Annotated in this window: 54 protein-coding genes (2 of these 54 cut by a window edge); 39 read left to right on the top strand and 15 right to left on the bottom strand. The window is 58.5% G+C overall.

Annotated elements, in window-relative coordinates; genetic code table 11:
* The 9 genes from CFBP5499_RS22645 to CFBP5499_RS22605 form a co-directional block, all read left to right on the top strand.
* Window positions 1-1,157, top strand: partial view of an ABC transporter substrate-binding protein gene (locus tag CFBP5499_RS22645; RefSeq protein WP_080828087.1) — the 3' portion only. 499 nt of this gene lie to the left of the window's left edge; the window shows 1,157 of its 1,656 coding nt (coding positions 500-1,656); its start codon lies off the left edge, out of view; it ends in the stop codon at window positions 1,155-1,157.
* A gap of 38 nt (window positions 1,158-1,195) precedes the next feature.
* Complete coding sequence (locus CFBP5499_RS22640) at window positions 1,196-2,206, top strand: ABC transporter permease (protein WP_080828089.1); 1,011 nt, start codon at window positions 1,196-1,198, stop codon at window positions 2,204-2,206.
* A complete protein-coding gene (locus CFBP5499_RS22635; protein ID WP_080828092.1) occupies window positions 2,203-3,048 on the top strand; it encodes an ABC transporter permease in 846 nt (281 codons plus the stop codon). The genes CFBP5499_RS22640 and CFBP5499_RS22635 overlap by 4 nt, the downstream gene beginning before the upstream one ends.
* On the top strand, window positions 3,027-4,745 hold the full coding sequence (locus tag CFBP5499_RS22630) for a dipeptide ABC transporter ATP-binding protein (protein WP_080828094.1): 1,719 nt from the start codon (window positions 3,027-3,029) through the stop codon (window positions 4,743-4,745). Before CFBP5499_RS22635 ends, CFBP5499_RS22630 begins: the two co-directional genes overlap by 22 nt.
* Window positions 4,742-5,863, top strand: coding sequence for an LLM class flavin-dependent oxidoreductase (locus CFBP5499_RS22625; RefSeq protein WP_080828097.1), 1,122 nt, complete (start codon window positions 4,742-4,744; stop codon window positions 5,861-5,863). Before CFBP5499_RS22630 ends, CFBP5499_RS22625 begins: the two co-directional genes overlap by 4 nt.
* Before the next feature lie 121 nt (window positions 5,864-5,984).
* Window positions 5,985-7,088, top strand: coding sequence for an LLM class flavin-dependent oxidoreductase (locus CFBP5499_RS22620; protein ID WP_080828099.1), 1,104 nt, complete (start codon window positions 5,985-5,987; stop codon window positions 7,086-7,088).
* Between the two features lie 114 nt (window positions 7,089-7,202).
* Window positions 7,203-8,384 carry an acyl-CoA dehydrogenase family protein gene (locus tag CFBP5499_RS22615; protein WP_080830122.1) on the top strand — a complete coding sequence of 394 codons (1,182 nt, stop codon included), beginning with the start codon at window positions 7,203-7,205 and terminating at the stop codon, window positions 8,382-8,384.
* Between the two features lie 51 nt (window positions 8,385-8,435).
* Window positions 8,436-8,996, top strand: coding sequence for an NAD(P)H-dependent oxidoreductase (locus tag CFBP5499_RS22610; RefSeq protein ID WP_080828100.1), 561 nt, complete (start codon window positions 8,436-8,438; stop codon window positions 8,994-8,996).
* 86 nt (window positions 8,997-9,082) lie between these two features.
* On the top strand, window positions 9,083-9,226 hold the full coding sequence (locus CFBP5499_RS22605) for a hypothetical protein (protein WP_233284230.1): 144 nt from the start codon (window positions 9,083-9,085) through the stop codon (window positions 9,224-9,226).
* Window positions 9,227-9,231: 5 nt separating this feature from the next.
* On the opposite strand, the gene CFBP5499_RS22600 is transcribed toward CFBP5499_RS22605, so the two are convergent.
* From CFBP5499_RS22600 to CFBP5499_RS22565, 8 genes are read right to left on the bottom strand one after another with little or no spacing between them, the layout of a single operon-like run.
* Window positions 9,232-10,905 (bottom strand): acyltransferase, encoded by a 1,674-nt coding sequence (locus CFBP5499_RS22600; RefSeq protein ID WP_130932577.1) that lies wholly within the window; start codon window positions 10,903-10,905, stop codon window positions 9,232-9,234.
* A gap of 5 nt (window positions 10,906-10,910) precedes the next feature.
* Window positions 10,911-12,797, bottom strand: coding sequence for a DUF2264 domain-containing protein (locus CFBP5499_RS22595; RefSeq protein ID WP_236773239.1), 1,887 nt, complete (start codon window positions 12,795-12,797; stop codon window positions 10,911-10,913).
* Between the two features lie 46 nt (window positions 12,798-12,843).
* Window positions 12,844-14,124: an ABC transporter substrate-binding protein gene (locus tag CFBP5499_RS22590; protein ID WP_080828102.1), complete on the bottom strand. Its 1,281-nt coding sequence runs from the start codon at window positions 14,122-14,124 to the stop codon at window positions 12,844-12,846.
* Between the two features lie 48 nt (window positions 14,125-14,172).
* A complete protein-coding gene (locus tag CFBP5499_RS22585; RefSeq protein WP_080828105.1) occupies window positions 14,173-14,877 on the bottom strand; it encodes a DUF624 domain-containing protein in 705 nt (234 codons plus the stop codon).
* An 18-nt stretch (window positions 14,878-14,895) separates the two neighbouring features.
* Window positions 14,896-16,005 carry an ABC transporter ATP-binding protein gene (locus tag CFBP5499_RS22580; protein ID WP_080828107.1) on the bottom strand — a complete coding sequence of 370 codons (1,110 nt, stop codon included), beginning with the start codon at window positions 16,003-16,005 and terminating at the stop codon, window positions 14,896-14,898.
* A gap of 13 nt (window positions 16,006-16,018) precedes the next feature.
* On the bottom strand, window positions 16,019-17,191 hold the full coding sequence (locus CFBP5499_RS22575; RefSeq protein WP_080828109.1) for a glycoside hydrolase family 88 protein: 1,173 nt from the start codon (window positions 17,189-17,191) through the stop codon (window positions 16,019-16,021).
* A 4-nt stretch (window positions 17,192-17,195) separates the two neighbouring features.
* The gene (locus tag CFBP5499_RS22570; RefSeq protein WP_080828111.1) at window positions 17,196-18,032 is read right to left on the bottom strand and encodes a carbohydrate ABC transporter permease; all 837 of its coding nucleotides are present in this window, start codon (window positions 18,030-18,032) and stop codon (window positions 17,196-17,198) included.
* Between the two features lie 3 nt (window positions 18,033-18,035).
* Window positions 18,036-18,965: a carbohydrate ABC transporter permease gene (locus CFBP5499_RS22565; RefSeq protein WP_371507031.1), complete on the bottom strand. Its 930-nt coding sequence runs from the start codon at window positions 18,963-18,965 to the stop codon at window positions 18,036-18,038.
* Between the two features lie 247 nt (window positions 18,966-19,212).
* On the opposite strand from CFBP5499_RS22565, the gene CFBP5499_RS22560 reads away from it, so the two are divergent.
* Both CFBP5499_RS22560 and CFBP5499_RS22555 read left to right on the top strand, forming a co-directional pair.
* Window positions 19,213-21,000, top strand: a complete 1,788-nt coding sequence (locus CFBP5499_RS22560; protein WP_080828115.1) for a heparinase II/III domain-containing protein — start codon at window positions 19,213-19,215, stop codon at window positions 20,998-21,000.
* A gap of 10 nt (window positions 21,001-21,010) precedes the next feature.
* A complete protein-coding gene (locus CFBP5499_RS22555) occupies window positions 21,011-21,808 on the top strand; it encodes a carbohydrate-binding protein (RefSeq protein ID WP_080828117.1) in 798 nt (265 codons plus the stop codon).
* Window positions 21,809-21,867: 59 nt separating this feature from the next.
* Here the strand turns inward: CFBP5499_RS22555 and CFBP5499_RS22550 are convergent, their stop codons facing one another.
* A complete protein-coding gene (locus CFBP5499_RS22550; protein ID WP_080828119.1) occupies window positions 21,868-22,620 on the bottom strand; it encodes a FadR/GntR family transcriptional regulator in 753 nt (250 codons plus the stop codon).
* Between CFBP5499_RS22550 and CFBP5499_RS30145 the strand changes: the two genes are divergently transcribed.
* From CFBP5499_RS30145 to CFBP5499_RS30805, 6 genes are all read left to right on the top strand, one after another.
* Window positions 22,534-22,797, top strand: a complete 264-nt coding sequence (locus CFBP5499_RS30145; protein ID WP_175416795.1) for a hypothetical protein — start codon at window positions 22,534-22,536, stop codon at window positions 22,795-22,797. The two genes, CFBP5499_RS22550 and CFBP5499_RS30145, sit on opposite strands and share 87 nt — an antisense overlap.
* 37 nt (window positions 22,798-22,834) lie before the next feature.
* The gene (locus CFBP5499_RS22545; RefSeq protein ID WP_080828122.1) at window positions 22,835-24,103 is read left to right on the top strand and encodes a sugar ABC transporter substrate-binding protein; all 1,269 of its coding nucleotides are present in this window, start codon (window positions 22,835-22,837) and stop codon (window positions 24,101-24,103) included.
* A 13-nt stretch (window positions 24,104-24,116) separates the two neighbouring features.
* Window positions 24,117-25,205: a carbohydrate ABC transporter permease gene (locus CFBP5499_RS22540; RefSeq protein WP_080828124.1), complete on the top strand. Its 1,089-nt coding sequence runs from the start codon at window positions 24,117-24,119 to the stop codon at window positions 25,203-25,205.
* On the top strand, window positions 25,205-26,083 hold the full coding sequence (locus CFBP5499_RS22535; RefSeq protein WP_175416852.1) for a carbohydrate ABC transporter permease: 879 nt from the start codon (window positions 25,205-25,207) through the stop codon (window positions 26,081-26,083). Before CFBP5499_RS22540 ends, CFBP5499_RS22535 begins: the two co-directional genes overlap by 1 nt.
* Before the next feature lie 264 nt (window positions 26,084-26,347).
* Window positions 26,348-27,214, top strand: coding sequence for an alpha/beta fold hydrolase (locus CFBP5499_RS22530; protein ID WP_080828128.1), 867 nt, complete (start codon window positions 26,348-26,350; stop codon window positions 27,212-27,214).
* A gap of 212 nt (window positions 27,215-27,426) precedes the next feature.
* Complete coding sequence (locus tag CFBP5499_RS30805) at window positions 27,427-27,549, top strand: hypothetical protein (protein ID WP_256387183.1); 123 nt, start codon at window positions 27,427-27,429, stop codon at window positions 27,547-27,549.
* 210 nt (window positions 27,550-27,759) lie between these two features.
* Here the strand turns inward: CFBP5499_RS30805 and CFBP5499_RS22525 are convergent, their stop codons facing one another.
* From CFBP5499_RS22525 to CFBP5499_RS22510, 4 genes are all read right to left on the bottom strand, one after another.
* Entirely contained in the window at window positions 27,760-28,572 is an 813-nt protein-coding gene (locus CFBP5499_RS22525) for an oxidoreductase (RefSeq protein WP_080828130.1), read from the bottom strand.
* Window positions 28,573-28,805: 233 nt separating this feature from the next.
* The gene (locus tag CFBP5499_RS22520; protein WP_080828132.1) at window positions 28,806-29,393 is read right to left on the bottom strand and encodes a glutathione S-transferase family protein; all 588 of its coding nucleotides are present in this window, start codon (window positions 29,391-29,393) and stop codon (window positions 28,806-28,808) included.
* Between the two features lie 161 nt (window positions 29,394-29,554).
* The gene (locus CFBP5499_RS22515; RefSeq protein WP_080828134.1) at window positions 29,555-32,668 is read right to left on the bottom strand and encodes an efflux RND transporter permease subunit; all 3,114 of its coding nucleotides are present in this window, start codon (window positions 32,666-32,668) and stop codon (window positions 29,555-29,557) included.
* Complete coding sequence (locus tag CFBP5499_RS22510; protein ID WP_080828136.1) at window positions 32,668-33,777, bottom strand: efflux RND transporter periplasmic adaptor subunit; 1,110 nt, start codon at window positions 33,775-33,777, stop codon at window positions 32,668-32,670. Before CFBP5499_RS22510 ends, CFBP5499_RS22515 begins: the two co-directional genes overlap by 1 nt.
* Before the next feature lie 98 nt (window positions 33,778-33,875).
* On the opposite strand from CFBP5499_RS22510, the gene CFBP5499_RS22505 reads away from it, so the two are divergent.
* The 4 genes from CFBP5499_RS22505 (at window position 33,876) to CFBP5499_RS22490 (ending at window position 37,297) form a co-directional block, all read left to right on the top strand.
* Window positions 33,876-34,463, top strand: a complete 588-nt coding sequence (locus tag CFBP5499_RS22505; RefSeq protein WP_080828137.1) for a TetR/AcrR family transcriptional regulator — start codon at window positions 33,876-33,878, stop codon at window positions 34,461-34,463.
* Between the two features lie 268 nt (window positions 34,464-34,731).
* Window positions 34,732-36,018, top strand: coding sequence for a beta-ketoacyl-ACP synthase II (gene fabF, locus CFBP5499_RS22500; protein WP_080828139.1), 1,287 nt, complete (start codon window positions 34,732-34,734; stop codon window positions 36,016-36,018).
* A 57-nt stretch (window positions 36,019-36,075) separates the two neighbouring features.
* Window positions 36,076-37,083, top strand: a complete 1,008-nt coding sequence (gene ftsZ, locus CFBP5499_RS22495; protein ID WP_080828141.1) for a cell division protein FtsZ — start codon at window positions 36,076-36,078, stop codon at window positions 37,081-37,083.
* Window positions 37,084-37,114: 31 nt separating this feature from the next.
* Complete coding sequence (locus CFBP5499_RS22490) at window positions 37,115-37,297, top strand: hypothetical protein (protein WP_080828143.1); 183 nt, start codon at window positions 37,115-37,117, stop codon at window positions 37,295-37,297.
* A 55-nt stretch (window positions 37,298-37,352) separates the two neighbouring features.
* On the opposite strand, the gene CFBP5499_RS22485 is transcribed toward CFBP5499_RS22490, so the two are convergent.
* Window positions 37,353-37,829 carry a MarR family winged helix-turn-helix transcriptional regulator gene (locus tag CFBP5499_RS22485; protein ID WP_130932532.1) on the bottom strand — a complete coding sequence of 159 codons (477 nt, stop codon included), beginning with the start codon at window positions 37,827-37,829 and terminating at the stop codon, window positions 37,353-37,355.
* 163 nt (window positions 37,830-37,992) lie between these two features.
* On the opposite strand from CFBP5499_RS22485, the gene CFBP5499_RS22480 reads away from it, so the two are divergent.
* The 3 genes from CFBP5499_RS22480 (at window position 37,993) to CFBP5499_RS22470 (ending at window position 41,982) form a co-directional block, all read left to right on the top strand.
* Window positions 37,993-39,408: an MATE family efflux transporter gene (locus CFBP5499_RS22480; RefSeq protein ID WP_080828146.1), complete on the top strand. Its 1,416-nt coding sequence runs from the start codon at window positions 37,993-37,995 to the stop codon at window positions 39,406-39,408.
* Between the two features lie 146 nt (window positions 39,409-39,554).
* A complete protein-coding gene (locus tag CFBP5499_RS30140) occupies window positions 39,555-39,929 on the top strand; it encodes a hypothetical protein (protein WP_158523293.1) in 375 nt (124 codons plus the stop codon).
* A 301-nt stretch (window positions 39,930-40,230) separates the two neighbouring features.
* Window positions 40,231-41,982 carry a thiamine pyrophosphate-binding protein gene (locus CFBP5499_RS22470; RefSeq protein ID WP_080828147.1) on the top strand — a complete coding sequence of 584 codons (1,752 nt, stop codon included), beginning with the start codon at window positions 40,231-40,233 and terminating at the stop codon, window positions 41,980-41,982.
* Here CFBP5499_RS22470 and CFBP5499_RS22465 read toward each other — a convergent pair.
* Window positions 41,973-42,902: a LysR substrate-binding domain-containing protein gene (locus CFBP5499_RS22465; RefSeq protein ID WP_233284228.1), complete on the bottom strand. Its 930-nt coding sequence runs from the start codon at window positions 42,900-42,902 to the stop codon at window positions 41,973-41,975. The two genes, CFBP5499_RS22470 and CFBP5499_RS22465, sit on opposite strands and share 10 nt — an antisense overlap.
* Between CFBP5499_RS22465 and CFBP5499_RS22460 the strand changes: the two genes are divergently transcribed.
* From CFBP5499_RS22460 to CFBP5499_RS22390, 15 genes are all read left to right on the top strand, one after another.
* The gene (locus CFBP5499_RS22460) at window positions 42,901-43,479 is read left to right on the top strand and encodes an Lrp/AsnC family transcriptional regulator (protein WP_233284227.1); all 579 of its coding nucleotides are present in this window, start codon (window positions 42,901-42,903) and stop codon (window positions 43,477-43,479) included. The two genes, CFBP5499_RS22465 and CFBP5499_RS22460, sit on opposite strands and share 2 nt — an antisense overlap.
* Window positions 43,480-43,508: 29 nt before the next feature.
* Window positions 43,509-44,342 carry a transporter substrate-binding domain-containing protein gene (locus CFBP5499_RS22455; RefSeq protein WP_080830125.1) on the top strand — a complete coding sequence of 278 codons (834 nt, stop codon included), beginning with the start codon at window positions 43,509-43,511 and terminating at the stop codon, window positions 44,340-44,342.
* Between the two features lie 11 nt (window positions 44,343-44,353).
* Window positions 44,354-45,067: an aspartate/glutamate racemase family protein gene (locus CFBP5499_RS22450; protein ID WP_080828153.1), complete on the top strand. Its 714-nt coding sequence runs from the start codon at window positions 44,354-44,356 to the stop codon at window positions 45,065-45,067.
* Window positions 45,067-45,723, top strand: a complete 657-nt coding sequence (locus CFBP5499_RS22445) for an amino acid ABC transporter permease (protein WP_080828155.1) — start codon at window positions 45,067-45,069, stop codon at window positions 45,721-45,723. The genes CFBP5499_RS22450 and CFBP5499_RS22445 overlap by 1 nt, the downstream gene beginning before the upstream one ends.
* Complete coding sequence (locus tag CFBP5499_RS22440) at window positions 45,720-46,514, top strand: amino acid ABC transporter ATP-binding protein (protein WP_080828157.1); 795 nt, start codon at window positions 45,720-45,722, stop codon at window positions 46,512-46,514. Before CFBP5499_RS22445 ends, CFBP5499_RS22440 begins: the two co-directional genes overlap by 4 nt.
* Window positions 46,515-46,533: 19 nt before the next feature.
* Window positions 46,534-47,790, top strand: coding sequence for an NAD(P)/FAD-dependent oxidoreductase (locus tag CFBP5499_RS22435; protein WP_080828159.1), 1,257 nt, complete (start codon window positions 46,534-46,536; stop codon window positions 47,788-47,790).
* A gap of 271 nt (window positions 47,791-48,061) precedes the next feature.
* Window positions 48,062-49,213, top strand: coding sequence for a transporter substrate-binding domain-containing protein (locus tag CFBP5499_RS22430; RefSeq protein WP_080828161.1), 1,152 nt, complete (start codon window positions 48,062-48,064; stop codon window positions 49,211-49,213).
* 13 nt (window positions 49,214-49,226) lie between these two features.
* On the top strand, window positions 49,227-49,835 hold the full coding sequence (locus CFBP5499_RS22425) for an ANTAR domain-containing response regulator (protein ID WP_080828162.1): 609 nt from the start codon (window positions 49,227-49,229) through the stop codon (window positions 49,833-49,835).
* A gap of 249 nt (window positions 49,836-50,084) precedes the next feature.
* Window positions 50,085-51,335: a transporter substrate-binding domain-containing protein gene (locus CFBP5499_RS22420; protein ID WP_080828164.1), complete on the top strand. Its 1,251-nt coding sequence runs from the start codon at window positions 50,085-50,087 to the stop codon at window positions 51,333-51,335.
* Between the two features lie 154 nt (window positions 51,336-51,489).
* The gene (gene urtB / locus CFBP5499_RS22415) at window positions 51,490-52,383 is read left to right on the top strand and encodes an urea ABC transporter permease subunit UrtB (RefSeq protein ID WP_080830126.1); all 894 of its coding nucleotides are present in this window, start codon (window positions 51,490-51,492) and stop codon (window positions 52,381-52,383) included.
* 1 nt (window position 52,384) lies between these two features.
* Entirely contained in the window at window positions 52,385-53,524 is a 1,140-nt protein-coding gene (gene urtC / locus CFBP5499_RS22410) for an urea ABC transporter permease subunit UrtC (RefSeq protein WP_080828166.1), read from the top strand.
* Between the two features lies 1 nt (window position 53,525).
* Window positions 53,526-54,275 carry an urea ABC transporter ATP-binding protein UrtD gene (urtD, locus tag CFBP5499_RS22405; RefSeq protein ID WP_080828167.1) on the top strand — a complete coding sequence of 250 codons (750 nt, stop codon included), beginning with the start codon at window positions 53,526-53,528 and terminating at the stop codon, window positions 54,273-54,275.
* Window positions 54,275-54,970: an urea ABC transporter ATP-binding subunit UrtE gene (gene urtE / locus CFBP5499_RS22400; protein ID WP_080828169.1), complete on the top strand. Its 696-nt coding sequence runs from the start codon at window positions 54,275-54,277 to the stop codon at window positions 54,968-54,970. The genes urtD and urtE overlap by 1 nt, the downstream gene beginning before the upstream one ends.
* A 26-nt stretch (window positions 54,971-54,996) precedes the next feature.
* A complete protein-coding gene (locus CFBP5499_RS22395; protein WP_175416851.1) occupies window positions 54,997-56,748 on the top strand; it encodes a nitrilase-related carbon-nitrogen hydrolase in 1,752 nt (583 codons plus the stop codon).
* Window positions 56,749-56,759: 11 nt separating this feature from the next.
* On the top strand, window positions 56,760-56,886 hold the 5' portion of the coding sequence (locus CFBP5499_RS22390; RefSeq protein ID WP_080828172.1) for an iron-containing alcohol dehydrogenase. Its footprint extends 1,028 nt past the window's final position; 127 of the gene's 1,155 nt are visible here — the first part of the coding sequence; the start codon lies at window positions 56,760-56,762; its stop codon lies off the right edge, out of view.

Here is a 56,886-nt window from a genome sequence, read left to right as displayed (position 1 = left end):
AGGTCTACTTCAAGAAGCCGACGCTCGGCTTTATCCCGACACTTGGATATCACGGATCGATCCTGATCTCGCCCAAGACCCTTGCCCAGCCGGCCAGCGAGCAGGCAGACCTTGGCAAGACGTCTGGAAGCGGTCCCTATGTCGTTGAGTCCTGGAAGGAAGGCGACCATGTAACCCTCGTCAAGCGTAAGGACTACAACTGGGGCCCGGCGGCTGTCGGCCACACCGGCCCCGCCTATCTCGACACCATCACCTACAAGCTGGTGACGGAACCATCCCTCCGCGTCGCTTCCGTTCAGTCCGGTCAGGCGGACGTCGCCTACAACGCCTCGCCCCAGGAACTGAAATCGCTCAAGGATGAAGGTTTCACCGTCGCGACCCCGCGTTATCTCGGCTTCGTCAACGGCTGGGCGGTCAACACCAAGCTTCAACCCTATGATGACGTGAAGGTGCGTCAGGCGCTCCAGGCGGGCATCAATCGCCAGGAAATCATCGACACCGTCTATACGCAGGACTGGAAGCTTGCGACGTCGTTCATCCAGAGCAACGTCCCGGGTGCGACGGACCACAGCGATCTCCTCGCCTACCACCCGGACAAGTCAGAGAAGCTTCTGGACGAAGCCGGATGGGTCAAGGGCGCAGACGGAATTCGGGTAAAAGACGGCAAGCCGCTGGAATTGACGATCCATTCCAATCCTTACCTGGCAACTTCGAAATCCGTCGACGAGCTGATTGCCCAGCAGCTTGGCAAGCTCGGATGGAAGGTCAATATCAGGACTTATGATGTCGTGACCTACGGCGAGAAGGTCAAATTCGGCGGCGCCGCAGTTCCCACATATGAAGTCACACGCAGCTTCATCGACGCCGGCACGGTCGCCAGCATCCTGACCAACGCCAATAACGGCGAAAACTGGTTTGCGCTGGATGATCGCGACGCCAAGCTGAACGACTTGCGCGACAAAATCGCTGGCGCAGGTTCCGTCGAAGAACGGAAGCCTCTGCTGGACGGCCTGCAAAAATATCTGCTGGAACAGGGCTACTTCATACCGCGCACGCAAATCGTTCAGCGCATTTACGTGCAGTCGCCGAAGCTGAGAGGCGAGGTCTATAACGGCGTCGCTTACGCCAGCTATTACACAGCGTTCATTGCCGAATGACGCCAGCACCCACCGAGTAATGTCAAGGAGGTGACGGCATGAGCAATGCCTACCTTACCTACGCCGCAAAGCGGCTCGGCCAGGCGATCGTCGTCATCCTTCTGGCCTATGTCTTCACCTTCGTGGTCGTCAGCGTCCTGCCTGGCGACCCGATCACCAGCGTTCTGCGCAACCCGCAGAACGGTTTCACCGAGCAGGAGATCGCCGAAATCATCGCCGCGCAGGGGCTGGACAGGCCGATCATCGTGCAGCTCTGGCACTCCCTCTCGGCATTCCTGACGGGCGATCTCGGCGTCTCGATGCGCTCCAATCGACCCGTCGCAACCCTGATCGCCGAGGTGCTGCCATCGACGCTGGTTCTGGCCTCCGCCGGGCTTGCGGTCGCGTTGATCCTGGCCTTCGCCGTTGCCTATGGCACACAGGTCGTGCCGAAACGGTATGGGCAGGGGCTGCTGCGGGCCTTCCCGTCGCTATTCCTGTCGACACCCAATTTCGTCATCGGCCTGTTTCTGATCCACCTCTTCGGTTTTCAGCTCCGACTGTTCCGCGTCATCGAGCCCGACAGTTTCTGGGCGACGCTGTTTGCGGCGATCACCATCGGCATACCCTTCTCCGCACAGATCGCGGAAGTCCTGATCGCCAATCTCGATCATGAAGCGGAGCAGGATTACGCCGCGGTCGCCCGCAGCCGTGGCATCGGACCAAGACGGCTTTTCACGACACATCTGCTCAAGCCCGCTTCGCTACCGGTCGTGACCGTTATCGCGCTGACCGTGGGCGAACTTCTGGGCAACTCGCTGATCACGGAAACAGTGTTCGGCCGCACCGGTATCGGCAGTCTCGTACAGCGCTCCGTCAGCACCCAGGACTTGCCCGTCCTGCAGGCCATCGTCTCGCTGGGAGCTGTCGTATTCGTCGTCGTCAATCTCATCGCCGATCTTCTTTATCCGCTGCTCGATCCGCGGGTGAAAATTGTCGTCGGCCGAAAGCGCCGCCTGACCACCATCGATGACACATCGCTCGGCCTTGAAACGGGGAGCAAACCATGAGCCTCATCACCAGCCCGGTTTCCGGCAGCAATCCTTTCGAGAGACTGAGAGCTCTCAACATAACTGCAACGGTTGCCCTTTCCCTCCTCGTCATCGCAATCGTCGTCGCCTGGTCCATTGCGCCGCAACTGTTCACCAGCCAGAGCCCGATCAACGGCGTCCCGGCCGACAAGCTTCTAGCGCCGAGTTTTGCGCACTGGTTTGGCACGGATCATCTGGGGCGCGATCTCTATACAAGGGTCGTTTATGGCACAGCCTCATCCGTATCGAGCGCTTTGGTCGCTGTCGTCATCGGCGTCTTCATCGGTGGCCTGATAGGTCTGCTTGCCGGATTTTTCGGCGGCTGGGTGGATATCGTCTTTGCGCGTTTTGTCGACGTGCTGCTGTCCATCCCGAAGTTCTTGCTCGCGGTCATCATCGTCACGGCCATCGGCTTCGAAACGATCAATGCAGCGATCGCGACAGGCATATCAGCCATTGCCTTTTTCGCCCGCGTCGCGCGCTCCGAGGTCATCAAGACCCGTCAGGCAACCTTCGTGGAGGCGTCGTTTCTCGCAGGTGGCTCACGCGGCTACATCGTGCTGAGACATGTCCTTCCAAACGCATCGCGTTCGATGCTGCCACTTGCCGTGCTGCAATTCGGCGAGTCCATCCTGGTGATCGCCAGCCTCGCCTTTCTTGGCTACGGCGACCCTCCGCCTTCCTCCGACTGGGGCCTGCTGATTTCAATTGGCAAGGACTATCTCAAATGGCCCTGGCTCGTTTATGCGCCCGCGTTCGTTACGATCGTGACCGTCCTCTCTGTCAACAGGATCAGCCGATGGCTTCGCAAATCGCACTGAAAACAGCGCCAATCCTTCCCGAGATCGTGGCAGCGTCTCCCCAACATGCGACGCCGCTCCTCAAGGTCGAAAATCTTGCCGTTTCCTACGGACGGCAGGAGGTCGTCCATAATGTCGGCTTCGAAATCGGGCGCGGCGAAAGCCTTGCCCTCATCGGGGAATCCGGTTCTGGAAAATCGACAATCGCAAGAGCCGTGCTGAGGCTTCTGCCCACCGGCGCGAACGCCACCGGTCAGGTCGTTTTCGACAGACAGGATATTCTCGCCTTGCCGGAACGGCGTTTCAGGCCGTTTCGCGGTCGTGAAATCGGCTTCGTGCCGCAGGATCCGGGCAATTCTCTCAATCCTGTCAGAACAATCGGCTCCCAGGCACTGGAAGCCGCAGCGCTGACGGAAGAGGTCAATCCTTCGATCCGCAAGGCACTTATTCTGGAAACATTCGCCAAAGTGGGTCTCGACAATCCGCAACGAGTCTACGATTCCTATCCACATCAACTGTCCGGAGGAATGTTGCAGCGCGTGCTGATCGCTCTGGCAATATTGCCACGCCCTGCATTGCTGGTGGCAGACGAACCTACCTCGGCACTCGACGTGACGATCCAGAAACGTATCCTCGATCTCCTCTCCCGCCTTCGGGATGAACTGAATATCAGCCTGCTTCTCATTACCCACGATCTGGCAATAGCGGCAGAGAGGGCAAACAATCTCGTCGTGCTGAAGAACGGCGTCGTGCAGGAAGCAGGAAGAACAGCCGCCGTTTTTTCCTCCCCTTCCTCGTCCTATGCCAAAAAGCTTCATGGCGACGTGCCCGCGCTCAACCCGAATCGCTATGCCAAATTCCGTGATCCAGGCTTCAGCCTCCTCGATGGCGACAGGGCGCCAAAGATCGCGGTGAGCGGCGTCACCAAGCGCTTCACCGTGGATGGCAAAATCCTGACCGCGGTGGACGATATTTCGTTTACGGTTCCGGCAGGCACGACCCATGCTCTCGTCGGCGAATCCGGATCCGGCAAGACGACGGCGATCCGCCTGCTGCTGGGGCTCGAAGAGCCGGAAAGCGGCACGATCACGGTTGCCGACGAGACCGTCACGAGCAAAAGCCGCGCTTCGCTGCGGTCCGTCTGGCGGCATCTTCAACTGGTTTACCAGAACCCGTTTACGTCCCTCGACCCGACGTGGAAGGTGGGGCAGCTTGTTCGCGAACCACTCGACCGGTTCAGGATCGGGACGCCGAAAGAGCGATCCGAGCGGGTACACGAAGCTCTCGCGAATGTCGGCTTGAGTGAACACCTCTTGGAGCGCAAGCCATCGGCCCTGTCCGGCGGGCAGCGCCAGCGTGTGGCAATCGCCCGTTCGCTGGTTCTCAAACCGGATGTGATCGTGCTTGACGAACCCACTTCCGCTCTGGATGTCAGCGTTCAGGCAGATATCGTCGAGGTTCTGCTGTCGCTACAGGCGAAGCTCGGCCTGACCTATGTCTTTGTTTCGCATGATCTCGCTCTCGTCCGGCAACTTGCGCACAGCGTTTCGGTGATGCAGCGGGGACGCATTGTCGAACATGGAGCCGTCACGGAGATTTTCGGCAATCCGAGACACGAATATACCGCGTCGCTGCTGAACTCCATCCCGTCGGGCATTGCTGCGACGGGTCGCGTTCCCGCTATCCAGCGCGCCCTGAGGAAGGAGCAACTCGCATGAATGTTGCAGCACCTTCCAGCGATCTTCCGCTGTTGTTTCGACCGAAACAGCGGCTTGGCTTCAATACGCGGGTGTCGTTCAACGACGATGACGGTCCGGCAAAGGGGCTGCGACAGGGCATCGAACTGTTCAGGCAGGCGGAAAGGCTGGGTTATCAGTCGGGCTGGGCCTATCAGCGTCACTTCGACCACTATCTGTCTTCTCCTTTACCCTTCTTTGCGGCAGTCGGTCAGCTTACGCGGCACATCACACTTGGCTCTGCCGTCATCCCGATGCGGTATCAGGACCCTATCCTCCTGGCCGAGGCGGCGGGAACAACCGACCTTTTGATCGATGGTCGCCTTGAGCTTGCGATTTCGACTGGGGCCAATGGTGCATTCGATGCCGTGTTCGGCACCGTGGACACCGATGCCCGCACGGAGGCAAAGCGTCGCCAGTCGCGCTTCCTCGCGGCCATTGCCGGCGATGTTCTGCACACTGTCACAGAGCGGGACACAGGTGCACCTCCGGGAGCCGAGTTGCGGGTTACCCCGCATAGCCCGACCCTGCGCAGCCGTATCCGACAGGGTTCTGCCAGCATCGATTCAGCGATCCAGGCCGCCGAACTTGGGATCGGCCTGATTTCCGGGACCGTCCTTCACGATCAGGCCGAAGGCGAGACTTTCGGTCAATATCAAGCGCGGATCATCGATGCCTATCGCACCCACTGGCTGCGCATCTGGAAGACGACGCCGCCGCCAGTCGCCGTTGCCGCTTCCATTCTGGTCGGCACCACCCCGGAACTACGGGAGAAATACGCGGCTTACGATCTTGAGCGTCGCACGGCCGGGATTGCCGCCTCGCGCCCAAAGGGAGCACTGGCTCCCGCCGGCCCGCCCGTCGGAGCACAGATTTCTCCGGTCTTCCAGGGCACACCGGATGCAGTCATAGAGGCGGTGCTGAGCGACCCCGGACTGGCAGCAGCCGATGAACTCGTCCTGTTTCTGCCTCCCGCTTTCGGATTGTCCGAAAACATAAGATTGCTCGCCGATCTTGCGACGACGGTCGCTCCGTCTCTGGGGTGGAGACCCACGGGGGATCATGAGGGGGCCGGAACGGCCGGCGATCCGGGGTTCTAGATCATCAGCATAGTCAGGCAATATTTTCTACATATTCCATAGAAATAGAAAGACCTGTCTTCCTCATTTGCCACATCGGCTTTAGCTTTTACCCGACACTCAGAAACACCAAGGAGCTCCCATGGCTGCGGAATTCATCAGCGTCAGCTTTCCCAATGCGTCCAATGATCTAGACCCCATCCCGGATGCTCCGGTCGATCCGCTCTTTCTGGAACGTTATGCGCGTGCACTGGACGACTACGGGTTCAACTACACGCTCGTTCCCTATTCCTCCTCCTCGTTCGATCCCTTCACTTTGGGCGCTACGGTGCTCGCCCATACGAAGAATATCAAGATCATCGTCGCGCTCCGACCCAACACCGTTTATCCGACGGTTGCCGCCAAATCCCTCGCCACGCTTGACCAATTGAGCGGCGGTCGCGTCGTTGTCCACTTCATCGCGGGCGGAAGCGACGAGGAGCAGGCTCGCGAGGGGGATTTCCTCAACAAGGAAGAGCGTTACGAACGTCAGGAAGAATATATCCGTATTCTCCGCCTTGCCTGGACATCGACCGAACCCTTCGATTTCGACGGGAAATATTACCAGTTCAAGCAATTCCGCAGCGCAGTACGCCCCACCAACGGTCTGATCCCGATTTCGCTCGGCGGTTCGTCGGATGCCGCCTATCGTATTGGCGGCTCGCTGTGCGATATTTTCGGCCTCTGGGGCGAACCTCTGGCTGAAACCAAGCAGCAGATCGACCGTATCTATGCCGAAGCCGCAAAAGCAGGCCGAACCGATCGACCGCGCATCTGGGTTACCTTCCGGCCAATCGTGGCGGAAACAGACGAATTGGCCTGGGAGAAAGCGCACAGGGTTCTCGACCGTCTGAACGAGAACCGCCAGAAGGGTCTTTCCCGCGCGCCGGTCAAGGCAACACCACCTGCCAATATCGGATCCCAACGCCTGCTCGATATCGCCAAACGTGGCGACGTTCACGACCGGGCGCTGTGGTACCCAACGGTCACCGCGACCAATGCAAGCGGTGCGACAACCGCTTTGGTCGGATCGCCCCGCACAATCGCCGATTCCATTCTCGACTATATTGATCTCGGCGCCGATCTGATTTCGATCCGTGGATACGACAATTATAATGATGCCGTCGACTATGGACGATACATCCTGCCCCTCGTCCGAGAGGGCATTCGCGAACGCGAAGAGGCAAAGAAGAAGGCAGCCGCCTGATCGTGTCAATCCGGCGATGCCGTCGGACCTATCCATCTCTTCTTACAGGACTGGGATCATCCACGCCCGGAACGGATGATCCCGCCTCTCGACCTCCAGAAAGCCGTTATCCGCATGTCCTATGATCCCGCCGCACTTGACGCTGCCGTGCGCATCCTTTCCGAAGCCGCACCGGATGCGGATCAGACCGGCCAGTTTCCCTGGACCGGCATTCGCGCCGTTCATCAGGCGGGGCTTCTTGAGAGTACCGTAGCCACGCGTTACGGCGGCCCGGGAGGAACCTTGAGCACCGCAGCCCATATTCTGGCAGCGCTTGGACGCGGTGATCCCTCTGTGGCGCTCATCAGCGCGATGACGATCTTCACGCATCTCGGAGAGGCAACGAAGGACCACTGGCCCGACGGGCTTTACAGGGAGCTTCTTTCCACGGCCAAACATCAGCCGCTGTTGCTGAATGCCGCCCGTGTGGAACCCGAGCTGGGCTCGCCGGCCCGCGGCGGATTGCCGGCCACACGTGCGCACCGGACTGCAAATGGCTGGTCGATCACGGGCCGCAAGCGTTTCGTGACAGGTGCACATGGCCTCACGCACTTCCTCGTCTGGGCGCATACCGACGAGGTTCAGGCTCGGGTCGGCACCTTCGTCGTACCCAACGGCCTGCCCGGCATCAAGATTATAGAAAACTGGAAAAGCCTCGGAATGCGGGCAACCGGTTCGCACGACGTCGAATATACCGAGGTTGAAATCCCGGCAGAAAATGCGCTGGAACTCGTTGATCCGTCTGTTGCACAGCAGGATAATCGCGGCCATGCGGCAATGACGCTTGCGCTGACTGCAATCTATCTGGGCGCGGCCGAAGCGGCTCAGGAGGCGTTCATTCGCTTCGCCCATGAACGCGTGCCCGCCAATCTGGGCCACCCCATTGCGCGGACAGAACGTTTTGTCACGCTTTCGGGCGAGATCGACCTTTTGGTCTCGGGCGCCCGGCAGATCATCTTCGGCGCGCTCGCAGGCCATATCGGTGACGCCGAACACCTGATAAGGGCCCGGCTTCTCGCCGGCAGGCAAATCCGGGAAGCGGTGCAACTGGCTGTCCGCGGCATCGGCAATCCCGGCCTCAATGCCGATCTGGGTCTGGAACGGCATTTCCGTGATATCCAGTCGGTTCTCGTCCATGCTCCCCAGGAGGACACCTCCGTCGCCATTCTGGGACGCGCCGCCTTTGATCGCTGGAAAACGGGCGAGAATGAGCGATCGGCACATCCGACCGGCCTGTCAATCCTGAAGACGGCTTAAGGCACGGATGCGCAATCCGCCTTTCCTCAAGATCACTCGAAAGAACCTTCAATGAGCAACAATTTGATCGTCGGTTTCTCCGGCAACACCTCGCGCCCATCAAGCACGAAACGCTTTGTCGAAAGCGTCAGCGAAACGCTGGCCGGACAATTGGGCCTGCGGCACCAGGTTTTCGACATTGAGGATATAGGCGCGTCATTGAGCTCTGCACGTTCCGTAGCCGATCTGGACGGGAACGGGCGGCGGGTGGTTCAGACGATCATAGAGGCCGAAGCTCTTGTGATCGGCTCGCCAACCTACAAGGGAAGCTATACGGGTCTCTTTAAACATGTAATCGATCTTCTCGCCCCCGCTGACCTCAGAGGTAAACCGATCATCCTGACGGCGACAGGCGGCGGAGACCGCCATTCGCTTATGGTGGAGCATCAACTCAGACCGCTATTTGCATTTTTCGAAGCCTTCGTGACACCGACCGCAATCTACACTTCCGGCCGGGATTTTATAGAAGGTGAGCTTTCACCGACCATAAATGCTCGGGTAGATCAGGCAATCGCAGAAGCTGCTTTGCTTGTGAAAGCACGGTCTGAAAACGTCACTATCGCTGCGGAATAACTGGTCCCTGCGCCAAGGATACCCGCCGAAACGTAGAAGGTCCCGCGACCTGCTGATCGCGCGCGAGCCCCGAAGAGGTCGATGCCATGGTTGTCGCCGCGGCAAAAGCGGGCGGTCAAACGGATGTGCGAGAGCCGCAGGATCTGGGCTTTATGTATCTCCGGGTCTTCGCCGACCCCGCTGGCCACGTATTTGAGCCGGCCTACATGGATTTGAGCAGCGAGAGCTGACGTCATCACTGACCTGCAGAGGATTTGGGCCGGGCAATCGTGCCGCCGATAATTTCCGCAGGTTCAAAGCGATGAATACCGCGGGGTTGGAACGGCAGGAACTGCTCCGCCCCGAGAAGTTTCGCGGCAAGCCAGAGGACAGTCATCCACATTTCCGTGCCCTGCAGTCCGGCCGGATGCCCCTCGGCGAAGGCAAATCCCTTCCCCTTTTGCCATCGCCCCTCGTTTCGGCTCAAAATTTCGCGAGCGATCTCTTTCGCCTCCTCTCGCCTGTGATCCGCCTGTTTCAGGCACAGAAGCAGGGGATGGATCGTATCCAGCAGGTTGCAGGCGTTAAATTCCATGCCACGAAAGCCGCCATAGTCGCGGTAATTGGCGATGACGGAGTCGATTGCCGCCTCCGGGTGTGGAACAGGCAGACCGAACTGGGCGTAAGTGCCGCGCGTGAGACGGTAAAAGCCGTTGACCGGTTGCAGCAGGCCTTGCGCGGCGGTCGGTTGACCCCAAAGCCCGGTTATCCTGTCCGCGTTCATCGCAAGCCACCCGAAGAGCAGGGCAAGATTGTCGCCCGATGTGAAATAGCGCCTGTTGAAATAAAGGGCTGTCGCGAGGGCGTCGATGGTGGCGCCGCAATGCCACGCCCGGCTTTGCCATGGCAGGTCTTCCAGCAGGCGGGTCAGTTCCCCCGCGCGCATGTGCTCGACAAAGACAATCGGCTGTTTCGGAGCGGTGCCAAAGCATTCCAGCGCATACCCGATGGCCAGAATATTGTAGAGGATGGAGGGATCCTGTTCTGGCGGTGTCGAGTGGTGTTGGTCGGCGGCAAAAAACAGCCCCGTTTGCGCATCCTGCATGGCCAGCAGGCTTGCCACGGTTTTTTCGGCGTCGAAGGCGGTTCTTTCCTGTCCGAAAGCCGCAGCTATCTCGATCGCGTCGCACAGATGCCTGGCACTTTCAACGACTTGCCCGGATGCATCGGCTGAATGATAGGCGCTCTCTTTCTCATAGGAACGAATGGCTGTCAGCCAGTCGTCGGCAATTTCCTCACCTAACCTCCGCAGCAGGCGTTCGGTTTTCGGGAAGTTTGAAGTAGCCGCCTTTTCTCCGCGATATCGCAGAACCCGGGCGGGAACGCCGCCGGCAATGGCCATGGCTGGAATATCCTTCGATACGGTTGCGCCTGCCGCGATAATCGCTCCGCGTCCAATCTTCACACCATCCAGCACCACGGCATTGGCGCCGATCCAGACATCGTCGCCGATCTCTATGCCAAGCGACGTCAGCGGCTGGCGATAGATGGGGGTGTCGATGTCATCAAAACCGTGATTGAAGCCGACGATGCTGACATGAGAAGCGATACGCACCCCGTTGCCGATCGTCACCTTGCCGGAAAGGCAGGCATAGGGATTGATCGAGACGTTGTCCCCGAGTTCGATATCACCACGCACAATCGCGTAACCGGCAATCCAGGACCGCGCCCCCATTTGCAACCGGTCCGTATGCACCTCGGCTTTGGCGGCAATGTAAACGTCTTGGCCGAAACTGGCATTGGCAGAACGCTCAAGGTCATGCAGCCGTGCCTGATGGTCGGGACTGTCGATATCCTCCTGTTTCCGCTCCCAGGTCAGGATGTTCAGCCGATCCGGCCTTTGAGAAACAATCGGTTCTTCGTCCGCCATCATGGTCAGCCCGCGCGGTTTTCTTCGAGGGCATAGGCTGGAACACGCCGTCCCTCTCGCCTGAACATATCTTCCAGCGCTGCGAGATCGGGCATATCGGGAGGGGCAGCCAATGCGGCGTCTGCCCCTTTGCCGACAGGGAGCGCCATGGATGCCGTCACCAGGAGGGTTTCGCCGGGCGGAATGGCGCCGCGCAATTGCGGAACGAGGGTTCTGGCGTGGATAAGATTGGTGTTGGCGATGGCTTGAAGGCAGAGACCTTCGCGACGAATACCAGCCGGGAGATCGACAATGACGCTCGTGTCGCTCCATCCGTAGCAGACAGCCCGGCATTCTCCTGCTTCAGTTCTGTCGCGGTTGAAATCGGCGCGTTCTATGGCAAAGCCACCTTCGGATGTTTGCAGCGCGCGCGGCGTGCGGATGCGGTGCAGTCTTATATGCCAGGGGTTATGCGGAACGAGCCATGTCTCGATCTCGACATCCGCCCAGGGCCGCCAGCGTGAATAAAGGCAGTCCTTTGCGATCAACGCCTCCTCCATCGTCTCACGCGTGCGGAAGTGCACGCCATCATCGGAAAGACCGAGCATGCCGTCGAAACTTGCCGCGGCAAAATGCCGGTCATCCGCCTCGACATTGAAGGCATAGCGGGTGGAATAGACGAATTTCGAATATTTCTCCTGCGCGCCGCGCATCCTGTCATGTTGTTGTCCGGAGGATAAGACGACGACATTGCCCGGCGTGTGAAAGGCCACCATGCCGGGTTCCGGCAATGGTATCGGTTCGAAGAATTCCTGCGGCTCCGCCTCCGGCGCCATCCAGAAGAGATGGTCGGCCGGCAGCGCCAGCGGCAGGAAAAATTTGAGCGCCCAATAGGGTGAGCAGGGAGAATTGTAACTCTCGCTCATCAGCAGGTTCGGATAGCCATATCCGACGGAGAGAACGCCATCGCGATCGGCGATGGGCCGCTTCGACCACCAGCGGATATGGCGCATATAATAACCCTTGGTCTCCGGCCATGGCAGCGCATTGAGATCGGCAAAGGCGAGAGCACCCCAGAAACCGCCGGCCGCAAAACGATAGGTCTGGCTGCGTCCGAAGGCAAGCGAAGCGCCGTCCGGTCCGAACCAGTGCCGCATGTCGCGGGCGAAAATGCGCGAGCGTTCGATAAGTCGTGTTTTTCGGGCCTCGTCGTCTTTCGCCAGCACCGTGTAGATCAGGCCGTAAAAATGCATGGCGAAGGGAATATAATGGTCAACGCGCCGCACCGGCCCGTCGCGATACCAGCCGTTGCCGATATCGAAAGCCTCAAGCTCGTCGAGATAGGTTTGGGTCTTGCTGCGGTCGAATTCAACACCCACTCGCTCCAACCCGAGATCGATCAGGACACGGAAAAATTTCCAGTTATTATCGACGAATTCCCGCTCGCGCGCGGCCAGAAGATAGGCGGCGACAGTCTTTTTGTCCGTTTCGGCAAGCGGCTCCCAGATGTGTTCGGGAACCATGGCAAGCGCAAATCCTATGGCCGCCAACTCAACCAGCCTCTGGTGCCGGTCTGCCGTGTCACCCCAATATTCGGGGTGAGCCGGGTTGGCGCCGTTGGCCAGCCCGCGCCGGTAGAGGTCCCAGTGCGGAAAATCATAACCGCCGGCAGCAAGGGGGACGATGCCCCATAGTGGCCGGGCAAAGCCCTCAAGTTCCGCCGCAGGAAAATCGAAAATCGCTCCCGTTGCGCCAAGCCGGACACGCGCCCCACCCGGTGAAAAACAGCCTAGCAACGGGTTGAAAAGATCAATCACCGCCTTTGCGAGATCGTCCCTGCTGAGAAGCGGATTGTGAAAGAGCGGATTGGCTGCTGCGGTCTCGTGAGGCACGGTTACGAATGTCCGGAACATGATCAATGGGGAAGGCCGCGGGCTCTCACCTGCGGCCCCGTGGCAATTATTTGATGGCCTTGACGCCATCATTCATGTCCTTGATGCCGTCATCGATGGAGATATTGTCGGTCATCAGCGCGTCATGCACGCGGTTCAGGACGACTTCGATCTTGGCCGCATTGGGATTCACCGCCATTTCCAGATAGGCCTTGCCGGCCTGCAACGCGTCCTTGCTGGCCTGATCCTGCGGGAAGCCCGGCAGCGCTGCGATCTTCTCGGCCACGTCATCGGTTCTGAGTGCGGGGAAGGTGCCGGTGGAGGCAACGATGGCCGCACCCTCAGGGCCGGTGACGAACTTGATGAAATCCAGCGCCGCTTCCTTATGACCGGAATTGGCATTGACCGACAATCCGGCGATCTGAGCGGCGGTCGCGCCTGCCGCCACACCGTCCGGGTGCGGGAACTTCACGATGCCCCAGTTGACGCTTTTCGACTCGCCGGATTTCACCTTGGCGATCTGCGTTCCGACGAACCATGTGCCCATGGGCAGCATGCCGATCGTTCCGTTGAAGAACAGAGCGGAATAATGGGTGTTGGATGTCTTCAGCGAAGCATAGGACGGAATCGCGCCGCTCTTCTGCAGGGCGAGCGCCCGTTCATACCAGGGTTTCAGGAATTCATAATTGCCATCCACCAGCGTGTGCTTGCCATCCTGAATGCCGGGCAGCTGCACCGTCGAACGCCATGTATGCAACAGCGCGCCATAGATGCGGTTGGCGCCCATGCCACCCTTCAGCTTGCCCGCGATTTCATCAAACTGCGCCCAGCTCATGTCATTGGTGGGGTAAGGCACGCCTGCCTTGTCGAAAACATCCTTGTTGTAATAGACCACCCAGAAATCCGAGCGGAACGGCAGGGCGTAAATCTTGCCGTCGATGGTCAGCTCCTCGATCAGGCCGCCATAGGGAGCCGTCTCGATTTTCTGATCCTTGATGAAGCTGTTGAGATCCGTGATGTTGCCGGCGCGCACCAGATTGGCGTAACCGGGCACATCCTTGATGGTGACGACGTCGATATCCTTGGAGCCGCCGGTGAGCTGCGTGGATATCATCTGCGTATAGTCCTGCGAGCCGAGGTCCACCACCTCGAACGTCACATTCGGATGTTTCTGCTTGTAGGCCTCCATCAAGGGCTTGAAATAAGCGCCCTTATCCAGATCCCACAGCGCCCATTTGAGCGTTACTGGTGCATCGCCCGCAGCGAATGCCGTTCCTCCCATGCCCATGGCAATGCCGAGACCGGCGGTTGCGAGAGCAAATGCACGTCTGGTTGTTTTAAACTCCATAGCCCGTTTCTCCTTCCCTGACTGATGTCGTTTGATCTTAGGTATGCTTTAAGTGCTGCTCCCCGCCGGTTCGGACACCCGCAGGCGCTTTTTCGCGACGGCGTTTCTTGCCGCAAAGCACAGGGCGAACATGCCGAGCGAAAAATTGACGGTTGCCGGCATGAACACGGACACCGGATAAAACAGGATATGCGCGATCCAGAGTGCCGTGACGAAACCGAGCACCGCAAGCATCGGCAGCGGCCTGGTGAGTGCAAAAAATGCCGCTTGCCGCAGCGTCTCCCGAAGCGGCAGGTCCTCTCGCACCATGAGAACGGTGGCATAGGCGCAGACTAGGATGAGGAACAGCGTCACCGCCAGACTGATCGCAAAAGGCAGGCTATAGATGAGTTGATGCCGAACGGCCCCGGCATAGCTGACGGTCGCATAGGCACCGGCGCTGACCAGAAGCCCGCTGACAGCTGTAAGTGCGGTGCCGCGCAGGGCGAATTTCCGCATCGCCTCGAGAAAATCGCGCAGCAGATAGGTATTTTCGTCATTTGCGAGGGAAACGCAGACGCGGGCCACGGCCAGCATCGCCGCCGGCATCGTCACCACCGGCAGGCTGGCGATGATGAAGAGGAGATTGAGCTTCACCATCTCCCACCATTCGCGCTTGATGATATCGAGGAACAGGGCGAGGCCGATAGGCGACGGGGCGTTCTTGTCGATCCCCGCTCCTTCTTTCGTCCATAACCCTTCCAGCCATTGCATCGCGCTCTCCCCGCCGTCTCAGTAAAGGATCGATCGCTCGGTGGCGGGATCGAAAAGCTGCGCGTTCGTCAGATCGGCCACCAGCTCGACGGGATCGCCGATCTTCGCCCTGAAACGCGGCGAGACGCGTGCGACGAGATTTCGGCCGCCGGAGACGAGGTTGAGATGCACTTCCGACCCCATCGGCTCCGCCAGTTCCACCGTCGCCCGGAAGGGTGCGACATTGGCGGCATCGATATCCGCCGGGGCGAATTCGTGGAAATTTTCCGGACGGATGCCGAGAACGATGTCCTTTGCCTCATAGGGAAGCAGGCGTGCGGTATCGATGTCCGCCGGCAGGGGCAACGGATTGCCGTCGAACAGGGCGATGACGCGGTCGCCGTCGCGGCGCAGCGTCACGGGCAGCATGTTCATCTGGGGCGCGCCGATGAAACCCGCCACGAACATGTTGATGGGCCGGTCATAGAGATTTTGCGGCGTATCCACCTGCTGGATATGGCCGTCCTTCATCACCACGATCCGGTCCGCCATGGTCATGGCCTCCACCTGATCGTGGGTCACGTAAATGAAGGTGGCGTCCAGCCGCTTGTGCAGCTTGGAGATTTCCGATCGCATCGTACCGCGCAGCTTGGCATCCAGATTGGAAAGCGGCTCATCGAGAAGGAAGACTTCCGGATTGCGCACCATGGCCCGGCCGAGCGCGACGCGCTGGCGCTGGCCGCCGGAGAGCGCTTTCGGCTTGCGGTTTAAGAGATGAGTGATGTCGAGGATTTTCGCCGCATCCTTGACCTTGGTGTCGATGAGATCGCGCGGCGCCTTTCTGAGTTCCAGACCAAAGGCCATGTTCTTGTAGACGGTCATGTGCGGATAAAGCGCATAGTTCTGGAACACCATGGCGATGTCGCGGTCTTTCGAGGGGACATCGTTCATCACGTCCTCGCCAATGCGCAACTCGCCGCCGGAGATTTCCTCCAGCCCGGCGATCATCCTGAGCGTCGTGGATTTTCCGCATCCGGAAGGGCCGACCAGAATGATGAATTCCTTGTCGGCAATATCCAGATCGATATCGTGAACGACCTTGAGCGCGCCGAAGGTCTTGTTGAGTTTTTTCAGGGAAATGCTTGCCATCTGTTCCTCGCGCTCACCAATAGGAAGACCAGTTGCGCGAAAGGCGGATCAGCGCTTCCAGATAATAATAATCGCCCCAGGAGACGCACTCATCGACGCCTTCGCCCCGGCAGGTATTGTGCGGCGTCCTCTTGGAATAGGTGCCGTGCAGAAGTTGCCCGTTGGAGATTTCCGGATCCCGGACGGCGTAGATATCGGCGAGGCTCTTCACCATGCGTTTTGCCAGTTCGCGGTACTCTTCCGCCTTTTCCGGCGTCTCCAGCTCCGCCATTTCCAGAAGACCGCAGGCGACGATGGCAGCTGCCGAACTGTCGCGCGGCTCTCCATCGCTGTCCGAGAAGATAAGATCCCAATAGGGCACGAGATCATCGGGTAGGCGTTTAAGGTAGAAGGAAAGAAGCCGCTCGAAAGTGTCCCGATACGCTGGTAGGCGCTCGTAACGATAGGAAATAGCCATGCCGGCGATGCCCCAGGCCTGTCCGCGTGCCCAGTAGCTCTCGTCGCTGTAACCCTGCTTCGTCACGCCGCGCACCGGTGCCCCGGTTTCGGGGTCCATGTAGAATGTATGATAAGTGGAATCGTCTGGCCGGACGGAATGAGTGAGCGTGGTGCGGGCATGCGCAAGTGCCACGGTGCGATAATCTTCCCGGTCCGTTTCCCGGCTTGCCCAATAAAGCAGCGGCAGGTTCAAAAGGCAGTCGATGATGTAGCGATATTCGTTGGGGTTATCCCTGCGCCCCCAAGCCTGAATGAATTGCCCGACCGGCTGGAACCGCTCCATCAGCTGGTCCGCTGCCATCAGCGCCGCGCGTCTGCCGTCCTCATCTCCCACCAGTTTCCATGCGGCGATGCAGGAGGGCGAATAGAGAAAACCCATATCGTGATGATCGGTCTCGATGCGGTTTTCGATACGGTGCAGGAAGCTCTGCACCTGAATTTGCGCCGCATGCTGAAAGGTCCTGTCGCCGGTATGTTCGAAGGCAAGCCATATCTGACCCGGCCAGAAACCGGCGGTCCATTGATCGTTGGCGACGGCCGGATAAAAATTCTTCACGCTTGAATGGTTCTGCGCCGCATAGGTGAACTCCGGCAGGTTGCGCCTGACCTGCGCGATGGCGGCCACAAGCGCGGCATCGACTTCCGCTGGGGTGATCGGGGCTGGAACGGACGTGGTCAAATCGAGCATGAAATCAACCCTTGAGGCCGGTGGAGGCGACGCCTTCAACGAAGAAGCGCTGCAATGCCAGGAAAACGACGAGAACCGGAATGAGCGCCACCACCGAAGCGGCCATGATCAGCCCGTATTCCGCCGAATATTGCGAAATGAACATGCGCAGGCCGATCTGGATGGTCTTCAGCTCGGTCTTGGTGAGATAGATCATCGGACCCATGAAATCGTTCCAGGTCGTGACAAAGGTGAAGATCGTCAGGGTGGAGAGAGCCGGCTTGGAGAGCGGCAGCATGATCTTCGCCCAGATCTGGTATTCGTTCATGCCGTCGATGCGGGCTGCCTCGCACAGTTCGTTCGGGATCGACATGTAGAATTGCCGCATCAGGAAGACGCCGAAGGCGGTAAAGGCCTGCAGGAAAATCAGGGCGAGATGGGTGTTGTTGAGCCCGAATTCACGCATCAGCAGGAATTGCGGCACCATATAGACCTGCCAGGGCATGGCGATGGTGGCGATGTAACCGAGGAACAGCGTGTTCTTGTAGGGAAAATGCAGCTTGGCGAAGGCATAGGCAGCAAAACTTGACGTCAGCAATTGCAGCAAAGTGACGATGATCGTCAGCTTCGAGGTATTGTAGATGAACAGCGCCAGCGGGATTTTCGTCCAGATTTCCACGTAGTTTTCCCAGCGCGGCTGGGAGGGAATCCACTCGATCGGAAAGGCGAAGACGTCGCGGCTGAGTTTCAGCGATGCCGACAGCATCCATGCGAAGGGCAGGAGCATGACGATGGTGACGACGATGACGGTCAGATAGATGCCGATCGTGGTGGCGGGGATTTTTCGGCCCATGATGCGCATGGATCAATCCTCCCGCTGCCGTTTGAACTGAACGATGGTGACGACAAGGACCAGGAAGAACAGGACGAGCGCGATCATGCTGGAATAGCCGAGATCCCAGGAAATGAAGGCCTCATTGTAAATGTGGTAGACGAGAACCAGCGTCGAGGTGCCTGGGCCGCCCTGTGTGATCATGTAGACCTGATCGAAAACCTTGAAGGACTGGATCGTCAGCATCACCGTGACGAAGAAGGTCGTCGGCGCGAGCTGCGGCAGGGTGACGTGGATGAATTTCTGCCAGGCATTGGCGCCGTCCAGTCCCGCCGCTTCATAAAGCTCCGCATTGATACCCTGCAGCCCAGCCAGATAAATGACCATGTAATAACCCATGCTCTTCCAGACGCCGAAAAGGATGACCGTGACCATGGCCCAGTGCCGGTCCGCCGCCCATCCCGGCATGTCGGCTGGATCAAGGCCGAGCGTATAGAGCAGCATGTTAACCGGACCCATTTCCGGATTGAAAATCATGTTCCAGACAACGGCCACGGCGACCAGCGACGCGACATAGGGAAAGAACATGGCCGTGCGGAAGAAATTGCGTCCGCGGATTTTCTGGTTGAGCAGGATCGCAAGGCCCAGCGCGCAGGCAAGCGTGGCCGGCACCGATGCGGCGGTGTAAATGACCGTATTCCAGAAGGCCGCGATGAAGGCCTTGTCCTCGAATAGCCGCCAGAAATTATCGAGACCGGCAAAACGCATTGCATTGGAGCCGTCCCAGTGCATGAAGGCGAGCGCAAAGGCAAAGAGGATTGGTCCGAGCGTGAAAATCGCAAAGCCGAGAAAATTGGGCGCGATGAAGGAATAGGCGACGAGCGCGTTTTCGATCCTGCGCCGCCGTCTGGAGACGACGCGGACCTTCTTCCTGCGATACGGAGCCGCCTGCTTGTCGGACATGGTCGCGGTTGCAATTGCCACAGCATACCTCCCATTGCCGCCGTTTCACCACTTCATTGGCGCCAGCAGCCTGCATTTCCCATTGCGACACGGGTTTTCTCCCTGCCGCCTCCCGCGCTCTGGATAACACAATATCGATATTGGTCAAACAACTTTGCACAAAGTCAGACAAATTTTCTGGTTTTTTAAAAATACGTATGATAGGAGGCCCATATGGGATTACGGAACGCGCGGGAGGTTTGAGGGCGTGTTTGTCGAAATGATGCGGCACCTGCCCGATCGGTTCGCCGATTTCGGCTCGGAACTGACGGCGGAAAAAATTCGTGCCTCAATGCCGGATGCGGTTCGCGACAGTCTCGTCGAGGCCGCGGAACAGGCCCTTGGCGAGCCCTGGTCCGTCATTCTGGCGGGCGATTACCGGGAATACGGCCGAAGCGGCAATCGCGATCGTTTCGAAGGACTTTATTTTTCCCGCCGGCTGAAGCTGAACGCGCTGGTTCTCGGAGAATGCGCCGAGGCGCAGGGCCGCTTCCTCGATGCCATCATCGACGGTCTCTGGCTGATATGCGAAGAGAGCGGCTGGCAATTGCCCGCCCATAATTCCCATATTCGCGGCGGTCCGAGAGATACCCTACCCGATCCGCAACATCCGGTGATCGACCTGTTCGCCGCCGAGACGGGCGCCAATCTTGCCTTGTGCCTACACCTGCTTGCGCCGGAACTTGAACGGACAAATACGCCCCTCCCATCCCGTATCCGCGCCGAAATCGACCGACGGATCACGCAGCCCTATCTTGCGCAACATTTCTGGTGGATGGGGAATGGCGACGAGCGGATGAATAACTGGACCGCCTGGATCACCCAGAACGTCCTGCTTTCGACCTTACTGCTGCCCACCGACCAGCCGACACGACGTTCGGTCGTCAAAAAGGCAATCAAGAGTCTCGACGCGTTTCAGAAGGATTATGCAGAAGACGGAGCCTGCGAAGAGGGCGTCCTTTATTACGGCCATGCGGCACTGTGCCTGTTCGGAGCAATGAGCATTCTCGAGGCCAGCGCCCCCGGCTCCATGATGCCGCTTTTCGAAACGCCGAAACTGCGCAACATGGCGGAATTCATCCTCAACATGCATGTGGCGGAGGACAGTTTTTTCAACTTCGCCGACGCACCGGCGAAGGTCGAGACCGCAGGGGTGCGGGAATATCTCTTCGGCAAGGCCGTCTTGTCCCTGCCGCTTCAGGCTTTCGCCGCCGCCTGCTGGAAACGCTCACCGGATAGGTTGATGCAGAAGGAGTGGAACCTCTGGTATCGCGTTCAGGCGGTTCTCGCCGTATCAGAATTATCTGCGTTTGTTCCCCCAGAACCGGCAAAGTCCGACACTGCCTATCCTGGCATAGGGCTGGCGATTGCCCGCGACGGGGTTTTCGATCTTGCCGTGAAGGCGGGCCATAATGGCGAAAGCCACAACCACAACGATGTCGGCAGTTTCACGCTTTATAAGAATGGCCGGCCATTCATCATCGATGTGGGGGTGGAAACTTACACCGCAAAAACCTTTTCACCGCAGCGATATGAAATCTGGACAATGCAGTCGGCCTTTCACAATCTGCCGATTTTCGGCGGCGTCATGCAGGCCGCCGGGCCAGAGTTTGCCGCACGCGATTTTGTGGCGGAGTTTTCGGAAAAACAGGCGGAAATTGCCTTCGACATAGCCGGAGCTTATCCGCCCGATGCGGGGGTCGAACATTACCGACGGCGCGTCCGGTTGCTGCGCGGCAGTCGCGTCGAGGTCACCGATGATTATCAGGGCAAGAGAGATGCGGTTCTGTCGCTGATGGTTGCCGAAAAGCCCATCGTCACGCCGGAAAACCTGATCTTTCCGGGTCTTGGAGGGGTGGTCTGTGAAGGCGCGGGCGCGCTCACCATCGAGACAATCACTATCGACGACGCCAGGCTTCGCCAGTCTTTGCCGCCGATGATCTATCGCATTCTTGTTCCCATCAAAGCCAAGCGTCTGTGCCTGACGATCAGTTAAGGAAATGCCGATGAAGCTTACACTCAAGGTCGTCAATGCGGCTGGCGCCATTCTGGCGGAGGCTGCGGCGGAGGACGAGGTGTTCCTCGTCTATCGCGCCGAATATTGCGAAGGCGACAGGCTCGTCGTCGAAGCTTCTGAGCCGGGCCATATCTGGCTCAGCCTTGATGCGGCCATGCCGCCCACGCTTGTTTTTTTGCAGAAGGCCGAATTTGTCCTGCCGGTTCCTTTCGCGGCGAAGCGCAAGTCCTATCCGCCGCAGGCTTTCAACGGGAACATTCACCGGATTGCGGCACGTTGTGCGCTTGCCGGTGAGATCGGTGCTCGCAGGAATCTCGCCCTGAACCCGTTCGATGATCACGAAAACACCGCGCTGTTTCCGCATGTCCATGCGAGTACCGAAACGCGTGGGGAAGCCGCATTTGCGGCCCGTAATGTCATCGACGGCGAAAAGGTGAGCGCCGGCCATGGTTTCTGGCCCTATACCAGCTGGGGTATCAACCGTGATCCTGAAGCCTCGTTGACGCTTGTTTTCGGTCGCGCGGTTCTGATCGACCAGCTGACATTTTATCTGAGGGCGGATTTTCCCCATGACGCCTGGTGGGAAGAGGCAAGCGTCACATTTTCCGACGGCGACAGTGCGCGCTTCACCCTGCAGAAAACCGGTGCCGCCCAGACGTTCCCGGTCGCGCCGCGCCGGGTGGAATGGATCCGCCTCCACGATCTGAAAAAAGCGGATGACCCCTCGCCTTTTCCCGCGCTGACACAAATCGAGGTCTGGGGCGCGGATCTGCGGGAAGCATCGTAAATTCCTGACTACCCCGGTTTTTTGGTCACAAACCGCGATGCGGCTTCACCGGAAATGCTCTAGCTGTGCGAAATGCCGCGAAGGTCGCGCATCATGTCGCGATAGCGGTTCTGGCTGCCGCGCAGATGCGCCTGCATGGCCAGTTTGGCATCCTGCTCATTCCTGTCCGATATGGCGATGACGATGGCCTCATGTTCCCTATGGATCAGCCGTCGATAGGCCGTCTGGTCGTTTTCCCGGGTCTCGGGCACCACGCGGGATTGCGGGATCACGGCCTGACCGTGTAGCTCGAGGAACTGCGTGAAGAGCGGATTGTTGGTGGCCGCCGCAATGGCCATATGCAGCGCCAGATCGGCCTCGCGAATGGAGCGGTTTTCGTCGATACATTTGAGAAGCCGGGCGTGACAGTCGAAAATGGCCTCTTCCTGCGACGGAGAACGGCGAAGGGCCGCCAGCCCCGCCGCCTCGATTTCAAGCGGCGTTCTGATCTCCAGAACCTCAAGATCGGACGAAAGCCGGGCGCGATCGACACCGGGCGCGGGTAACCTCTCCTTTTCGCGCTTCAGCACAAAAATGCCCGCCCCCTGGCGAACTTCCACCAGTCCATCGCAGCGCAGGGCCGTGACCGCCTCGCGCACCACCGTGCGGCTGACGCCATGGGTCTCCGTCATTTCGATCTCGCTGGGCAAGCGGTCGCCGGGGCCATATTGCCCTGACGCAATCGCATGTCTAAGGCTCAGACTGACTTTGGTAACCAGAGAGCCGGAAGATTTGCTGCGCTGTTTTTGCTGTTCAGCCACGTCGATCACCATGCATTAAAATCGGGCCACCCGGGAGGCCTGCAAAATATGTATGATGAATTCCGGGAGAATTCAATGATCATACCAATTTTACGTGCGCGCACGCGGCACCTTTTTACCCAGCTGTTCATGCAGGATAACGGTTTCCGCAATCTGTCGCTTGCAGACTTTCTGCGGAACAATCCGTAGACGTTGAAGTTACCCTTCGTCAGGAGGAGGACAATCCATGATCACCAAAGCCATTTTTGTGGGAGCAGCCGCTGCCCTGTCGATGCTTTTTTCCACTGCCGCATTGGCGCAGACCGACCTGACGATGTGGTATCACGGCGCAGGCAATGTTGAAGAACGCAAGATTCTGGCCGGTATCATCGACGACTTCAATTCGTCTCAGTCAGACTGGCGGGTCTCGCTTCAGGAATTTCCCCAGAGTGCCTATAACGAGTCCGTCACTGCTGCGGCACTTTCCAACAAGCTGCCTGACATTCTGGATGTCGATGGGCCGAACATGCCGAACTGGGCATGGTCCGGTTATCTGCAACCACTACAGATCGATGAAGCAAAGCTTGCAAACTTCCTCCCCGGCGCCGTGGGAAGATGGGGAGACAAGCTCTATTCCGTCGGCCTGTGGGACGCGGCGGTCGCAGTCTTCGCGCGCAAATCGGTTCTGGATGAAAACGGTATTCGCATTCCAACCCTTGATAAGCCGTGGACCGGTGATGAGTTCAATGCGGCGCTTGAGAAGCTCGCTGCCAGCGGCAAGTTCGACTATGCGATCGATCTGGGCATGGCCGATAAAACCGAATGGTACAGCTATGCTTTCAGCCCATTTCTGGAAAGCTTCGGCGGCAGCTTGATCGACAAGGAAAAGTATCAGACCGCCGAGAACGCCCTTAACGGCGACAATGCTGTCAAGTTCGGAGAATGGTGGCAGTCTCTGTTCGAAAAGAAGCTTGCGCCCGGAACGTCACAATCCCCTGCCGACCATGAAACCGGCTTTCTGGAAGGTCGCCACGCCCTGCAATGGATGGGCAACTGGGTTGCGGTGAAGGCGCTTGAGAAATATGGCGACGACCTGCTGTTCTTGCCGGCGCCTGATTTCGGGGAGGGTCCGAAGATCGGTGCCGGATCCTGGCAGTTTGGTGTGTCTGCCACCAGCAAGCATCCGGAGGGCGCATCCGCCTTCATCGAATTCGCGATACAGGACAAATATCTCGCGCAGTTCTCGGACGCGATCGGCCTTATCCCGGCCACTTCCTCGGCCGCCCAGATGACGAAAAACTACAAGCAGGGCGGCCCGCTTGAAGTGTTCTTCGAACTGTCCAAGCGCCAGGGAACATTGCGGCCGGTGACCCCGGCTTACGCGTTCATGTCGCCGGTCTTTGCCAAGGCTCTTTCCGACATTGCCAACGGCGCGGATGTTGCAGATACACTTGATAACGCAGCGGACGAGATAAATAACAACATAGAACGCAATTCCGGTTACCAACCCAAATAGGGGTACGTGACCGATGGCGCACTTTACTTCTCAGGGAAAACTGACACGGGACAGCCTCACGGGTTGGTTCATGTCCGCGCCGGCGGTTGTGCTGATCGGGCTGTTCCTGATCACACCCTTTCTGCTCGGGCTCGGCTTTTCCTTCACCAACCAGCGGCTGACATCTCCCAATCCGACCGAGTTTGTCGGCGTGGAAAACTACACCCGCCTGCTGGGTGTCGGCGTGCTGACGCTCGAGCCGGAAAGGGAGACGGATGGGAGCATCAGCCGGGAGACGGACGGCACCATCTCCTATCCGCGAATTCGCAATTTCACGCGCAACAATCCCGACTACCCCCATCTTGAAGGGATGCGGGAATATAAGAGTTTTACCTGGGGCGAGAACCAGATCGTCATTCTGGCAAGCGATGTCGTGTTTTTGACGGCCCTCGTCAATACGCTTTCCTTCGTGGCCGTCGTCGCGCCGGTTCAGGCCGCTCTGGCGCTGTTTCTTGCCGTGTTGGTGAACCAGAAGATACCCGGCGTCACGATTTTCCGCGCAATCTATTTCATGCCGGTGGTGCTGTCGGTGGTTGTGGTGGCGCTTCTGTGGAGGTTTATCTATGCGGCGGATAACGGGCTTCTGAACAGCCTTTTGAGTTACATGAGCCTCGGGCTGTTCCAGCCTGTCGACTGGCTGGGCAGAACCGAGACCGCCTTATGGGCCATTCTGGTAATGTCGGTCTGGCAGGGCGTTGGCTTCCACATGGTCATATGGCTTTCCGGCCTGCAAACCATCTCTCCAGATCTTTATGAGGCGGCCGATATCGAAGGCGCAAGCCGCTGGCAGAAGTTCCGTATGATAACCTGGCCACTGCTGCGCAACACGGCCGTGCTGATTATCATTGTTATCACCATGCAGGCTTTTGCGCTTTTTGCGCAGATCGATGTGATGACCAAAGGCGGACCTCGCGACGCTACTCAGAGCATCGTCTATCAAGCGGTTGAGCGGGGATATCGACAACAGGATATCGCAGCAGGCTCTGCAATCTCGGTCGTCCTGTTCCTGCTTGTTCTGTGCATTTCACTGATACAGCGATACGTGACAAGGGAGAAACAGTGATGCAGGCCGGACAACGCAAGAGCCTCGCTTTTCTCATTGGCAATTACGCACTCATGCTTGCCTTCGCGGCGATCTTCATTTTGCCCCTGCTGTTCATGGGGTTCTCATCGTTAAAACCGAACGACCAGTTGCTGAATGATGCCACGTCGATACGCGCCTTCCTCCCTGTGGGAGATCTTTCACTCGGAAACTACACCGCGGCTTTTGCCCGGGCGCCGATCGCGACCTTCATATTCAATTCGGTGCTGGTAACCGGCGTTACCGTGTTTCTCGCCCTGCTGCTTGGCTCGCTCGCCGCCTTCGCCTTCACTTTTTTGAACTGGCGCGGAAAGGATGTTCTCTTCTCCATCATCCTTGCCACGCTCATCATTCCCTTTGAAACCATTGCCGTGCCGCTGCTGCTGGAAGTTAACAATCTGCCATGGATTGGCAGCGATGGGTTTACCTGGGGCTGGCTCAACTCCTGGCATGTGCAGATCATTCCATGGATTGCGGATGGGCTGACGATTTTTCTCTTCGTGCAATATTTCAAAGATCTGCCTAAGGAGTTGCTGGAGGCGGCACGCATAGACGGTGCCAGTTGGCTGCGGATTTACGCGCAGGTGGTGATGCCGCTCAGCGGCCCGGTCATCGCAACGGCGGCGATCTTGAAGTTTCTCGTCATGTACAGCCAGCAATATCTGTGGCCGCTTCTTGTTACCCAGTCCGAGGCTTACCGCCCTGTGATGGTGGGGCTGCAATACTTCTTCCAGCTCAATACACCATGGGGTGAAGTGATGGCCTATCTCACCATCATCACACTGCCGGTCCTGATCTTTTATCTCTGCCTGCAGAGGCTGTTCATCTCCAGTATCGCCGCGAGCGGGATAAAGGGATAGCGCCTCACAGCTTCCGTTCTATATCGCGCGGCACGATGATGAAACTTTCACTGCTCGAATGGCGGTATCAATCTGCGCCATACGACGTAGAGCAGATCGGCCTTTCGCCGAGTAGGGCCGCCTGAATCGTCTTCAATGCTGGTCGTTTCCCACCGGTGCATCGCTCGCTATGGCGTCTCAGGATTGGAGTAATTTATAGCTTACGGACGGTCGAGTGGAACCATTTGACGTGCTCCGCACTCTTATCTTTTGAGGGAGCAGAGAATGGATAGCCGTATCAGACATTGCAGAGCCCTGGTTGCCGAGGTCGATACGTTCTATCGAGAAGCTGGCCCGCCGGACGCACCGGTTGTCCTGTTGCCGCACGGCTATCCCTGCTCATCCTTCGAATTCCGAAACCTCATGCCGAGATTGGCCGACGAATGGCGGCTGATCGCACCGGACTTTCCGGGCTTCGGCTACAGCAGCAGTCCTGCGACCTTCTCCTGCACTTTTGACGGCTATGCCGTCTGGCTCAACACATTTGTCGAGATGCTGGGTCTCGACCGCTTCGTGCTCTACCTGCACGACTTCGGCTCTCCGATCGGGGCGAGGCTCGCGATCATGAAGCCGGATCGGATCGTCGGACAGATCATCCAGAACGGCGACATTCCCTACGAAGACGCGTTGGGACCGAAATACGCCGACATCGAAAAGTTCTGGTCCCTGCCTGCAGACCGGATGCATGCCGAATTGCGCGATGCCGTTACCGAAGAGAACTTTCGCGAAGAGTTTCTAAATGACGTGCGCCCTGAGCTTTCTGCGATCATTCCTCCGGACCTCTGGCAATTGCATTGGAGCCTTATGACCGAGAGAAGAAAAAATATGGCGGCGGAGCTTCTTTCCGACCTGAAGGCAAACCGGGACTGGTTTCCGATCCACCGTCGCTATCTTCAAACCTATCAGCCACCGACTATCATCATTTGGGGGCCGCAGGATCACTATATGCCTGAGCGTTCCGCTCGCGCCTACCTCCGCGATCTGCCGGATGCCGAGCTTCATTTGCTGGACGGAGGACACTGGCTCCTAGAGACAAACCTAGACGAGGTTGCTCCGCTGATCAGGACCTTTCTCAATCGCCTCCACTGGTAACGCCAATAGAGTGATCCGTCATGGCCTCGCCACGTCATGATGGAGTCTGGCCTTTCTCCCCGACGACAATGTAGTGCGGTTTTCGATGCGTATTGTTCATACAAGCGGCGAACCGTTCCGGATCGTGACGAACGGCTTTCGCGCTTCTCCGGCGGAGCCGTCCTCTGTTGACCCTGCCGCACCTCCCATAAATACAGGAGAACTGACCCACAATGGCTACCCTGTTCACCAACGCCCGCATATTCGATGGCTTGCAGACTGAGTTCTTCACTAGGCGCGGCGAAAATATTGACGTTATTATGAAGGGCGGTACGCTGTTCAAAAACAGGCTGTGATCGCAAAAGAAAATTTGCGCGCAACGCCGCTTAAACTCATGTCGGTCCGAGCGTGCGCAAACAGATTCTCGCCAACGCAACCGACCGCTGCCGTGGGCGTGACGGTCGGTGCGACTGTGGCACCCGGTCAGTCATGACGATAGATGACATGAAATTTCCGAATGCCACATGCCCTGCTTTGCGGTTTTTGCGCGCAGGTTCCGCGAATGCTTACAGCCGGGAGAGGCCAAACGTCTTTCTGATGCCACCATCCAATGCCTTGGCTGGAACAAACCGTTTCAGGCGGCTCAGAAGCGTAGCCTGTTTTCCAACCGGCCTGCGCATTTTGTGAGGACCCGTGATTGCGGCCATGATTTCGGCAGCGACAGTCTGAGGGCTGCTTGCTGTCCTAATGGCGGAAAGAACGGCTTCATTGGATTTGGCCAATTGGTGAGCGTAGTCGTCAATGCGCGTCTCCGTCTGCTTCGCATTGACATCGAGACTTGTCCTCGTGAACGTTGGCTCGACCAAGACGGAGCGAATGTTGAATTGCCGGACTTCATGGTCGAGCGTTTCAGACAGTCCCTCCAGGGCATGTTTGCTGCTGGCATAAAGGCCCATGTAGGGTGCTGGGAGGAAGCCGAGAACCGAGCTTACGTTGACGAACAGGCCGGAATTCTGCTGTCGCATCGCAGGCAATACCGCTCGTATCATGCGCAGTGGGCCAAAGAGATTGGTTTCAAAAAGGGCCTTCGCCTCATCGTCCGATGTGCTTTCGACCGGCCCGACAAGAGAGACGCCCGCATTGTTCACCAGGACATCAATCCTGCCTGAACGGGACAGAACCCAATCGACGAATTGCCTCACCGACTCGTCGTTGTCCACATCGAGACGTCCGTACTCGACACCTGGAACCGGTCCACTTTTGTCCGGATTGCGCGAGCCTGCAAACACCTTGAACCCATTCTGCGACAGCAGCCTCACGGTTGCCTGCCCTATGCCCGAGGATGCTCCGGTCACTACAACAATCTTGCCTGTCGACATCTACGCTCTCCAAAATTAGCGTGGGATTAGAAATCAATTTAGATTTCATATGTAATCTAAATTACCGTTAGATTACAAGCAAAATAAAACGCACTTGCAGAAATTGAGGAGGCAGATGGTCAGAGCACACGACACTTGCGATGGGTCGCCTCGACGCGGGAAACATCGGTCGAGTTAATGCGACGGTTCCCGGCCGACGGGTGACAGGCGTAATGGAAGCTTATGCCATCAAGTCACGCCGTTCGCCTGTCCGCTGGGGGATAGCCGAGCGCGCGCTGGAATGCGGATCGTTGCTCGCCTCTTTCGACGTAATCCTGCAAGCCTGGGCTGTCCAGCAGGATATCCGAGTGATTGAGTGGCCGGAGTACGCTTACCATCATGAGATCACCGGCACCGAACTGAGCGCCCTCAAGCCACTCTTTCCCTCCAAGCGCATCGCCCAGTTGCTGAAGCCGCTGGCTGAGATGTCCAACGCTGCCGGAGGCGATACAGGGTTCGATCGTATTGACCGCTGCAAACATCCACATGATGGAACGCGAGCGCGCATTCTCTGCATCGGGAAGGAGGCCGGTGAACCGCTGTGCTATGTGAAGCACGATCGCACCGGATTCGAAAAGAATGAGATCACCCTCCTGGTAGATCGGCATCTGGCCGAAAGGCTGCATTTCCAGATATTCCGGGCGGCGCATCTCGGAAAAGGTCAGGTATCGTAGAGTGTAAGGCTGTCCGACTTCCTCGAGAGCCCACCTCACGCGCATATCCCGGTGATATCCTCTACCCCCGTCCGGAGGGTGTTTGAAGATCGATACGACAGGGTTCATATCAAGGTTCCTCCTTGTCAAGATTGAGGTAGACGAAGGTGCTGCTTCTGAAAGGGTTCTGCTGGCCCGCAAAACACACGCGACGTCTCACCATGCAACATGACCCGGCTGCCGGGTCATGATCCCTCCCCAGCATCCTTTGCTGCGGAGGGACGCGATGGCTATTCCGCAGCAAGCGAATGCTGAGTTCTTTCCGTATTCCCGTGCTCCGTCGAATACATTTCTGCCTTGGGCGGCTTGATGCGGAACCATGCAGCATAGAGTGCCGGCAGGAAGAGCAGGATGATGAGCGTTCCAACTGCCGTGCCGCCGATCAGCGTATAGGCCATCGATCCCCAGAAGACCGAGTGCGTTAGCGGGATGAAGGCGAGCACGGCGGCCAGCGCCGTCAGGATGACCGGCCGCGTCCTCTGCACCGTGGCTTCGATAACCGCATGATAGTCATCCAGACCCGCGGCCTTGTTTTCCTTGATCTGCTCGGTCAGGATCAACGTGTTGCGCATGAGGATGCCCGCCAGGCCGATAAGACCCAGGATCGCGTTGAAGCCGAAAGGCTGGTTGAACAGGATCAGGGTCGGTACGACGCCTGCAAGACCGAGCGGAGCTGTCAGCATCACCATCGTCATCGTCGACAGGCTGCGGACCTGAAGGATGATGACGATCAGGGTCGCTGCGATCATCAGTGGGAACACCTTCACCAGCGCGGTATTCGCCTTGAGTGACTCCTCGATATTGCCGCCCATCTCGATTGTGTAGCCAGCCGGCAGAGATGCAATGAGTGGCTGAAGAGCGGTCATCACCTGTTGCGAAACCTCCGGCGGCTGTGTCGCCTCGTTAATGTCAGACCTTACTGTCACCACAGGCGTTCTATCACGGCGCTTGAGGATCGGCTCTTCGAAGCGCACCTCCGTGTGGCCGATCTGATCGAGGGGGATTGCACGGCCGTCTCTCGTCACGAGCGAGAAATCAGCGAGCCTTGCAGGATCGAGGCGGATTTCACCCGCACTTCTGGCCACGACAGGAACGTTTCGGATGTTCTCCCGGACTTGCGTAACCGGCACGCCGCTTAGCAATAGCTGTATTTGCTGGGCAGCCTCGGCAGACGACATGCCAATAAGGTTCAGCCGATCCTGATCAGGAACGAACCTGACCACAGGTGTGCGGTTGCCCCAGTCACGGTTGGCGCTTCTGACATCCGGCACCGTATTCATGAGAGCAAGCGCCTGCTCGGAGATTTTATACAACTTGTCCGGATCCGGCCCCATGATGCGGAACTCGACCGGAAACGGCGTGTAAGGGCCGAAGACGAGTTGCGTCACACGTACGAATGCTTCAGGTGCCAGTCCTTGCGCAACCGCTTCCCGCAGACGCAGCTTCAAAGTCTCGCGCTCATGCGCGTCAGACGTCAATACGACGATCTTCGCGAAGGCAGAATCGGGCAGTTCGGGCGACATGGCGAAGAAGAAGCGGGGCGCACCCTGACCGATGTAGCTGGTGGCGATCTTCGTTTCCGGTTGCTGTTTCAGCCAGGCCTCGAGCTTCTTGACCGTGGCTGTCGTCGTTTCGATGCTCGTGCCTTCAGGCAAGCGGACTTCGACAAGAACCTCCGGGCGGTCCGATGTCGGGAAGAACTGCTGCTTCACCGCACCCATGCCGACGACCGAGAGCGCCATGACGACGCCGACAATGGTGCAGGTCAGGAACTTGTGCTTGACGGTGAATTCGATCGCACCGCGTAGACGTCTGTAATTCGGCGTATCGTAAATTGCGTGATGCCCGCCTTCCACCGGTTTGATATCGGGCAACAGTTTTACGCCGAGATAGGGCGTAAAGATCACCGCCACGAACCAGGATACGATCAGAGCGAAACCGACGATCCAGAAGATGTTGCCGGCATACTCGCCCGCGGCAGAGCTTGCAAAGCCAACGGGCATCAGGCCGATGATCGTGACGAGCGTGCCGGACAGCATCGGCGCTGCCGTATGGCTCCAGGCGTAAGCTGCTGCCCTGATACGATCCATGCCCTCTTCCATCTTCACGACCATCACTTCAATCGCGATGATCGCGTCATCCACCAGCAGACCCAGTGCCAGGATCAATGCGCCAAGCGTGATACGGTCGAAGAAGCGCCCCGTTTCCAGCATGATGATGAAGACAACCGCAAGCGTCAGCGGCACGGCAAGCGCCACGACGATGCCAACCCGCCAGCCAAGCGCCACGAGGCTAACAAACAGCACGACGCCCAGAGCCATGGCAAACTTCACCATGAACTCGCCGACGGCGGCATCGATATTGACCGCCTGATCGCTCACCTTCGTCAACGTGATGCCGAGTGGCAGCGATTGTGCGATCTGGCTGGAGCGCTCTTCCAGCGCCTTGCCGAGTTCCAACCCATTCCAACCCTGCTGCATGACGACACCGAGCATGATGGCCGGTTCTCCATCGTGCCTGATGATGTAACCGGTGGGATCCTGATAGCCCCGGCGCACCTCCGCAATGTCGGAAAGTTTCAACGCGCGACCGGAAGCGACGATGGGAGTATCGGCTATGGACTGAACGCTGTCATAGGCGCCGTCGAGACGGATGAAGACCTGCGGACCCTGCGTGTCTATCGAGCCAGCGGGCGTAACGGTATTGCGCCGTTGAAGGGCCGCGGCAATATCCTGGGGAGAAATCCCGAGCGTGGCGAGTTTCTGATAGGAGAACTCGACGAATATCTGTTCAGGCTGCTCGCCCAGAATATTGATTTTCTTTACGCCGGGAACATGAAGCATGTCCTGCCTGATCTTTTCGGCTTCCCGGACGAGATCACGCATCGGCATGCCCTGCGCCTTGAGAGCGTAAAGGCCGAAGCTGACGTCGGAATATTCGTCGTTCACGAATGGTCCCAGAACGCCCTGCGGCAGGTTTCTGGCTTCATCGCCGAGCTTCTTGCGCGCCTGATAAAATTCTTCGGCGACGGCGCTTGGCGGCGTATTATCCTTGAGCGTGACGGTAAGATAGGCAAAGCCGGGGCGCGTCGTCGTCTCGACACGGTCGTACCAGGCCAATTCCTGAATGCGCTTCTCCAGCGGCTCGGCAACGAGATCCTGCATCTCGCGTGCGGTTGCGCCCGGCCAGACAGTCGTGACCGTCAATGTCTTGATGGTAAAGGAGGGGTCTTCAGCGCGGCCGAGCTTGACGAAGGCATAGGCGCCGGCAAGCGACAGAAGGACGATGAAGAACAGCGTGACGGCGCGTTCGCGAACCGCAAGGGCGGACAGATTGAGGTTCATCAGTTTGCCGCCTCTTTTGTCGCAACGCTGGTGCGAACTTGCGCTCCATCCTTCAGAAGATGTGCGCCAAGCGCAACGACCTCCTCTCCCGGCTTGACGTTGGTCACGATTACATTCTCTTCGCCCACCCGCTCTACGTTCACATCACGAAACTTCACGACGGACGATTGCTGATCGATCACCCAGACGCCAGTGCGCGTCCCGTCATCCAACAGAGCGCCTATCGGCAGTTCGGCATGATCCTGCGCATCCCTGTTCTCGATTTCGATGGTGACGGTCGCCCCCAGAGGCGCATTTGCAGCCTCCCCTTCAAGCACCCAGCGTGTTTCATAGGTTCGGGTCTGCTGATCGGCAGAATCGGAGATCTGGCGCAGCTCGGCCTTTTCCGCATCGTTTCTGCCATAAACTGATGCCGAAGCCTGAACTCCAATGTCGGGACGCATGGTTTCGGGAAGCCAGACAATCGCTTCGCGCGGACCTGACTTCGCGAGCCGGACGACCGGTTGCCCTGCGGTTACCACCTGACCCGGTTCACCGAGTGTCTCGACAATGGTTCCATCTGCATCGGCAACAAGAACCGTATATCTAGCTTCGTTTTCGGCAACATTCGCCTCGGCTTGAGCAGCGGCCAACTGTGCCGTCGCCGTATCCAGCAGGGCCTTTGATCGCTCATATTGCTGCGTCGAGGCGGCGGAAGTCTTCACCAACACGGCAAAGCGTTTCTCATCGGCTTTCGCTTGGACAAACGTCGCCTGTGCTGCAATGACAGCGTTTCGCTTGGCGGTCAGAGCAAGGCGAAGATCAGTCTCGTCAAGCCTCATCAAAGGCTGTCCGGCGCTTACCTGCTTCCCGACATCGACAAAACGTTCAACGATCTTGCCGGGAACGCGGAAACCGAGATTACTCTGGACCCGGGCACCAACGGTTCCGGTAAAGCTGCTGCTGGAATTGCCAGGAAGCCTCGCCGTCGCCAGGTTGACCAGCGGGGCCAAGGTCCGGGGATCGGCAGCCTTTGCCTCGGGTGCCTGCGCCGGAAGCAGCAGCGCTGCGGCTCCGCCTGCGGCCAGCGCCAGCACTGCTGCTGCAGTGACAACAAGTTTCCGTTTCATTTCATCGCCCCTTCTTGACGGCCTGTTCAAAAATATTAGATTGCATCTTAACTCTAAAAAGCATATAGATGTCAAATGAAATCTAATTGGAGGTCCACATGAGAGTGAGCCGCGTACAGGCAGAAGAAAACCGGGAGAGGGTGATCAACGTCGCCAGCCGGTTGTTTCGAGAGCATGGTTTCGACGGGATCGGCCTGAAAGACCTGATGAAGGGTGCAGGCCTCACCCAGGGTGGATTCTACAAGCAGTTCGCATCGAAGGACGATCTTGCCGCGCTCGCATCGCGCCGTGCTCTTGAGAGCGCCACCAGGAGGTGGTCTGATGCCGCGGCGGACACGTCAGATCCCCTGGAGTCGATCATCCGCTTCTACCTTTCCAAAGATCATAGTGGCGAGAAGGCAGAAGGATGCCCCCTTGTGGCTCTCGGCTCCGACGCTGCGCGTCAAACTGCCGAAGTTCGGCGCCCATTTGAAGATGGTATCCGAGCGCATTTCGAGGTGCTCGAAGAACTCATCGGAGAGGGTGACGATATAGCTCGAAGCGAAAAGGCCATGGCAATATTGTCCATGATGGTCGGTGCGGTGACGCTGTCCCGGATCATCGAGGATGAAGCGCTGTCGACGGGTGTACTCGATGCGGCAGCGAGCGAGGTCCGGCGCATAGCTGGCCGCGATGGTAGCGACTAGAGCATTTCCAGCAAAAGTGTGCTCGGTTTTGCGTCCGGAAATGCGCAAAAACAAAGAGTTAGAGCAATTCCGGTGAACCGGTGTTCACCGGAATTGCTCTAACAGACAGTTCTTGGATATTCGTTGCCGATAGCTGGCATAGCTCAGCAGAAGCCGCACGCCTATCAGAATAGAATAGTACGAACCGCATGTCACAAGTTCACGACCCGTCATTCGGTCGGACGCCGAAGGCATGCCAATTCTTTGATCGTAAACAGGTGGAAAACAAATGCGTCGTGTCGTTGTCACGGGAATGGGAGCGGTCAGCCCCCTTGGTGCAAATGTCGATATCTCCTGGTCCCGACTGCTTGCAGGCAAAAGCGGAATCCGGCGACTGGGTGATGACATCGTCGGGGATTTGCCTTCCAAGATCGGAGGCGTGGTTCCTTCCCTGGCCGAAGATCCTGAAGGCGGCTTCGATCCTGACAGGACCCTGCCCCCGAAGGATCAACGTAAGGTCGACCGCTTCATCATCTTTGCGCTGGCAGCGGCGGAAGAGGCTCTGGCACAGGCGAACTGGAAGCCAGCTTCCGAAGAAGAAAAACTGAGAACGGCGACAATCATCGCATCGGGCATCGGTGGCTTTCCCGCGATAACGGAGGCGGTGCGCACCGTCGACCAACGCGGCGTCCGCCGACTTTCGCCCTTCACCATTCCATCCTTTCTCGTCAATCTCGCTGCCGGACAAGTCTCTATCCGGCATGGCTTTAGAGGCCCCCTGGGAGCGCCGGTGACGGCATGCGCCGCCGGCGTTCAGGCGATTGGCGATGCAGCAAGGCTCATCAAGTCGAACGAAGCCGACATTGCGGTTTGCGGTGGCACTGAGGCCTGTATGAACATCGTCAGCCTCGGCGGTTTCGCTGCGGCAAGATCACTATCGACAGGTTTTAACGAGACCCCGGCCAAGGCGTCACGCCCTTTCGACACCGCGCGCGACGGCTTCGTTATGGGTGAAGGCGCAGGCATCCTCGTCATCGAAGCATTAAGCCACGCTCTTGCTCGTGGTGCGACGCCGATAGCAGAACTCGTCGGATACGGAACGACGGCCGACGCCCATCATATTACGTCCGGTCCGGAAGATGGAAGCGGCGCCCGCAGGGCAATGCAGATCGCCATCGCCCAGGCGGGTATCGCGCCGCACGAAATCGGCCATCTAAACGCGCATGCGACATCGACCCCGGTTGGAGATCTCGGAGAGCTCAGAGCGATCAAGAGCCTGTTCGGCCAAAAGAAGTCGATCGCTGTCAGCGGGACGAAGTCGGCGACGGGGCACCTGCTGGGCGCCGCCGGCGGCCTTGAGGCTATTTTCACGATCCTGGCGCTCCAGCACCAGATCGCGCCACCGACCCTGAATCTCAGTTCACCGGACCTCGAGGCCAATGGCATCGACTTTGTCGCAAACGATGCCCGACCCCTCGATGTTGAATATGCGATATCCAACGGCTTCGGCTTCGGTGGGGTCAATGCCAGCGCCGTGTTTCGACGCTGGCCGAAGAGAGGCAGTCACACGCCCTGAGATGACTACCCTCACATGGTCCCCTTTGAACAAAGTCTCCACCAGGACGCTCCCGCTATGCAATCAACGACTGTCGTTTCACCGCCCGGCATAACGCTCCTCAAGCCAAGGATTGCCGTCATCGGCGTCGGCGGTGGCGGCGGCAATGCTGTCAACAACATGATCGCGCAGGATCTGGAGGGTGCGGAGTTTATCGTTGCGAACACCGATGCCCAGGCTTTGTCCATGTCAAAAGCGCCGAGGCTTATCCAGCTTGGCCCAACGGTCACGGAGGGACTGGGCGCCGGATCACTGGCTGATATTGGACAGGCAGCAGCCGAAGAGTCGATTGACGAGATCATGGACCACCTCGACGGAACCCATATGTGTTTCGTGACAGCGGGCATGGGCGGCGGAACCGGAACAGGTGCCGCACCCGTTATCGCCCGTGCTGCGCGCAAGGCAGGCATACTGACAGTCGGTGTCGTCACCATGCCCTTCACATTCGAAGGTACGCAGCGAATGCGAACGGCGCGGCAGGGGATCGAGCGTCTCAGCGAATGCGCGGACACGGTGATCGTCATCCCCAATCAGAACCTGTTCCGGGTTGCCGATGCGAAGACGACCTTCGCGGATGCATTCGAAATGGCGGATCATGTGCTGCATGCCGGGGTCAGTTCCGTCATCGATCTGATCGTCAAGGAAGGATTGATCAATCTCGATTTCGCGGATGTGAGGTCAGTCATGCGTGACATGGGCCGAGCGGTCATGGGCACGGGCGAGGCAACCGGAGACGCCCGCGCCCGGTATGCCGCCGAGGCAGCAATTGCCAATCCGCTGTTCGATGAAGCGTCCGTCCCGGGAGCGAAAGGGCTTCTCGTCTCGATTTCCGGCGGACCGGACATGACCCTTTTTGACGTCGACGAAGCGGCAACGCGTGTTCGGGAAGAAGTCGACGACGACGCCAATATCGTCGTCGGCGCAACATTCAATGATGCGCTTGAGGGGCGGCTGAGAGTTTCAGTCGTCGCCACCGGCTTGAGACAACCGGCAGAGGTGATCCACCTTTCGGAGCGAATGGCGTGATGCTTCGAAACAGAGGCCATGGAGATTTGAAATGTTGAAGCGTTTTCGAAAAAAATGGCGATCGTGGGAAGATGCGGTGCTGGGTATCGACGATCCGCAGGGAGACTACCTCACCGCGCTGGAAAAACGGCTGGACAGGCTGGAGACCGAAGTGGCTGGGTTAACTGCACAGTCCCGCGAAAAGGTCGTGCGTGAAGAAGGCTCCGAAAAATAAGGGGTCATGGCGGTATCCTCACAGTCAGTTGCCGGTGTCCGCCGCGCGACCTATGTCAAGCGCACGCTGTTGATAACTCGCTAAGCATCCGGCACAGGCTAAGCGCGTTCTGCGTCCCGCCAACCTTTTTCACCAGCGCGTCTTCGAGTTCCTGAAGCCGTTCAAATGCCATTCCAAGCCGCTCGCTCCCATTGTCGGTGAGCAAAAGTCTTCGCGCCCTACGATCATCGACATCCACAGACATCGTCACCCAGTTCTTACTCACAAGGGGTTTGAGATTTGAAACAACGGTTGAGTGGTCGAGACCAAGAAGAAGCGAAACCTCCGATATTCGAGGGGAACCTGCCTCACCAATCGCTGCGAGAAGAAATATCTGCTCTGCGGTTAGTCCTGTCGAACGCAAAGCATCGTTGACCTGGCGGGAAATGATGCGGTTCGTCCGCTGCACGGCAAAGCATAGATCCCCGGCAAGCTGATTTTCCAGCATTTCAGCTTTTATCGATCCTTGATCGGAAACATGGGTTTTGAACACCTGGCCGGGCTCCGGTCTCACGCTAGAAGTGATATTTTAGATTGCGTATGAACTCTATATAATTTAGATTTCAAAAACAATCTATTTTCAAATTCTGAGAACCGGTTGCGAGCCCATGCCTTGGGAGCGGAGCAAAGCCTCGGAAAACTTTTTAGGATCAGCCATGGCGGATGTGCCTGACAGCAAAAATTCTCACGTCTCAACAATTTCACCGAAGGCCCCACATGGAATTCTTCATGGACCAATCACACCCACGCTGTTCCGGCTGGCATTACCCACGGTCGTCGTTCTCGTGGTCCAGACCTTTGTTGGGGTCGCGGAAACCTACTTCGTCAGTTTCCTTGGGACCGAGGCTCTAGCAGGTGTGACCCTCGTCTTTCCGGTCCTCATGCTGATGCAAATGATGTCGAATGGCGGGATTGGCGGCGGAGTTTCCTCGGCTGTAGCACGAGCGCTGGGAGCCAACCGCCACGCTGATGCCGATGGACTTGTCTGGCATTCGATTGTTCTGGCCACAGTATTCGGAGCCATTTTCTCGGTCGCCGCAATCCTCCTTGGACCTCTGCTCTACCGCTCCATGGGAGGGACTGGAGAAACCCTAAGGGCCGCCCTCATCTATTCAGGAATTGTGTTCGCAGGCTCCATTCCGATCTGGATCACGGCTTTGCTTTCGGCAGCCCTGCGGGGCGCTGGCAACGTGAACGTGCCTGCCCTCGTCATCATCTCCGGCGCGTTCCTTCTCCTCGTCTTGTCGCCGCCATTGATTTTCGGCTGGGGCCCCTTCCCGGAGCTCGGCGTGGCGGGCGGAGGCGCTGCGGTCTTCATTTATTATCTCATCGCGGCACTGGTGCTTGCCCATTACCTGCGCTCGTCAAGCAGCCCCCTAAAGCTCAAAATTGTTCCGCTGCAAGGTCGACTGTTCAAGGACATTCTGGGGGTCGGCCTGCCTTCCGCTGTCGGCACCATCCAGGTCAATCTGACAGTTACTTTCGTAACGGCAGCTGTCGGCCACTTCGGCGCAGACGCAATTGCGGGGTTCGGCATCGCATCGCGGCTTGATTATCTGCAAATCCCCATCATCTTCGGTCTTGGAACCGCTATCGTCACCATGGTTGGGATTAATATCGGAGCGGGCCAGCTCGAACGCGCCCGCCGGGTCGCATGGGTTGGCGCCGGTATTGCATTCGGCATCACGCAGACAATCGGCATTCTCGCCACTCTGTTCCCCGTGCTGTGGATGAGATTGTTCACGGCCGACCCTGATGTGCAGCAGCTAGGCTCCCAGTATCTACAAATCGTCGCACCGGCCTATGGTGCGGTTGGATTGGGACTGGCACTTTATTTTGCAAGCCAGGGACTGAAGCGTGTTCTTCTCCCGGTTCTTGCCGGAACAGTCAGGATGATCCTGGCAGCTTTCGTCGGGTGGGCTTCGGTGATCTGGTTTGAGGCAAGTCTCAATTCCCTTTTTCAGATCGTGGCGGTCGCGGCCATCGCATACGGGGGACTAACGGCCATTGCCGTGCTGCCGCGCCGGATGTTCCATCTCGGCAGGCAACAGGACGCTCAAACTGCCCGGTAGAGACGTCAAGTGCCCGTCCAGAAGACCGCCTTCGCACAGGTTCAAGGGCCTGATCCTCCCCGAAGGATGTCGGAAATCGTCTCAAGATAAATGGAATTTCACCGCTGATGAACTGCCGACAACACATGCCACCCCAGCCAACGAGTTTGCCTGTACTGCTCCGCCTGCGGCAGGCAAATCACTATGTCGTTGTAGTTCAGAAAGACGATCGCACGATATGCTCGAAACTGTTCTGGAACGAGTTGCAAGCGCTTTTGGCGATGGGGATACCCAACGAATTCTGGCGATACGTCCGAACGGAGGTGCTCTCAATGATCCACCACAACGACCTGCCGCCTGGAACGGTTCTCTTTGCCAGAAAAAACAGGCGCGGGGACGTCCTCAGCGTCGTCTCGTGGCTCGCTGAAGGCATCGATACCGAGATTTACACTTCAATCGAACAGGCTTTGACTGCCGTGAATGTCAAAGACGCCTCGAAGGGGTCCTACGCCGAGGCTTTGGCCGAGGATATTCTTCGGTGAGATTGACGTGCTTCCGTCCGAGCGGCGAGACATGGGTCAACAAATCTGGCAATAGCGCTTTGCCTCGCGGTGAGAGTTCGGCAGCCGCCTCGGCAGCGACCGGAATTCTTTGCACCAGGCGCAAAGCGAGTAGCGGCCTACATAGTGAATTTCGTCTGAGTATTTCCGTGGGTGACGGGCGGTGCAGCGGCCGAGACCGGCAATCTGACGGTTCACGCCTCATAGGCCCGGCATATCGCCAGTCCCCGTCGGCTCTCGATGGTCCTATCCTGCTGCTGCAGCACAGACAGGAGAGAGCGAAATGCGTGGCGCGGATATTTTGGTGGAAATGCTCATCGGTTACGGGGTTAACACCATTTTCGGCGTCCCGGGGGACACGAACGTCCCCCTCTACGAGGCCCTTCAGCACCGTGAAGACAAGATAAGCCATGTCATGGCCCGCGATGAGCGGTCAGCCGGCTACATGGCTGACGCCTATGGGCGGTTCACCAATAGACCGGGGGTTTTCGAATGCCCGTCGGGCGCGGGCGCGATGTATTCGCTGCCCCCGGTGGCCGAATCGAACGGCTCGTCCGTGCCCGTAATCCTTCTCACCATCGACATCCCGCTTCCCGGTGAAGGCCGCGGCGTCCTCACGGAACTCGACTGCGCCAAGCTTTTCGAGCCGGTGACGAAACTGTCCGTCCAGGTGAAATCGCCGGAAAAACTGCCGGAAATCATCCGCCGGGCTTTTCGTGTCGCCTGCTCCGGCAAACCCGGCGCCGTGCACCTGCAAATTCCGGAGGACATGCTGCTTGCCGAAGTGGACCCGGGGCGAATCTCCCTTCATGTCGAAGAGGAATGCCGCACCTTCCCCGCTTACCCGACACTGCCGCCGCGCTCGAAGCTGGAGGACCTGCTCAAACTTCTGGCCAGGGCCGAGAGGCCGCTGATCGTGGCAGGCGGCGGGGTAAACCGCGCGCGCGCCGGCGACCGGATCACGCAGCTTGCCGAAAAATACAACGTGCCAATGTGCACGACAATGACCGGCCAGGGCGCCATTGACGACGACCACCGCCTCGCCATCGGCGTCATCGGCGACAACGGCTTTCACCCCCATGCGAACTGGGCGCTGGAGCATTCGGATTTCACGCTCTTCGTTGGCTCACGCATCGGCTCGGTCGTCACCATCGGCTGGACCTTCCCGCGGATCACCCTCAATCGCCGTCTGGCGCAGATCGACATCTCCCCGGAAATCATGGCGAACAACTATGAGAACCTGCTGTCCATCCAGGGCGATGCCCTGTTGGTTCTGGAAGAACTCCTGACGCTGGACGCTGCAATCGAACCCGCCCGACATGAACCGTGGATCGACAGCCTCAATGATCGTCGAAAGGTGTTCTGGGAGCACGCCGAGGAAGCGCTTTCCGACGAGCGGGTTCCACTGCGACCGGAGAGGGCCGTACGTGCCTTCAACGAGGCGCTCCATGCCTCCTGCAAACCAGCGTTGATCTACTCCGACGCTGGCACACCGACGCCCTACATGACGCGCTTCCTTAAAATCAATGATCGTGAAACGCGTTTCGCCATCCCGCGCGCCTTCGGTGGGCTCGGTTCGGCCCTTCCCGCCACAGTCGGGGCCTGGCGGGCCGATCCGTCCAAGAGGCCGATCGGTCTCTTTGGTGACGGATCGTTCGGCATGACGGTCGGCGAATTGGAAACGCTGGTGCGCTTGCAGGTGCCGGCAATCCTTATCCTCTTCAACAATGGCACATTCGGCTGGATCAAGGGCCTCCACCGGCTCAAAGGTCACAATCAGTGCTTTGGCGTGGACTTTCTGGCGCCGCGCGGTCAGGCAATCGCGGAAGCCTATGGCCTCAAGGCATGGACAGCCAAGACAGGTTCAGAACTCGACGGCGCACTCGCAGCCGCCTTCGCCCACGAGGACGGACCTTGCTTCATTGACGTTCACGTCGAATCCATCGCAGACCGAGTGCCGCCGGTCTATTCCTGGCTATTGAAGCGGGGAGAAGATCCGCTTGAGCTGAAGCCCATAGAGAAGTCCTATTTTTGATTTAAGGGATGCGCCAGAGGCAGGAATTGCCGCCGGCGCGCGAATTCGGTAGCAAACCAGTCGCGGAAGATCCGCACATTGGCCGAGTTCATCCGCGCCTGCGGGAAACAGAGATAAAAGCCCTCGCCCGATGTCTGAAACCTGTTTAGAGCGGGATTCAAAATCCCTGCGGCCAGTTCGGTGCGCACATGGAGTTCGGGAACGATTGCCAGTCCCATACCGTTGATGGCGCATTCAAGGATCATATCGAAGTTCGGCAGGCGCGGGCCATAAATGCGGCTCTTATAATGCACGCCTGCACCCCGCAGCCAATGCAGCCACAGGCTCGGGCGGCTGGAATTTTGGATCAGCGGATATTCCAGCAGCGCCTCGTCGTTCGGCAGGCCTTGCAGCGGCATCAGCTTCGGTGCGCCAACTACAACCAATTCCTCGTCGAAGAGCAGCTGGCTGCGCGCTCCGCTCCAATTTCCGGTGCCGCGCAGAAACGCCAGATCCAGCTCGGATGTCGCAAAGTCGAGATCGTGACGGCAAGGATAAACCTCGAACCATGTCTGGGGATGCGCGGCTGCAAAAGCGGTCAGCATCGACGCTCCCCAGCGCCGCATCAGTGTCGGCGGAAAGCCGATCTTCAGCATGCTCTGTGCTTTTCGACCGCGGACGGCATCGATGGAGACATCTTCCAGCTTATCGAGAAGGCGCGAAATCTCATCATAATACCGCGTGCCCTCCTCCGTCAGGATCAGCTTCGGCCCGGCGCGCTCGAACAGGGTAAGACCCAGAAAATCTTCAAGGTTTTTTATTTGCCGGCTGATGCCGCTTTGGGTGATCCCCATATCCTCGGCCGCCTTGGTAAAACTCAAGTGACGCACGGATGCATCGAATGCATGCAGGGCACTCAAGGATGGCAGAAAACGGCGCATGACGAAGCTCCTGTTCGGGATCATGAATAAAAGTCATGAAGAACCCATTTTTCAATGCTTTTCTTTGGGAAAGTTTGAACGCAGTCTTTCCACAAAAGAAAGTGGGAACGACATGGACTACGGCGACAGCATTGACCGCAATCTGCTCAGCATCCTGGAGGAAAACGCGCGCGTGCCTGCCAGTGAATTGGCCCGACGTGTCGGCCTCGCACGATCGAGTGTCCAGGAGCGCATCGAGCGGCTGGAGCGCCGCGGCGTCATTCTCGGCTATCGCGCGATCGTCGGTCGCCGCGAGATCGATCAGAGCGTTTCAGCCTATATCTTCATCACCACCGCCATGCGCGCCACGCAAAGGCTATTCGTGGTATTGCGCGGCTACCCGGAGATCTCGACCGCCGATGCGATCAGCGGCCCGGCAAACATCCTCTGCCGTGTGAACGTCAATTTTTTGGAAGATCTGGAAGCCCTGATCGAAGAGCTTGCCCGGATCGAGGAAATCGAGAGCGTGACCTATTCGGTCGTGCTTTCCAATAAAATCAATCGCGACAACGCATTGATCGCCCGCAAGGCGCAATAGGGAACGAATAATCAACTGGGGATATGGCCATGAACAGACGTGACTTCGGAAGAGTAATGCTGCTTGCAGGCGCTGCAGCACTCCTCCCATCTTCCGCACTTCTCGCAGCAACCGAAGGCGCAACACTCGAAGCAATCCGGGCTCGTGGTGCGTTGCGGATCGGCGTATTTGCAGGCACCGAGCCTTATTATCACAAGAACCTGGCAACCGGAGAGTGGGAAGGTTTCTGCGTCGCAATGGGCCGTGATCTGGCGCAACATATCGGCGTCAAACTGGAGCTGGTCGAGACGACCTGGGGCAATTCCGTGATCGATCTGCAAAGCGACAAGATCGACATCATGTTCGGGCTCAGCAACAATCCAGAGCGCGCCAAGGTTGTCGACTTCACCAAGGCGCTGATGGACAATACCTTCACCCTCGTTGCCCGCAAGGACCTGGAAGTGACGAAGTGGGAGGAGATGAACAAGCCGGAGATGCGGGTAGCCGTCGACCTTGGCTCGACGCAGGACAATTTCGCCCGCAAGAACCTACCGAACTGCACGCTGGTTGCGCTCAAATCTGCCGATGAGACCATTCTGGCGCTTCAATCGGGCCGCGCCGACGCCATCATCCAGGTCGCCCTGCTCGCCGTCGTGACGACGAAGCACCTTGCGCCGAACGTCAAGCTCATCATTCCGGAGCCCCATGCGAGCCAACCGACGACAATCGGCGTGCGCCGCGATCCGAATGGCGAGTTCCGCGATTATGTCGACACCTGGCTTGCGGAACGCCGTGGGCAAGGCAATATCTCGAACTGGATTGTCGAGAGCCTCGCACTCGTCGGTGTCGACAAGGCTGCGCTGCCTGCAAATTTGACATTCTGACAGGCACGCCCATGTCCGCTTCCTCAGGTGCCTTGGGCATCATCATGCTGGACACGACGTTCGAACGTCCACCTGGCGATGTCGGCCATGCCGGCTCATGGCGTTTTCCAGTCAAGTTTCGCAAAGTGCGCGGTGCGTCCGTTTCACTCGTCGTCCGTGCGGGCGGCGAGGGTCTCGTCGAAGATTTCATCGCCGCCGGACGAGAGCTTATCTCGGAGGGCTGCAGCGCAATCATCACGTCCTGCGGCTTCATGGCGCGACATCAGCGAAAATTGGCCGAGGCGCTCGGTGTGCCGGTCGCCGCCTCCAGCCTGATGCAATTGCCCATGGTGAAAATGACGCTTGGCGCCGGGCTGCGTCCCGGCGTGATAACCTATGATGCCGCCAGCCTCGGTCCCGACGTGTTCGAAGCCTGCGGGGCCGATCCATCGGTGCCCGTGCGCGGGGTGCCCGCCGGCGGCGCATTTCATGCGCTCATCGAGGGCTCCGCCGCATATGATCATGCGGCACTGGAGGCCGAAGTGATCGATGTTGCCCGAAAGCTCATCGCCGAGCATCCCTCGGTCGGCGCGATCGTGCTGGAATGCACCAACATGCCGCCCTTTGCACAGGCGATCTCGGCAGCCCTCGGCCTTCCCGTCTTCGACATCCTGACGCTTGGCGAGTGGCTCTTTACATCAACCTCTCCGCGGATATTCCGCCGGGCAGAACAAAGCGCGCTGTGATGCAGTATCAATGGGACTTCTCCGGCCTTTGGCAGTACCGCGGCCTGTTTCTTCAAGGCTTGGGTTATACGGTCGGCTTCACTGTTCTGACCATCATCTCTGGAATCGTCGTCGGCACGGTCTTCGCTCTTGCCCGGCTCTCTGGGATGAAAGTCGTTACCGTTCCGATCATGACGATCGTGGAACTGTTCCGCTGTACACCTGTCCTCGTGCAACTGGTCTGGTGTTATTATGCCCTGCCCATGCTGGTCGGAATTCAGATCTCGCCAGCGATGGCGGCTTTCATCACGCTGACCATGTACGGCGCCGCGTTTTATGCCGAGATCATCCGGGGCGGCATCGTCTCGATCGATCCGGGACAATGGGATGCGGGCCGCGCGATCGGCATGCGGCGAGGCCAGTTGATGGCCAAGATCATCCTGCCGCAGGCATTGCGCCGCATGGTGCCGCCACTGGTGAACCAGTCCGTCCTGCAGCTCAAGAACACCTCGCTTCTCTCCGTGCTCGCGGTGCCCGACCTGCTCTATCAAGGTCAACTGGTGACATCCGCCACCTACCGGCCGCTCGAAACATACACCCTGATTGCAGCCATCTATCTGGCCGTCCTGTTTCCCATGACACGCCTGGCGCATTGGCTGGAGGGCCGCAAGACATGAATAACGAGATCCAGACGATGGCCGGCACGGAACCGATGATCGAGGTCGTGGGCCTGAAGAAGTCCTTCGGACCGCTGGAGGTCCTGAAAGATATCAATCTTTCCGTGCCACGCGGTCATGTCGTGGCGATGATCGGGCCGAGCGGTTCGGGAAAATCCACCCTGTTGCGCAGCCTCAATCTGCTGTCGTTGCCTGATGCGGGCTGCATCACCATCGGCGGAAGGCGGATGGACTTTTCCTCGGGCCACGTCGCCATGCGCGACCGGGATCTGGCAACCTTCCGCGCCAATACGGGAATGGTGTTTCAAAACTTCAATTTGTTCCCGCACATGAGCGTCATCGACAATGTGATGATCGGGCCGGTGAGCGTGTTGAAACAGGACAGCAATTCTGCGCGGGCACTCGCGATGGAGCTTCTCTCCAAAGTCGGGCTGGTCGAGAAAGCCGATGCACGCCCGGAGCAGCTTTCCGGTGGACAGAAGCAGCGCGTGGCGATTGCCCGGGCACTGGCCATGAAACCGGAAGTCATGCTGTTCGATGAGGCCACCTCGGCACTCGATCCGGCATTGGTCGGTGAAGTATTGGCGGTCATCCGCCAGCTTGCCGAACAGGGGATGACGATGATCCTCGTCACCCATGAAATGGCTTTTGCCCGCGATGTCGCCGACACCGTCATCTTCATGCAGGACGGCTTCGTCATCGAGTCGGGCGATGCGCGCCAAGTCATCAACGAACCCCGCGAGACGAAAACGCGGGAATTCCTCAGCCATTTCCATGGCGGACTTTCCTGAGAGCAGGACGAAAACGGCAATGACAGGCAAGGTAATCGTGGTCGGCGCGGGCATCATCGGTGCCACCACAGCATTAAGATTGGCGGAAGCGGGCTGGGATGTGGCACTTTGCGATGGCAATGCGCCAGGCAGTGAAGCCGGCGCAAGCTATGGCAATGGCGGCTGGATCAGCCCGGCATCGATCATCCCGATGAGCATGCCTGGCCTGTGGCGGAAAGTTCCCGGCTTCCTCCTCGACCGAAACGGGCCGCTGACGATCGATTGGATGTCGCTGCCGCAGCTGGCGCCGTGGCTCCTCCGTTTTTTGTGGGCCGGTGCGAGCAAGGCACGCGTGCGCCGGACGGCGAAATTACTGAACTTCCTGCTGCACGATGGACCCGAACGGCATCTGGAGCTCGCGCGGAAGACCGGACAGGAGCAGCTTATTCTTCAAAAAGGGCTGCTCTACGCCTATCCCGACCGAGCCTCCTTCGAGGCGGAAGCACTGAGCTGGGAGCTGCGTCGCGAGAATGGCGTTGCCTATGCGGAATGGAATGAGGCTGAAATCCGCGAAAGGCTGCCGGCGCTCGGCCCTGCCTACCGGTTCGCCGTCCATGTGGTCAACGGCGCCCATTGCCGAGACACCGGGCGCTATGTGGCCGGCATTGTGGACGCCGCGCGGCGCAGGGGTGTGCAATTCCACCAATCCGCCGTAACCGCTATCCTCGACGGCCCGGCACCGCAGGCCGTGCTCAAGGGCGGCGAGACGTTATCTGCCGACCGCATCGTCGTGGCCGCCGGCATACATTCCGGCCATCTGCTGCGCCCGCTTGGCGTGCGCATTCCGATGCAGAGCGAACGGGGTTACCATGTGACCGTTACATCGGGGCAAACGCCTTTCGAGATCCCCGTGATGCCGAGCACCGGCCGGATGGCCAATACACCGACAGACATGGGTTTGCGCCTTTCGGGCCAGGTCGAGCTCGCATCGGTCGATAAGCCTCCGAATTGGGAGCGCGCGCGGGTGCTGCAACGGCATGCCCTGGCGAGCTACCCCTATCTATCCACGGACAAGACCCCCACGCTTCGGCTCTGGATGGGGCATCGTCCCTCCACGCCGGATGGCCTGCCGGTGATTGGCCCGCTGTCGCGGCACCCTGGTCTTGTCGCCGCATTCGGCCACGGGCATGTCGGCATTGCCGCCGCTCCCAAGACAGCAGATCTCGTGCTCGACGCACTCGAAAATCGCATCAGCGGCGAAGCCCTTCCGTTTCTGCCGAGCCGTTTCAGGCAATAACCGGGCGGCCCGCGTGACATGTGGTCAACAGACGCCGTTCATATGGGCGGTAACGATCCGCGCCGCATCAGCTCGATCACGCCAACCATTACTTCCGGCAACACCAACACTCCGATGGCATGGTCTTAGAAGGCGCTTACGGTTCAGCTATTGTCAGAGGACGCGGAAACTGCCATCATCTTTTCGCAGGCCCCAATGGGTCGCTGATATTCCATGAGCAGGGTAGCTCTCGACCGGAAACGGGCGGGAGCTTTTTTATTTTTTGGTGGCGATGATGACTTCAGAAAGCTGGCGGGTCGGCGTGCTGTTTTCCGAGACGGGCGTGACCGGAGCCGTCGAAAAAACCCAGAGAGCCGCGAGCTTGCTGGCGATCGACGAAATCAATACAGCGGGCGGCGTGCTCGGTCGGGCGATCGAACCGGTAGCTTACGATCCGCAATCAACCCCCAGTCTCTATAGGGACTTTGCGGTCAGGCTCTGCGACGAAGATCGGGTCCGCGTCGTCTTCGGCTGCCACATGTCGAGCACTCGCAAAGCAGCTCTGCCCGTCATCGAGGCCCGTGATGCATTGCTGTTCTACCCGACGCTTTACGAGGGTTTCGAATACTCCCGACACTGCATCTACACAGGTGCCGCCCCCAATCAAAATTCCGTGCAATTGGTCGACTTCCTCACCACGCATTATGGAAAGCGTGTTTTTCTGGTCGGGTCGAATTACGTCTATCCTTATGAATCGAACCGGACGATCAGCGACCTCTTTCTTCAGTTGGGCGGACAGGTTCTGGACGAGATGTACGTCCCGCTTAACCTCAAAACCGAGGACGTCGCCAAAATCATCCGGCACATTAAAGCTGCGCAACCGGATGTCATCTATTCGACGATCGTCGGCGACGGTATCATTCCGTTTTATACGGCGTTCAAGGAGGCGGGGTTCGATGCAGCGACCATGCCGATTGCCAGTCAATCGACAAGCGAGGCCGACGTGATCCGAATGCGGCCGGAGGTGGCCGAAGGTCATATCACCGCAGCGCCGTTTTTTGCTTCTCTGGATACGCCCCGCTCTCGCGCGTTCGTTTCGGCTTACCAGAACCGCTATGGCCAGCAGATGCTGCCGACCGCGCCGGCCGAGGCGGCCTATTTCCAGGTCTATCTCTATGCGGCGGCTTTGCAACGGGCCGGCAGCGAGGGGCTGGAACACCTTCTGCCCGCCCTCTACGAGGTGGAGTATGATGCCCCGCAGGGTGCCGTAAAGATCGATCGGCAGACGAACCACACGCATCTGTGGCCAAGAGTTGCAAGGGTGAATGCGCAGGGCGGCTATGACATTGTCTATGATCCGTCGGTGCGGGTGGCGCCGGATCCGTTCATGCGCGAATATCGCCCGGACTTGACGCAGATTTTTCACCATCGTGTTCAGGTCTGAGGGGGGAGTGACGATGTCTTTCGCCCTTCTTAGAGATTTGCGGGATCTCAAGGTTCTGGTCATCCACCCCCGGACATCCGAAGGAGAGTTCCTGGTCGATCACCTGCGCCGCATCGGTTGTACCGTCAGCTTCCTCTGGCCAGTGCCCGCCGAATTGCCGCATGGTACAGATGTCGTCTTCCTTGCCATGGAAGATGAGGCGCGACCGGAGATCGAACGCCTGCTGAAGTGTCTCCCCAATCCCGCTCCGACCATGCTCGCCATCGTGGGTTACGAAAACCCCTCGACGTTGCAGATCGTTCTGGAAAGCGGCGCGCTCGCCATCGTCGAGAGACCGATCAAACCTTTCGGCCTGCTGACCAATCTCGCCATCGCCCGCAGCCTCTGGCTCGAGCGCCAAAAACTCGTGAAGGAGGCACGCAAATACAAACGCAAGGTATTGGGAGACCAGAAGCTCGCCAGGGCCAAGGCCATTCTGATGGCCAATCGCGGCACGAGCGAGAACGAGGCTTATCGCGAAATGCGCGAGCAGGCGATGGCCCGGCGCGTGCCGATCGATGAAATAGCCAATTCGATTATCAACGCTGAACAGCTCTTGCGCCCTTCCCAAAAACATGATTAGTTTTTCATGTGTTCCAGATGAACACCTCCGGCACATCCCTTCGTTTGACGAAGCCATGTGCCGCTGTTGCACGCGGCACAGCCGTGATGCGTTGATGGCAAGGGTGCCCGCAGGCTGTGACAAGCCTCGCGGGTTTTTTGTTGTCTGCTGACAGTGACGTCAGCCCTCCAATACTTTTTCGGCATGAAAGCCTCGCCGCAGAGCCGGGCAGTGCCACTGCGTGCGCCAATCAAAAAAAGGGGAACCAAGATGGTGTTCAACAGACGTGAATTTCTGAAAACCGCAGCCACCGCTTCAGCCGCACTTGCCCTGCCGGCTTTGGGCGGCCGGGCCTTTGCAGCCGACGCCATCAAGGTCGGCGCGCTTTACTCCCAGACGGGTGGCCTTTCCGTCGCCGAAAAACTTCTGGCCAACGGCGTCATGATGGCCGTGGCCGAAATCAACGCGGCGGGCGGTGTTCTCGGCCGCCAGGTAGAAGTCGTCGTGGAAGATGGGGCGTCCGATCCGAAAACCTTCAGCGAAAAGGCGTCGAAGCTGATCGTCAAGGACAAGATTTCCACCGTATTCGGCTGCCACACCTCTGCCAGCCGCAAGGCAGTGCTGCCGATCTTCGAACGCCGCGGCGCGATGCTGTTCTACCAGACGCACTATGAGGGCTTCGAATGCTCGCGCAACGTCGTCTATTCCGGCGCGGTTCCAAACCAGCAGCTCTCCAACTACATTCCCTGGATCGTCGAGAAACTGGGCAAGAAGAAGTTCTTCATCGTCGGCTCGAATTATGTCTATCCGCGCGAGATGGCCAAGGTTTCCAAGAAGTTGATCGAAGCGGCCGGTGCGGAATGGGTCGCGGACGAATATCTGGAACTTGGCCACTCGGAATGGGCGGTCATGGTCAGCAAGATCAAGGAATCGGGCGCGGATGTCGTTCTTTCCAACGTCGTGGGAGACTCGATCATCGCCTTCTACCGCGAGTTCAAGAACCAGGGCCTCTCACAGGAGGTTATCCCGATCTGCGCGACGGTGACGTCCGAGATCGAGATCGCGGCCATGGGCGCCGAATATGCGGCGGGCAGCTATACATCCTTCCCCTACTTCATGTCGATCGAAACGCCTGAAAACAAGAGCTTCATCGACCGCTTCAGGACCTTCGTCAACGATCCGAAAGCCGTGACATACCATTCGCTCGAGGCCGCCTATTTCCAGGTATTCCTTTGGAAGCAGGCGGTGGAGAAATCCGGCGATCTATCTGCCGACGCGATCCGGGCCGGCATACGCGGCCAGACCTATGAAGCACCCGGCGGCAAGGTGACCACCGACCCCGACAACCTGCATTGCTGGCTGACACCGCGCATCGGGCAATGGCAACCGGATGGCCAGAGCAAGGTCGTCAACGCATATCCCGCGCCGATCAAGCCGCTGCCCTACTCGGCCTATGGCGAGACGGAAAGCAATCTGTTCTGCACCAGCAACGGTCTCGACGCAGCAAAGCTCAAGGGCTGACCCCTCCCCGCGTCGTCCCGCCAACCATGTTTGGCGGGACAATGTCTCGGCAAGGCGGATCTGTGTTTTTTCCTCTGTGCCGCGCCAACCCACATTCGGGATTGGCCAGGAGCAGGAAAAAGTCTGGCCCGCCCTTCTCATGAACGGTGGCGTTATGCTCGACATTCTCTTCATCGGCCTCAGTCTCGGCTCGATCCTTCTTCTGGTGGCACTCGGCCTCGCCATCACCTACGGCGCCATGGGCGTCATCAACATGGCCCACGGCGAAATGGTCATGATCGGCGCTTATGTCGCCGTTCTCTCGGGCATCTGGCTGAAAACGAGCCTTCTGCTGGCAATACCGCTGGCTTTTGTCGTGACGGCATTGCTTGGCCTGGCAATCGAACGGGTGGTCGTGCGACGGCTCTACGGCCGCCTGCTCGACACGCTTCTCGCCACCTGGGGTATTGCCATCCTTTTGCAGCAGGCCGTAAGGCTCGAATTCGGCCTCACCTTTTTTGGCATCCATATCGAAGGCCTCGGGGCCGGGCTGCAAAACGTCGCAGTGCCTTCATACCTGCAAGGCACCTTCAGGTTTGCCGGTGCCGCCATCAACGCTTACCGCACCTTCATCATTGCGGTAACAGCCGCGCTGACGCTGGCGACATGGTTCATTCTCTATCGCACGACGGCAGGCATGCAGGTGCGGGCAATCATCCGTAATCCAAAAATGGCTGCGGCCTGCGGCATCGATGTGAAGCGCATCAACGCGCTCACCTTTGCCTTCGGTTCCGGTCTGGCCGGCGTCGCGGGCGTCATGATGTCCGGCTTCAAGACCGTTTTCCCGGATATGGGCACGACGATGGTCGTCGACGGTTTCATGGTCGTGGTGACAGGCGGCGTCGGCAGCCTTTTCGGTACGGCCCTTTCATCAGGGCTTCTGGGGGAAATCAATGCGCTGGTGGCCATCGGAACGAACGACATTCTGGCACGCGCGGTCGTTTTCGGAGTCGTCATCCTCGTCATTCTCGTAAAGCCCAGCGGGCTGTTCTCGTTCAAGGGGCGCTGACATGAGCATCGAACGGAAATTCCAGATCGCTGCCTATGTGCTCTTCATCGCAGTGATTTTCGCGGCACCCGTTTTCGGCGACGAATTCTGGCTGAACCGCATTTCAAAATATCTTGTCTACGGCATGCTCGGTGTCGCCATTGCGCTGACATGGGGCTACGCCGGAATTCTTAATCTCGGCCAGGGGCTGTTTTTCGGCCTTGGCGCTTACATGCTTGCCATGTCCCTGAAACTGTCAAGCCTGACCAGTCTGCAACAGGGTTCCGACAAGCCGGTTCCGGATTTCATGCTATGGAATGCCGAACCCGGCGCACCGACGGAACTTTGCTGCATCAACAAGGGCTCCTTCCTCTGGCTTCCGTTTCAAAGCCAGTCGGTGGGCCTCGTGCTCGGCATCATGCTTCCTGTAGTGATTGCCGGCGCGCTCGGCATGCTGGTGTTCCGCAAACGCATTTCCGGCGTCTTCGTGTCGATCATCACACTGGCGCTCGTCCTTCTCGTCCGCCTCGTCATGGTCGATGCGCAACCGATTACAAATGGTTTCAACGGCCTGACCGATCTCGGCTGGCTGACGATCGGTGGCATCGAATTCGATCCCTACAGCCGGGCGACCTATTACCTGTGTGCCGTATGCCTGTCCTTGGCGCTCATCGGCGCCCGCCTTGTCGTCGAAACCCGCGCAGGCATGATCCTGCAGGCGATCCGCGATGACCAAGTGCGCGCCCGCTATCTCGGCTTCGACGTCTCGCTCTACCAGGTATTCTTCTTTGTCATCTCGGCGGGCATCGCCGGTGTTGCCGGCATGCTTTACGTGGTTGTCGCGGAATTCGCCTCGCCAACGTTCATGGATCTTTCCTTTTCGGTCACGATGGTCGTCTGGGCGGCCGTCGGCGGTCGCTCATCCCTGCTCGGCGCCTGCATCGGCGCGATCCTCATCAACATGATCGAGGCAGAGGTCAGCGAGACCGAGGCGCTGGTTGAGGCGTGGAAAGCAATCATCGGCCTCATCTTCATGCTCGTCGTGCTGTTCATGCCGCGTGGCCTTGGCGGCGTCGCGCATGACGTTCTGCGGGCATTTATTCGCCGGGTCAAACCAGGTGCGGCGCCTTCACCGTTGCAGCAACAAAGCGAGGCATTGTGATATGAGTGCAATCGCATTGACCATCGACGGTCTCAGCGTCGATTTCGGCGGCTTCAGAGCCGTCAACAATGTCAGCATCACCGTCCGCGACGGCGAGTTGCGTGTGTTGCTCGGCGCAAATGGCGCCGGAAAGACAACCCTGATGGATCTGGTCAGCGGCAAGACGCGCAGCACGCAGGGCAAGGTTTTCGTCTACGACACCGACATCACCAACTGGCCTGAGCACAAAATTGCGCGTGCCGGGATCGGCCGAAAATTCCAGATTCCCAGCGTCTTCCGTGAACTGACGGTGCGTCAGAACCTGGAGGTCGCCAATTGCAGAAAGCCTTCGGTCTTTGCAAATCTCCGGTTCGGCTTTTCGCGTTCCGAGGCAAGCCGTGTAGACGACGTTCTGGCGCTCACGGGCCTCGATGCTGAACAGGGTACGACAGCCGCCTATCTCAGCCATGGTCAGACACAGTGGCTGGAGCTTGGAATGCTCATCGTGCAGGATCCCAAGGTGGTTCTGCTGGACGAGCCGACAGCCGGCATGACCCAGGCGGAAACCCGCAAGACCGCAGAAATCATCAACAATCTCAAAGGTCGCCATACGATCCTCGTCGTCGAACACGACATGGGGTTCGTCCGCGAGATCGCCGAGTACATCACCGTTCTCCATCTCGGAGAGGTTCTCGCGGAAGGAAGCGTCGAAGATATCGAGCGCAATCCCAAGGTCCGTGAAGCCTATCTCGGTTCGAAAGGAATATCCTGATGCTGTCATTAAAAGGCGTGCACAGCTACTACGGCCGCAGCCATATCCTGCACGGCGTCACGCTCGATATTCCGGCCGGCAAGATCACGACCATCCTCGGCCGTAACGGCACCGGCAAAACGACGCTGTTGAAAACCCTGATGGCGCTAACCGACCGGATGACGGGCGAGATGTATCTGGAAGGAAAAGACGTCGCCTCTTCCCCGACGCATATGAGGGCAAGGGCCGGTATCGCCTATGTCCCCCAGGGAAGGGAGATCATTCCCGATTTTACCATCCGCGAAAACATCCTGATGGGCGCCTTTGCGCGTGCTGATGGCAAACGCGAAATTCCCGCACTGGTCCCTGAACTTTTTCCATACCTGATGGCCAACCTCGATCGACCGGGAGGTGTGCTTTCCGGCGGCCAGCAACAGCAGCTTGCCATTGCCCGCGCGCTGGCAGCAGACCCGAAAGTGCTGCTTCTCGATGAACCCAACGAAGGCATCCAGCCCTCTATCGTCGAGGAGATCGAAAAGATCATCATCCGGCTCAATCGCGAGATCGGCATGACGATCATTCTCGTCGAGCAAAACGTCGCTTTTGCGCGGCACGCGTCTCACCAGTTCGCAATGCTGGAGAAGGGCAGCGTGGTCGCAGCCGGCGCCATCGACACGCTCTCCGACGCGCTTGTTCATCGGCATATGGCTGTCTGAAACAGATGGAACCTTCATTAAAGACAATGGGAACAATCATGACACCGACACAGAGCTACACCGCCGCCGCTATCCAGTTCGAACCGACCATGTTTGAAAAGGCGCGTAACATCAGCCGGCTGACAGCCCTTTGCGAGGAAGCGGCGCAGGCCGGTGCCCGCCTGATCGTCACGCCCGAAATGGGGACGACGGGCTATTGCTGGTTCGACAGGGCGGAAGTGAAGCCATTTGTCGAGACCATTCCCGGACCGACCACCGATGTTTTCCATGCCATTGCCCGCAAACACAGCTGCTATATCGTCGTCGGCATGCCGGAAGTCGATCCGGCGAGCGATCTCTATTACAATACCGCCGTCCTCATCGGTCCCGAGGGTGTCGTTGGTCGCCATCGCAAGTCGCACCCCTATATCGCCGAACCGAAATGGGCCGCCAACGGCGATATCGTGCACGAGGTCTTCGAAACGGAGATCGGCCGGATTTCAATGCTGGTCTGCATGGATCTGCACTTCTTCGAGACAGCGCGGCTCGAAGCCCTGGCCGGTGCCGACATCATCTGCCACATCTCCAATTGGCTGCAGGAGCGCACGCCCGCGCCCTACTGGATCAACCGAGCCTTCGAAAACGCCTGCTATGTCATCGAAAGCAACCGCTGGGGACTGGAAAGAACCGTGCAGTTTTCGGGCGGAAGCTGCCTGATCGAGCCCGACGGCACAGTTGCCGCATCAATCGATACCGGCGACGGAATTGCCTATGGCACAATCGATCTTGCCCGCGCCCGCCGCCGCGAAGTTTTGAGCGAGCCGGTCTTCAAATCTCGACGACCAGAGCTTTACATGAATATGATGACCAACAGCTTCACCTGGAATCCCGGCGATTATTTCCGGCTCTATGGCTATCAGCCAATCCCGCGCGGACGCACTTCGCGCGCAGCCGTTGCACAGTTCGCCCCAACCTCGGTCGTTGCAGACAATATTGCCGCCATCACCAGGCTCGCAACCGAGGCAAAGGTGACGGCTGCGCCTGATATTCTGGTTTTCCCGGAACTGTCCCTGACGGGGCTTGACGATCCACACATTCGGGCAGAGCCGCTCTCGGGCCCGGCGGTGTCCGCCTTCGTTCGTCTGGCAATGAAGCTCGGCCTCTATCTCGTTGCAGGCTTCGCCGAGGCGGACGGAGACAAGATTTACAACAGCGCAGTCCTTGCCGGACCAGAGGGCCTTGTGGGCAGTTATCGCAAGACGCATCTGGCCGTCGCCGACCACTGGGCGACGGCCGGCGATGATTGGAAAACATACGATCTTGCCATCGGTCGGGTAGGTCTGGCGATTGGCCACGACGCGCTTTATCCGGAAGCCATCCGTTCGCTTTCGCTTATGGGGTGTGATCTTGTCGCTTGCCCTTCAGCGATCGCCGGCACTTTCACCGGCAGTCACGCAGGTACGAAGATTCCGCACAACTATCCTATTCCAAAGGGTGCCGATCCATTCCACTGGCATGCTCTGCGCGTGCGCGGCGGCGAGAACAACGTCTATTTTGCCTTCGCCAATGTCCTCGATACCGCACGGGGTTATGAGGGAAAGAGTGCGGTGTTCGGGCCAGATTCCTTTGCTTTTCCACGTCAGGAATCAGTAATTCTGGATGAGGAGGGGATTGCCGTTGCAGCCGTCGATACTACCAATCTCGACACGCCTTATCCAACGAACATCGTCCGGCGAAAGGACCTCGTGGTCATGCGTCAGCCGCATCACTATCAGCCCCTCGTCCAGTGGCATCAGTAAAAGGCTGCAGCATGTCCACATTCACATTCGCGACCGTCCCGCAGATCATTGCGGGACCGGGCTGCGTCGCAAGGATTTCAGAGTTGAAAACTCGGCTCGGGCCGCGTGTTCTGGTGGTTTCGGACGATGGGGTCATTA

Origin of the sequence: Agrobacterium tumefaciens, from assembly GCF_005221325.1 — a bacterium.
GTDB lineage: Bacteria > Pseudomonadota > Alphaproteobacteria > Rhizobiales > Rhizobiaceae > Agrobacterium.
This window is presented reverse-complemented; position numbering and strand designations above follow the sequence as displayed.

Bases quoted from the DNA above. Each gene is read 5' to 3' on its own strand.
- CFBP5499_RS22640 (WP_080828089.1), top strand. From the start codon at position 1,196: ATGAGCAATGCCTACCTTACCTACGCCGCAAAGCGGCTCGGCCAGGCG.
- CFBP5499_RS22635 (WP_080828092.1), top strand. From the start codon at position 2,203: ATGAGCCTCATCACCAGCCCGGTTTCCGGCAGCAATCCTTTCGAGAGA.
- CFBP5499_RS22630 (WP_080828094.1), top strand. From the start codon at position 3,027: ATGGCTTCGCAAATCGCACTGAAAACAGCGCCAATCCTTCCCGAGATC.
- CFBP5499_RS22625 (WP_080828097.1), top strand. From the start codon at position 4,742: ATGAATGTTGCAGCACCTTCCAGCGATCTTCCGCTGTTGTTTCGACCG.
- CFBP5499_RS22620 (WP_080828099.1), top strand. From the start codon at position 5,985: ATGGCTGCGGAATTCATCAGCGTCAGCTTTCCCAATGCGTCCAATGAT.
- CFBP5499_RS22615 (WP_080830122.1), top strand. From the start codon at position 7,203: ATGTCCTATGATCCCGCCGCACTTGACGCTGCCGTGCGCATCCTTTCC.
- CFBP5499_RS22610 (WP_080828100.1), top strand. From the start codon at position 8,436: ATGAGCAACAATTTGATCGTCGGTTTCTCCGGCAACACCTCGCGCCCA.
- CFBP5499_RS22605 (WP_233284230.1), top strand. From the start codon at position 9,083: ATGGTTGTCGCCGCGGCAAAAGCGGGCGGTCAAACGGATGTGCGAGAG.
- CFBP5499_RS22600 (WP_130932577.1), bottom strand. From the start codon at position 10,905: ATGGCGGACGAAGAACCGATTGTTTCTCAAAGGCCGGATCGGCTGAAC.
- CFBP5499_RS22595 (WP_236773239.1), bottom strand. From the start codon at position 12,797: ATGTTCCGGACATTCGTAACCGTGCCTCACGAGACCGCAGCAGCCAAT.
- CFBP5499_RS22590 (WP_080828102.1), bottom strand. From the start codon at position 14,124: ATGGAGTTTAAAACAACCAGACGTGCATTTGCTCTCGCAACCGCCGGT.
- CFBP5499_RS22585 (WP_080828105.1), bottom strand. From the start codon at position 14,877: ATGCAATGGCTGGAAGGGTTATGGACGAAAGAAGGAGCGGGGATCGAC.
- CFBP5499_RS22580 (WP_080828107.1), bottom strand. From the start codon at position 16,005: ATGGCAAGCATTTCCCTGAAAAAACTCAACAAGACCTTCGGCGCGCTC.
- CFBP5499_RS22575 (WP_080828109.1), bottom strand. From the start codon at position 17,191: ATGCTCGATTTGACCACGTCCGTTCCAGCCCCGATCACCCCAGCGGAA.
- CFBP5499_RS22570 (WP_080828111.1), bottom strand. From the start codon at position 18,032: ATGCGCATCATGGGCCGAAAAATCCCCGCCACCACGATCGGCATCTAT.
- CFBP5499_RS22565 (WP_371507031.1), bottom strand. From the start codon at position 18,965: ATGTCCGACAAGCAGGCGGCTCCGTATCGCAGGAAGAAGGTCCGCGTC.
- CFBP5499_RS22555 (WP_080828117.1), top strand. From the start codon at position 21,011: ATGAAGCTTACACTCAAGGTCGTCAATGCGGCTGGCGCCATTCTGGCG.
- CFBP5499_RS30145 (WP_175416795.1), top strand. From the start codon at position 22,534: ATGTCTAAGGCTCAGACTGACTTTGGTAACCAGAGAGCCGGAAGATTT.
- CFBP5499_RS22550 (WP_080828119.1), bottom strand. From the start codon at position 22,620: ATGGTGATCGACGTGGCTGAACAGCAAAAACAGCGCAGCAAATCTTCC.
- CFBP5499_RS22545 (WP_080828122.1), top strand. From the start codon at position 22,835: ATGATCACCAAAGCCATTTTTGTGGGAGCAGCCGCTGCCCTGTCGATG.
- CFBP5499_RS22540 (WP_080828124.1), top strand. From the start codon at position 24,117: ATGGCGCACTTTACTTCTCAGGGAAAACTGACACGGGACAGCCTCACG.
- CFBP5499_RS22535 (WP_175416852.1), top strand. From the start codon at position 25,205: ATGCAGGCCGGACAACGCAAGAGCCTCGCTTTTCTCATTGGCAATTAC.
- CFBP5499_RS22530 (WP_080828128.1), top strand. From the start codon at position 26,348: ATGGATAGCCGTATCAGACATTGCAGAGCCCTGGTTGCCGAGGTCGAT.
- CFBP5499_RS30805 (WP_256387183.1), top strand. From the start codon at position 27,427: ATGGCTACCCTGTTCACCAACGCCCGCATATTCGATGGCTTGCAGACT.
- CFBP5499_RS22525 (WP_080828130.1), bottom strand. From the start codon at position 28,572: ATGTCGACAGGCAAGATTGTTGTAGTGACCGGAGCATCCTCGGGCATA.
- CFBP5499_RS22520 (WP_080828132.1), bottom strand. From the start codon at position 29,393: ATGAACCCTGTCGTATCGATCTTCAAACACCCTCCGGACGGGGGTAGA.
- CFBP5499_RS22515 (WP_080828134.1), bottom strand. From the start codon at position 32,668: ATGAACCTCAATCTGTCCGCCCTTGCGGTTCGCGAACGCGCCGTCACG.
- CFBP5499_RS22510 (WP_080828136.1), bottom strand. From the start codon at position 33,777: ATGAAACGGAAACTTGTTGTCACTGCAGCAGCAGTGCTGGCGCTGGCC.
- CFBP5499_RS22505 (WP_080828137.1), top strand. From the start codon at position 33,876: ATGAGAGTGAGCCGCGTACAGGCAGAAGAAAACCGGGAGAGGGTGATC.
- fabF (WP_080828139.1), top strand. From the start codon at position 34,732: ATGCGTCGTGTCGTTGTCACGGGAATGGGAGCGGTCAGCCCCCTTGGT.
- ftsZ (WP_080828141.1), top strand. From the start codon at position 36,076: ATGCAATCAACGACTGTCGTTTCACCGCCCGGCATAACGCTCCTCAAG.
- CFBP5499_RS22490 (WP_080828143.1), top strand. From the start codon at position 37,115: ATGTTGAAGCGTTTTCGAAAAAAATGGCGATCGTGGGAAGATGCGGTG.
- CFBP5499_RS22480 (WP_080828146.1), top strand. From the start codon at position 37,993: ATGGCGGATGTGCCTGACAGCAAAAATTCTCACGTCTCAACAATTTCA.
- CFBP5499_RS22470 (WP_080828147.1), top strand. From the start codon at position 40,231: ATGCGTGGCGCGGATATTTTGGTGGAAATGCTCATCGGTTACGGGGTT.
- CFBP5499_RS22460 (WP_233284227.1), top strand. From the start codon at position 42,901: ATGACGAAGCTCCTGTTCGGGATCATGAATAAAAGTCATGAAGAACCC.
- CFBP5499_RS22465 (WP_233284228.1), bottom strand. From the start codon at position 42,902: ATGCGCCGTTTTCTGCCATCCTTGAGTGCCCTGCATGCATTCGATGCA.
- CFBP5499_RS22455 (WP_080830125.1), top strand. From the start codon at position 43,509: ATGAACAGACGTGACTTCGGAAGAGTAATGCTGCTTGCAGGCGCTGCA.
- CFBP5499_RS22450 (WP_080828153.1), top strand. From the start codon at position 44,354: ATGTCCGCTTCCTCAGGTGCCTTGGGCATCATCATGCTGGACACGACG.
- CFBP5499_RS22445 (WP_080828155.1), top strand. From the start codon at position 45,067: ATGCAGTATCAATGGGACTTCTCCGGCCTTTGGCAGTACCGCGGCCTG.
- CFBP5499_RS22440 (WP_080828157.1), top strand. From the start codon at position 45,720: ATGAATAACGAGATCCAGACGATGGCCGGCACGGAACCGATGATCGAG.
- CFBP5499_RS22435 (WP_080828159.1), top strand. From the start codon at position 46,534: ATGACAGGCAAGGTAATCGTGGTCGGCGCGGGCATCATCGGTGCCACC.
- CFBP5499_RS22430 (WP_080828161.1), top strand. From the start codon at position 48,062: ATGATGACTTCAGAAAGCTGGCGGGTCGGCGTGCTGTTTTCCGAGACG.
- CFBP5499_RS22425 (WP_080828162.1), top strand. From the start codon at position 49,227: ATGTCTTTCGCCCTTCTTAGAGATTTGCGGGATCTCAAGGTTCTGGTC.
- CFBP5499_RS22420 (WP_080828164.1), top strand. From the start codon at position 50,085: ATGGTGTTCAACAGACGTGAATTTCTGAAAACCGCAGCCACCGCTTCA.
- urtB (WP_080830126.1), top strand. From the start codon at position 51,490: ATGCTCGACATTCTCTTCATCGGCCTCAGTCTCGGCTCGATCCTTCTT.
- urtC (WP_080828166.1), top strand. From the start codon at position 52,385: ATGAGCATCGAACGGAAATTCCAGATCGCTGCCTATGTGCTCTTCATC.
- urtD (WP_080828167.1), top strand. From the start codon at position 53,526: ATGAGTGCAATCGCATTGACCATCGACGGTCTCAGCGTCGATTTCGGC.
- urtE (WP_080828169.1), top strand. From the start codon at position 54,275: ATGCTGTCATTAAAAGGCGTGCACAGCTACTACGGCCGCAGCCATATC.
- CFBP5499_RS22395 (WP_175416851.1), top strand. From the start codon at position 54,997: ATGGGAACAATCATGACACCGACACAGAGCTACACCGCCGCCGCTATC.